Here is a 55,714-nt window from a genome sequence, read left to right on the forward strand (position 1 = left end):
TATAATATCCTTGAAATCACAATAAATAAGGAGGGATTATTTTAATGAAAATTATTATTCATATTGATGAACGTGAGAAATGGCCCATGGTGCTCAGTAATTTAAAACACCTAAACGAATTTTATACGGACGACTCTCATAACATTATTGAAATTTTGGCGAATGGCGATGCTGTCAGCGACTTACAAAAGACGTCCGAACAAATCTCTGAGATTAAAAAAGTAATTCAACCTCACAATCACCTTGTGGCATGTAATAATTCGTTAGAACAGCGAGCCATCGATCCATTGCAGTTAATTGATGAAGCCGTAATTGTTCCATCCGGGGTCGTTGAAATAGTTCAAAAGCAAGCCGAAGGATACCATTATCTCCGCCCATGAAGTTTAAAACTTCTTTAACTTGTTATTCACTCCAAAATGGAGAATAATATGCTTAATCAAACTGATTGGGGGGATTTAAATGCCTTTTATGGCAGTTATTGCTGATTTAGTTGCGGTTGGTTTTTACTTGCTTCAAGCTCAAACACCAACCCCAGCAATGTTCACGATGGGAATTGTGGTTCAGGCCTTAATAACACTTTTACTTCTAATATTTACATTTGGCTACAAGGGGCCACATCGACTAAGCTTTTTCCGAGCCGGTTACGTTAATTTCACATTTCGTTACGGAATTATTGCCGGATCAATGGTCATCAATGCGTTAATATTGTTTATGTATTTTTTAAATATTACTGGTCGTAATACCATTATTTTCGGTGGCTAGTATTATTGTTATTAACCAAATCCATAAAAATGAAAGGAAGTCTTTACTATGGCAGATATTTTAGTTACAACTACCGAAAAAATCCCAGGACAAGAATATACAGTAATTGGAGAGGTTTTCGGACTAACCACACAATCAAAAAATGTTGTTCGCAACATTGGCGCTGGATTAAAAAACATTGTTGGTGGTGAAATTAAGGACTACACCGCCATGCTAAACGAAGCCCGTGACATTTCTGTTGATCGTCTACGTCAGAATGCCCAAGAAATGGGAGCAGACGCCGTTGTAATGATGCGCTTTGACTCAGGTTCAATCGGATCAGATATGCAGTCTGTCGCTGCGTATGGCACTGCTGTTAAATTCAAATAAATAATCTCCGAACTAAATAAGGGGCCGCGACAAATTTTGCTGCGACTCCTTATTTTTAATTCTAGTTTTCTATTTTTCTATTTGTGAAAAGAGTTTTTCAATGATTTTTAAAGCATTATCCAACGTCATCTTAATTTCTTGCTCACTTAGATATCTATTGTAGTAATTAAACGTAGTCTTCTTAGACTTTGAATTAGCATGGAGTTTTTTCCAACGAAGGTTAGCACTATTGCTGACCGTTATTATTACACTTTTTTTAGAACGATTAAGTGCAAATTGGAACGCTTTTAAACGTTGATTTTCTTCGATATTTCCAAGGTGAGAGTCAACCACTAATTCCGTACATAAGTCCAGCAGGCTTAAGACTTTAAATAAGTCATATTGTAGTTGATCATTCAAATCGGAATCTGCTGGTCGTTGAGCACATTCTCTATCTTTTTTCGAAAAACTTTCCACTTCCAAAATTAACTGCTGCAATTCAAACTGTGGACTCATTTCCATTTCTCCGATCATTAGTTAACAAAAAAAGCCGACCCCAGTCGACTTTTTTCTCGTAATTTACTTTTTAGCGAAAGCTTTACGACGATCTTCCTTGATACGAGCTGCCTTACCATGCAATGCACGTAAGTAGTATAGCTTAGCACGACGGACACGACCATGACGTACAACTTCGATTTTAGCAACACGTGGTGAATGTAATGGGAATGTACGTTCCACACCAACACCGTTACTGATCTTACGAACTGTATAAGTAGCGCTGATTCCACTACCATGACGTTTGATAACTACGCCTTCGAAAAGCTGAATACGTTCGTTTGAACCTTCAACAACCTTTGCATGAACTCGAACTGTATCACCAGCACGGAATTCTGGAATATCGTCACGTAGTTGATCCTTTGTAATCTTGTCAATTAATAAATTCATTGATAAATCTTCCCTTCGCCAATCTTCATTAACTCACCCGGAGCCAGCGGAACATTGTTAATTGTCGGTTTTAAACCAACTAATATCGTATCATATTCCCCAATATAGTGCAAAATTATTTTAATTGCATATCAGCATTATAGAAACGTGGATATGCTAGATAACAGGCGATAACACTACCAATACTGGTCGCCGCCATTAACATGAACGTTACCATTATTTGGTACAAAATGGCCTTCGTTGGGTCAACTCCTGCAAAAATCAGTCCTGACATCATTCCCGGCAAACTAACGAGACCGACCGTTTTAGCCGAGTCAATCGTCGGTGCCATTCCTGTTTTAATGGAATTTTGAACAATTGCCTTAGAAGCCTGTTTTAAATTTGCACCCAATGCTAAACGTTCCAAAACACCCTGACGCTGATCTCGAAAGCTGCCGTTCATGCTCCTGTAGCAAAGTCCGATCGCGACCATGGCATTGCTGGCGATCATCCCTGAAATTGGAACAATTTGACTTGGCGTAAACTTAATTGCGTGAGCCAAAATTAACAGCAAAATTGTCGTAATGGTGGCAACTCCAATTGCCAACAGACTGATCCAAAATGCAAACGGAATTCCCTCGGCACGTTTCTTGGCGTTGGAGGCAGCATTGAAAATAATAATTAAAACCATTAGCAGCGTTAGCCATACTTGGTCAACTTTAATAATATAAGTTAAAACATATCCGACAATTGTTAGTTGAACAACTGCCCGAAGTACGCCGACCAACATATCCTTTTCTAATCCAATTTTTTCTTTTAAATTAATTGCTAAAGCAATTACCACTAAAACAATTGCAAACATCAATGCCGTTGGACTTACAATCAAATTCATTGAGTCACACCTGCCATTCTGCCATCTTTAATTGTCACCAATCGATGTGCTAGACTAATTTCAGATTCGTCATGTGTAATCGCCAAAATGGTGACATCTTTCTTTTGGTTTAGATTTTCAATCAATTTATGAACGATTTCTTTCGTATCCGCATCAAGCCCCGTAGTAACTTCATCTAGAAGCAGAACTCGCGGAGTAAAGAGTAAATTTCGAATTAATGCCACTCGTTGCTTTTCGCCACCCGATAGTTCCGTAATATTTTTATGTAAAAACGTACTTTTTAAATCTACCGACTCGAGTGCTAGCTCTGCTTTTTGCTCATCAAAATTCTGATTTCGAATTTCAAATGGAAATGCTAGATTATCTTGCACGGTAGTTCCAAATAAACTTGGCTGTTGAAAACAATACGATACTTCTCGACGATAAGTTTCCTTTGGAATGTCATTTTGTTGTTTTCCTTCGAAAATTATTTCACCGCTTGTTGGAGTAAGCAATGTAGCTAACAATCGTAAAAACGTACTTTTCCCAGAACCCGATGGACCACTAATGGTCACGTATTCGCCTTCTTCGATTGTAAAATCAATGTTCTTTAAGATCTCGATGCCATCAATTTGATAGCCTAATTTTGAAACAGTAAAAATATTTGCCATCCTAATTACCTCTCGAACAATTTAGAACAATTATAAACTATATTTCAAAATTTTCATAACAATTAGATTGGTTAATCTTGCTTATACAGCAAACTCCTGTCATATATTTTACATATCAGGCGTTTGTAGTTCACGTAGAATTTTTTGATCTTCCGGCGATAAAGGAGCCGTTTTTAACAAGTCTGGTCGTCGTTCCAGCGTTTTTTTCAGTGACTGGGTTCGACGCCATTCATCAATCTTTCCGTGATTGCCACTTAGTAAAATTGAAGGAACCTTTAATCCTCTAAAATCCTCGGGACGCGTGTATTGCGGAAATTCTAATAGGCCCGTTGAAAAAGAATCCCCGACAGCTGATTCTTGGTTACCTAAAATTGATGGTAGTAGCCGAACCGTTGCATCAATCATTGTTAAGGCGGCCAATTCGCCTCCTGTAATGACAAAATCACCTAGTGAAACTTCGTCATCAACCAGAGTTTTAATTCGTTCGTCATATCCTTCATAATGTCCACAAATAAAAGTCAGATGTTCTTCTTTAGCAAAATCTTCAGCCATTGCTTGGTCGAATTTTTTACCACCGGGATCAACCAGGATCACTCGGCCAGCCGATTGGTTATTTTGGCTCTTTACATGCTCCATTGCATCAAAGATTGGCTGTGGGGTTAACAGCATGCCTGCGCCACCACCGTACGGATAGTCATCGACGTTTCCATGTTTATTTGTTGAATATTGACGAAAATCAGTTACCTCGGCATCTAACTTTCCAGCCTCGATTGCTTTGCCAACAATCGATTCATGCAGCGGAACCTCAACCATTTTTGGAAATAAAGTTAACACGTCAATTTTCATTAGTCTAACCCCTCCGGAACCTCGACCGTAACTTGATTTTGTTCTAAGTTAACGTCTAATATAACATCCTTTAGGTAAGGCAATAATAAGTCCGGTTTCCCTGGACGTTTTACAACCCAAACATCATTTGGACCATACGACAAGACTTCTTTGATCACTCCGAGCTTAATACCATTTTCAAATACATCTAGTCCAACGATCTGATGCAAATAGAATTCGCCCTCATCAAGGTCTTGTAGCTGCTCTTCTTCGACTTTAAGAATCATTCCCTTATACTTTTCAACGTCATTAATGGTATCAATGCCCTCAAATGTGATTAAAAAGGTTCCCTTGTGTTCTTTAGCCGATCTAACAACCACCGTTGCTAGCGGAGTAGCTGTCTTTTCATCCTTAAAAATTTGTAGCTGTGAACCAGATTTAAACCGATCTTCAGGAAAATCAGTATATGAAATTACCTTTACTTCTCCACGCAGTCCACGAGTATTTACGATCTTACCGACATTGTAATAATTCATTAGTTCCACCTTTTCATTACATCCAAAACGTAATTTGCGTTAAAACATTGTTTAAAATCATTATTTATACATAAAAAGAAGGACGCAATAAAACCTTCGTTTTATTTACGCCCTTCAATCAGGTATAACCTATTTTGTATACTTAGCTTCGTGATACTTCTTCATAATTCCCGCTTTTGAGAAAATGTTTTTAACAGTATCAGAAGGTTGAGCACCATTGTTTAACCAGTTTAAGATTTCTTCTTCTTCAAGTTTAACTGAAGCTGGTTCTGTTAATGGGTTGTATGTTCCGACTTGGGCGATAAAACGACCATCACGTGGTGAACGTGAATCAGCAACCACGACACGGTAGAAAGGACGCTTCTTTGAACCCATACGTTTCAAACGAATCTTTACAGACATGTTGACACCTCCACTATTTATTCACGAGTAATAATATACCAGTTATCCGTATAGATGTAAAGTGTTTTTCCTTAACAGATTGAAAATTGGTTAAAATAAATATTCTGGGATAAATAAATCTCCTAAAGTAACAGCCATAATTGCTTTAATCGAGTGCAAACGATTTTCGGCTTCTTCAAAAACAATCGACTGAGGACCATTGAATACCTCATCAGTAATTTCCAAGGCATCCATCCCAAATTGTTCGCCTAATTTTTTGCCAATCACGGTGTCATGATCATGAAAAGCTGGCAAACAATGCATTACAACCGTTTCAGATTTTCCAGTTTGATTCAGCAGATGTCGATTAATTTGATATGGTCTCAACATCTTTATTCGATCAGTGGGGTCGACATCTTCTCCCATTGAAATCCAAACATCCGTATAAAGAACATCGGCTTCTTTAACTGCTTCAATCGGATCATCGGTGATTAAAACTTTACTACCATTTTGTTTAGCTTCATCTAGCGCAATCTTAAGAACTTCATCCGTTGGCCAAAGCTGTTTGGGCGCGCCAACTTGAATATTAACCCCTAACTTAGCCGCCGTGACTAACAATGAATTGCTAACATTGTTACGCCCATCGCCCAAATAGGCCAATTTAAGTCCATCTAAATTACCAAACTTTTCTTTTAAAGTTAAAAAATCGGCAAGCATTTGAGTTGGGTGCCATTCATCAGTCAATCCATTCCAAACTGGGACACCGCTATAATCAGCTATTTGCTCTACATCGCTTTGTTTAAATCCCCTAAACTCAATTCCGTCAAACATTCCTCCCAGCACTTTTGCAGTATCAATTATGGATTCCTTTTGTTTTAATTGAATATCATCTTTTCCTAAAAAAACGGGATAAGCACCCAAATCATTGGCCGCCACGGTAAATGCCGAACGTGTTCTGGTTGAGTTTTTCTCGAATAATAACGCAATACTTTTTCCATATAAATACTGATGAGGAATATTATTTTGCTTCAGGTTTTTTAAATGTTCCGCAAAATCAATCAAGTAGTTTATTTCCGCTTTTGAAAAATCAATCTCCTTTAAAAACGACTCTTTATAAAAATGATTCATCCGCTACCTCCACAAACATTGAATATTTATTTATATTTATTAATACAAGTCACAATAACTCTCTTAATAATTAAAATCAAGCATTTTGGAATAATTATACAAAATATGTTCATAATTGCTTTTAAATAGAATATATATTCATTTTTTGTATCACAACGGTGGATTAGGTGAGCATCAAACCTATCGTCATCATCTATACATTGGCCGTTTTATGAATAAAAATACCAAAAATTATGGATTGGTCTTTTTGGAATGATATTTTCCGATCTCGAGCACCATTCATTTTACTTCCGGTACCTGCATCGTTTTTAACGTCACAAAAAAAGGAAATCAATTCAATTTTGAATTAATTTCCTTAAACTTCGGTTATTGTTAAATCAAACTTCAATATTTATACCTAAAATACCATTAATTAACGCTTTTTGTTCTTCTTCATGCGTTTCTTTTTATTTTTCTTGTTTCGCTTCATCATCGAATTCATTGCCATTTTCGACAATTTTCCTTTGATTCCGTTCCCCATCAAGCCTTCCATTCCAGCGAAGTTTCCTTTAGACATTTGATTCATCATTTTTTTCATTTGATTAAATTGCTTAATCATTCGATTAACTTCAACAACTGGACGTCCAGAACCAGCGGCAATGCGTCGACGACGGCTTGGATTTAAAATATCTGGATCTTCACGTTCCGCATTTGTCATAGAATAAACAATTGCTTTAGTGTGCTCAATATCTTTAGGATCAACGTTCATATTCTTCATCATGGGGTTATTAGCCATTCCAGGAATCATTTTCATGACGTCTTCCAGTGGCCCCATGTTTTGAACCTGGGTTAATTGATCCACAAAATCGTTAAAATCAAAGGTATTTTCCCGAATCTTTTGAGTCATTTCGGCAGCTTGCTTCTCATCAAAATCCTTTTGCGTTTTTTCGATTAAAGTCAGCATGTCACCCATGCCCAGGATTCTGGACGCCATTCGGTCGGGATGGAAAACATCCAAGTCTTCCATCTTTTCACCTTGACCAACAAATTTGATTGGTTTACCAGTGACCGAACGAATTGAAAGTGCGGCACCACCACGGGTGTCACCATCCAATTTTGTTAGAACAACTCCCGTAATATCAAGTTTTTCATTAAAACCTTCGGCGGTATTAACTGCATTTTGACCAGTCATTGCATCAACAACCAGTAAAATTTCATTTGGTTGCGCAAGAGCCTTAATATCAGCTAACTCTTGCATCAGTTTTTCATCAATTTGTAATCGACCGGCAGTATCGATAAAAACATAATCGTTTTTATTTTCGGCTGCCTGCGCCAAACCGTGCCGTACAATGTCAACTGGACTAACATCAGTTCCTTCTTCATAAACAGGTACATCAATCTGTTGACCGACTTGAACTAATTGGTCAATCGCGGCAGGTCGATAAACGTCAGCCGCAATCAATAATGGGCGTGCCTTTTGTTCATTTTTAAGTTTTAATGCTAGCTTACCAGTTGTTGTTGTTTTACCGGCACCTTGAAGCCCAGCCATCATAATAATAGTTGGAATTTTTGGCGATTTATTTAGAGGAGCATCTTCCTCCCCCATCATCTTGACCAACTCGTCATTAACAAGTTTGACAATTTGTTGAGCTGGATTTAAGCCTTCCAAAATATCCGAACCAATTGCTTGATCCCGCACAGTTTTGACAAATTGTTTAACTACTTTAAAGTTAACGTCAGCTTCCAACAGTGCCAAACGAATTTCTCGCATCGTGTCACGTAAGTCAGCTTCAGTTACCTTTCCTTTTTTTCGTAAATTAGTAAATGTTTTTTGTAATCGTTCTGTTAGACCTTCAAAAGCCATTTAAAGCCCCTCCGTCTTATTCTTCTTCGCTCTTTTCGAGATCATCTAAAAGGCGTCGTAATTCTGTATCTTTTGAATAATTTAGGTTTATATAATCTAATATTTGGTCAAATTGCTGGTTACGCTTTTCAAAGTTACGCAACAAATGCAACTTCTCTTCGTATTTTTCAAGAATATTAACCGTTCTTTTAATGTTATCATAAACGGCCTGTCGACTAACTTGAAATTCTTCAGAAATTTCACCTAACGAGTAATCATCCGCGTAGTAAAGGGTTATGTACTCTTTTTGCTTAGATGTCAATAGTTGTTCGTAAAATTCAAGTAAACTATTGATGCGATTATTTTTTTCAATTTCCATTAGTTAATCTTCCATTAAACCTTTGAATAATCCACTGACATACTGTTCGGGATTAAATGGGCTTAGGTCATCGACCGTTTCACCCAACCCAACGTACTTAACGGCCAGATGCAATTGGTTTCTAATTGCTAATACAATTCCACCTTTTGCCGTACCATCGAGTTTTGTTAGGATAATTCCCGTAACATTAGTTGTCTCTAAAAATGCTTTAGCTTGAGTCAAAGCATTTTGACCCGTTGTTGAATCCAAGACTAATAAAGTTTCTTGTGGAGCGTCTGGAATTTCACGACTAATTACCCGCTTAATTTTATCCAGCTCATTCATCAAGTTAACCTTGTTTTGTAAACGTCCCGCCGTATCGACTAACAATAAATCATAATTTTCAGCCTTAGCTTTCTTAACGGCTTCAAACGCTACAGAAGCTGGGTCAGACTGCTCTTTTCCGGCTACGACGTCAACCCCATCACGTTTTCCCCATTCTTCAAGTTGTTGAATCGCTCCGGCACGGAATGTATCACAGGCCGCCAATAGAACTTTTCGTCCACGCGCTTTAAAACGTGCTGCCATCTTACCGATGCTAGTTGTTTTTCCAACACCGTTAACACCAACGAATAAGAAAACGGTTGGTCCTTCTTTACTGAAGACCAAATGATTATCTTCTGCGCTGCCGTTTCTTGTATATAAAGCAACCAGCCTTCGAACGATTAATTGTGAAATTTGATCAGGATCAGAAACATGCTCAAATTCAATCTCATCACGAACTTCTTCACTAATTTCAAGGGCAGTATCAAAGCCAACATCCGCTTCAATTAATGTTTCCTCTAAATCGTCATAGAAGTCATCATCAACGCCAGTAAAATTAGTAAAAAGCGATGATAGTTTCTGACCAAAAGATCTTCTTGAACGTTCTAGACCACGATCATATCTTTCCGCATCATCTATCTCCTCATTCTTTACAACCCTTACATCTTCACGACTTTCCACTGACACTCCCGTCGCAGGAGACTGAGTGTCATCGGATTTCTTGTCGTCAATTGTCTGTTGATGAGCCTCTTTGGGCTGTGTCTCTGATTCTACCGGTTCCGTTGGAATCGTCATTTCATTTTGAACAGTTGCTTCGGATTGGACTTTTGCTTCCGATTCAACCTGTTTTTCTTGTTGTTCCTTTTTTTTCTTTCTACCAAAAAACCATGCCATGGTTTACACCAACTCCCTTTGCTCTGCTTCATCAATTGAAACAGAAACCATTTTTGATACTCCTGATTCTTGCATCGTCACACCATATAAAACATCAGCTTCCACCATTGTTCCCTTCCGATGCGTAATGACGATAAACTGTGTTGTATCCCGAAATGTCTTAAGATAACGGGCGAAACGATCAACATTAGCGTCATCAAATGCCGCTTCTACTTCGTCCAAAATACAAAATGGAACTGGTTTAACTTGTAAAATCGCAAATAATAATGTGATGGCAGTTAAAGACTTTTCACCACCAGAAAGTAGGCTTAAACGTTGCAATTTTTTCCCAGGAGGCTGAGCCTTAATTTCAATTCCAGTTGTTAAAATATGTTCGGGGTCAGTTAATTCAAGTTTAGCTTTCCCTCCACCAAACATTTTAACAAAAACTTGAGCAAATTCGGTGGCAACTTGGTCAAAAGTTTGCTTAAACCGTTGACCTGCTTCCTGATCGATTTCAGCAATTGACTGATCCAACTGTTGTTTTGAATCCATTAAATCTTTTCTTTGTTCATTTAAAAAGTTATAGCGGGAAGAAACACGCTCATATTCATCAATTGCGCCCAAATTAACCGTCCCTAATTCCGTTAATCCACGTTTGAGCAATTTTAGTTCCCGATCCAGTTGTTCATCGGTTATTTTCGTTAGAACATTCTTTTGAACGCTTTCAATTGTCTGTCCATACTCTTCCGAAAGTCTGTCAACCGCAATTTCAATTCGATTTTGGTTTAAAGATTGTTGACGTTCTACCTCATTTAATTGGGAACCAACTTGATTTAAATTTTGTTGTGCAATTTCATAGTCAGCCGTGACTTGATCTTGTTGAACTTGGCTCAATTGTAGCTTTTCTTGAATTTTTTCCAACCGATGATTCGAGTCCAGAAGCTGCTTTTGTACTTCTTTTAAGCTGTAATGATTAACATTGCTATCTGATAAACGTTCATCATGATGAAGATTTGCGATCTGTGCTTCGTAATCCTTTAATTGTTGTTTAGACCTTCCAACAACACCTTCTAGATCCTCCAGGCGTTGTTTTTGTTGCGAAAGTTGTTCCTTTAATTGCGCCAATTCAACGTTTAAATTTGTAATTTGATTTTGCCGCTCGCCGGCATCGTCCGTCAATGTTGCTAAGGTACTTTGCTTTTTTTCAGTAGCGGTCTTAATCTCTTTAACCTTTGCTTCAATTTCCGCAATCTTACCCTGTAAATTGCCCGAATGATTTTCTTCATCATCAATTTGCGATAATTCAAATTGAATAGCCTTTCGATGCCGTTCAAGCTCTTTGATGCGCTCTTCTTCAAGTGCCCTTTGATTAGCTAATTCTGAAAGCTGTTGTTGATCAATCTGTTGCTCCTTGGTAATTTTCTGCAATTTGCTTTGCGCATCTTTGCCAACGGACAACGTTTTTTGTACTTGTAATTCTTTTTGCTCTAGTTGCTGTCGCATCGTATCAAATTGTGATTTTAATTTTTTAATTTCCTGATCTTGTTGTAAGACGCCGGTAGTATTTTTTCGAGTCGCCCCACCGGTCATTGTACCTCCGATCCCAATCACGTCTCCTTCGAGAGTGATAATGCGGTTTCGACGACTAATTTTTTGAGAAGCAACCACCGCATTTTCCAAAGTATCTATGATTAAGGTCGTTCCTAGGAGGTATTGACCAATAATTCTATTTTGGGGCTCGGTTTTGATTAAGTCTGAAGCAACGCCAACAAGACCTGGCAACCGCTCCAATTCATTCTGAACCGCGGACGTTAATTGGCGAAGCTTTAAAGCATTTTTAGGTAAAAATGTTACCCGACCTTGCCGATTCTGTTTTAAAAACTCAATCATTTCTTTGGCAACTTGGTCTGTTTCAACAACCACATTTTGCACTTGATTGCCTAACGCCGTCTCAATTGCAACCGTATATGCTTCCGGTACATCAATTATTTCAGCCACAGGACCAACAATTCCCTTAAATTTGGATTTCTGTTTTAAAACTGATCGAACTCCTTGATAAAAACCCGTATGTTCATTTTTTAGATTAGTTAGCGCCTCTAGCTTACTTTCAACACGGTGCGCCACATTTGAACCATCAAGCCATTGCTGACGCTGTTGCTCGTAGTCGGTCCGCAATTGATCTTGCTGAATGGTTAGCTCTTTAATGCGCGTGGCTCGCTGCTTAATAACCGCATCTAGTTCTAAAAATGCTGCTTGGCACCCTTTTTGAGTAGCATGATGATTTTCTAACTGCTGCTCCAGTGTTGCAATATCAAACGTAATTTTAGATCGTTGTTGCTCATCTCGCTGCTGATCCTGCAAATTAAAATTATATTGATTTTTTAAGGTCGTCAGACTTTGTAAGTTTTCGACATAATCGGCTCTTAAATTTTCAATTTCTTGCTTTAGTTTTTGCTCTTGATGTTCTTTATCATTTTCTCTAATTAATTTTAAAGCTTCATTTTTTTCAGCGATTCGTTTTGAAAGCTGTGTAAGCTGTTCACGTAATTCTGAACGTTCTCTAGTGCTTTTATCAATCTGAGTCTGTATCTCATTTTTTTCTTTTTCTAATCGAAGCTTTTCCTGTTCAGCAAATTTTCGACGTTCCGCTTGCAGATCTTTTTCGCCCTTAAGTTGCTCTTCTAGGCGATTTAAGCGGACCAGTTCCGTCTGGGTTTGATCCTTTTGCTTCGTTTGCGCGTTAATCGTTTCTTTAATTTGTGAACGTTGTTCTGATAATGTGGCACTTCTTGTTGTTAGTTCGCTTAATTGCTCTTTTAACTGTTGCCGCTTTGTTTCTAACTGCGCTTGAATGACCGAGTTCCCATCAATGGTCTTTACCAATTTGGTCTGGTCCAAAATATCAAACCGTTTTTTTTGCTCAAGATAGTCCTTGGCAACCGCTGCCTGCTGTTCCAAAGGTCGAACTTGTTTTTCTAATTCAACGGTTAAATCATTAACCCGCTCCAAATAACCACTTGTTTTTTCTAACTCTTTTTCTGCACGCTTTTTATCCTGCTTATACTCTAGGACCCCGGCCGCCTCTTCAATAATGGCTCTTCGTTCTTCTGGTTTACTATTAAAAATCGATTCAACGCGTCCCTGAGAAATAATTGAAAACGATTCACGGCCAAGTCCAGTATCGATAAACAGATTCAAGACATCTCTTAATCGACACTCTTGCTTATTAATTTCATACTGACTTTCGCCATTACGAAAAAGGCGCCTAGTAACCATTACTTCGTCAAATTTAGAATCTAAAAAGTGATCTGAATTATCAAATATAATCGTTACTGATGCCCGTGCAAGTGGCTTACGTTTCTCGGTTCCAGAAAAAATAACATCGGGCATCTTGCCGCCTCGCAAACTTTTGGCCGATGTTTCACCCATAACCCAGCGAACCGCTTCAATAATATTGCTCTTACCTGAACCGTTTGGACCCACAATTCCGGTAATGCCGTCCTTAAAGTCAATCTTGGTTTTATCCGCAAACGACTTAAATCCACTAATTTCAATTGTTCGTAATTTCATCAAAAAACCTATTTTCCGCGCATCTTTTGAAGAGCCATGTTTGCGGCATTTTGTTCAGCAACTTTTTTAGAATGTCCAGTTCCAGTTGCGAGTTTTTGATTGTCAGCAATCACACTAACCGTGAAAGTTAAATCATTTTCAGGGCCTTCTTCAGAGATCAACTCGTAGTCAATTTCAACATCGCCATTTTTTTGAAGCAGTTCTTGCAGCTCAGATTTATGATCAATGATGTGATCAAAACGGCCCTCATCTAGTTTAGGAAAAATAACAATCCGAACAAATCGTTCTACGGCGTCACGCCCTTGGTCCAAATATAATGCTCCGATAAACGATTCAAAAATATCACAAAGAAGTGATGGACGCTGCCGCGCGCCAGATTTTTCTTCTCCCTTTCCTAAACGAATGTAACGATCAAAACGGCATTCTTTAGCAAAATCACTAAAGCTAGCTTCGCACACCATCGCAGCACGAAGCCGAGTTAGCTTTCCTTGTGGCATTTCAGGATAACGTTTAAATAGGTATTCAGATACTACAATTTGAAGTACGGCGTCCCCCAAAAATTCAATTCTTTCATAAAATTTTAATCCTTGATGTGGATGTTCATTTACATAAGAAGCCTGCGTAAAGGCTTCATCCAGTAAATCATGGTTCTTAAAATGAATATTAAAGGTTTGACTTAAATCATCTTCTAAAGCTTTTATCATCGATAGTTTCCTTTCAATCTTTTAGATAAGAATAACTCGGTGACCAATTATATTAATCACCGAGCTACATACGTTATAAAAATTAGGCTTGATGTTTACTGATATAATCTACCGCATCGCCCACTGTAATCAGGTTTTCGGCTACTTCATCAGAAATTTCAGCACCAAATGTATCTTCTAGTTCCAAAACAAATTCAACAATGTCAATCGAATCCGCATTTAGATCCTCTTTAAAATTCAAAGAATTTGTAATTTGATCTGGCTTCAATTCAAAACGTTCAGCCAGAATATCAGCAATTTTATTAAATATTTCTTCCTTTGACAATTTTAACGCTCCTCTACTTGTGATCCCTATAGTATTTTAATTGTTTTCGTTTTCTTTGTCTACTTCACTTTGTTTAATACTTTGAAGGTGAATTTCAAAATAATCAGCTAAGTTTTTCACCAATTTCGAATCAACAATTTCGTGCTCCTGAATCAAGGCGTTTTTAACTTGATTAGCATTGCTTGATCCATGTGCCTTAACCACCGGTGCCTTAACTCCTAATAACACGGCACCACCCTGCTTAGAATAATCCATTTTTTCTTTGATTTGACTAAATGCCGACTTCAGTAATAAGCCGCCCATTTTTCCTTTAACACCGCTATTCATTATTGTCTCTTTAACTAGTTTAAGCATTGAAAGGGCGGTTCCTTCAATGTTTTTCAAAACTGCATTTCCCGTAAATCCGTCAGTAACTACTACATCTGCCGTTCCATTTAATAATTCACGAGATTCAATATTTCCAATGAAGTTAATTGATTCGTCATTTTTTAACAATTGATACGCTTCTTTATGAATTTTATCACCCTTATCGTACTCTGTACCATTGTTCAAAAGAGCAATTCTTGGATTCGTAACGTGCATAACATTGGTGCCATAGAAATTTCCTAAAATTGCAAAATCATGGAGATTCTTAGCCTTGCTTTCAGCATTAGCTCCAACATCAAGCATGGTAAAGTTATCATTATTACCCGCTAAACTAGGTAAAGTGGCCGTCATTCCGGGACGATCTAACCCTTTAATTCTACCAATAATAAATAAACCTGCTGCGAGCAACGCCCCCGTATTTCCTGCAGAGAAAACTGCATCCGCATCTCCATTTTTAACGGCTTGTGCCGCTAGGACCATCGAAGAATTTTTTTTACGCCTAATTGCTTTCACCGGTTCATCTTCCATCGTAATCATTTCATCCGTATGAACAATTTTAATATTTTTAAAATCAGTCATATATTTTTCGATTTCTTCTTTTTTTCCATAGAGGATAAATTCGGTATCTGGCAAAGATTCCCGAGCTTCAGCCACCCCTTTTACAATTTCTTCAGGCGCATTATCGCCACCCATTGCGTCTACGGCAATTTTCATTATTTTTCTCCTTTGTTGCAAAATTAATCTAAGTTTTGATTAATCCGCATTATTTTTTCTAAATAATTTACTAAATTTCGATATTCCATCTTTTTGGACCAGCCAGGTTGGCTAACAATTTTTCCAGCGTCAATTTGAGCAGTCTGTAGCGCTCCTAAATCCACGACGGGATCGCCCACCTTAAATTCTGGGACACCAGACTGCTGTTTGCCAAATAAATCACCTTGGCCACGCATCTTTAAATCCGCCTCAGATATGACAAAGCCATCATTTGTGTCAACCATTATTTGCATGCGTTGCTTACCAACATCATTTTTGGGGTCGGCAACTAAAATACAATAGGCTTGTTCCTGACCACGACCAACGCGGCCACGGAGTTGATGCAGTTGTGCTAATCCAAAACGATCCGCATCTTGAATTATCATTAAAGTCGCGTTTGGAACATCAACACCGACTTCAATAACCGTTGTGGAAACTAAAGCGGCATACTTGCCTTCTTTAAATTCCGTCATGACTTGATCTTTTTGAATTCCATCCATTTTACCATGCAAAAGTGCAATCGGATGCTGCTCGCCAAAGAAATTTTGCAGTTCGTCGTACAATTCCATTGCATTTTGTAAATCCATTGCTTCGGATTCTTCAATCAAGGGTGTGACAATAAATGCTTGATGACCTTGCTTAAATTCGCGTGTCATGAATTCGAGAACCTTATCCCATTCGCCCTTTTTCACCCAACTAGTGATAACCTTTTTTCGACCTGCCGGGGACTGATCAATAATTGAGACATCCATGTCGCCATACGTCGTAATTGCCAACGTTCGAGGAATTGGGGTGGCCGTCATCGCCAGTATATCTGGAGCGACACCTTTTTCCCTTAATAGTTGCCGCTGATGGACACCAAAGCGATGTTGCTCATCAATGATTCCTAGACCCAAATTATTAAATTCAACATCTTTTTGAATAATTGCATGCGTTCCAACTACGATGTCAATATCGCCGTCTTTAATTTGCTGTAGCATTTCGTCGCGCACTTTTTTTCGAATACCACCCACTAAGAGACCAATTTTTACATCAAAATTCTTAAAAAACTTAGCCAGGTTGTTTGCATGCTGTTCAGCCAAAATCTCAGTCGGAGCCATTAACGTTGCTTGCATCCCCGCCGTAAGCGTTGCGTACATTGCAATCGCCGCCACGACGGTTTTTCCACTTCCAACATCTCCCTGTAACAGTCGATTCATGTGCGCCGGAGATTTTAAGTTTGCCAAAATTTCATTTGTAACCCGTTTTTGGGCATCAGTTAATTCAAAGGGTAATTGCTGAATAAAATCCCGAATTAAATTAATTTGATAATCAATGGCAATTCCATTTTCATCTCGATTTCGAGATTTTACAATTTGAAGTCCCATCTGAAAGGTCAAAAATTCTTCAAACATCGCTGTGCGACGTGCATCCCGTGTTTTAGCGTCATTAGACGGAAAATGGAGGCTTTTAATCATATCCAATCGGTGTAGCAACCGATACCGATCAATTAACTGTTCAGGAATTACATCGTAAATAATATCTTGGTATTGATTTAAACCGTCAATAACTAACTGTTGGATTGTTGACTGGCGGATATGCTTATTAGCAGGATAAACCGGCTTAATATCACTGTCATCACCAACAACCTTTAAGCCGGTTAAACTTCGCCGATTAGCATCCCATTTGCCATATACCGCAATTTCCTCATCAGCATTAATTTGATTTTTAATCCACGGCTGATTAAAGAATGTAACCATGACGGATTCATTACCCACCAGCAGTCTAAAATTAACCCGAACTTTTTGCCGTCCAAAGCGGGCAATTGTCGGAGCAGTAGCAACAATTCCTTGAAAAGTTACTTTCTGTTGGTCCGCTACTTCTGTTGGATCTTTAGCTGCCAAGTCCTCGTACCGAAAGGGGTAGTAGGTTATTAAATCTTCAATTGTCGTTATCCCAAGTTCATTTAGTGCTTGAAATCGTTTCGGTCCAACTCCTGACAGAACCTCCACCGTATCTGTTAAACTTTTCATTTTATCTCCGTCAATTACAAGTGAGTGCTGTGGTTGTTTTTAAATATTCCCAAGATTTTTACCATTTGATTCCATTTTATCCAAATTAAGCAGCAATTCCAATTAGAATTGCTGCTTAATTTATATTTCATAACTTCTTAAACAATCTGCATTTATTCCACTGAAACTAAGAATGGATAAACTGGTTGGTCACCTTCATGAATTTCAATTTCAAGATCATCGTCAATGTCAAGAATTGCATTTCGAAGTTCATCAGCTTGTTCTTTATTTGCATCTTTTCCATAAATAACAGTCACAATCTCGCTATCTTCCTCGAGCATCAAGTTCACCATCTCAATCGTTGCATCCATCAGATCGGATGCCGTGTTGACAATTTCGCCATCAACCAAGCCCATGTAGTCGTCTTTATGGATTTCACGTCCGTCCAACGTTGTGTCTCGAACCGCAATTGTCACCGAACCACTTTTTACAGTATCTAGGTTCGCTTCCATTGCTTCAGCATTATCGTCTAAAGCTTCTTCCGGATTAAATTCAAGCATCGCTGCCATTCCCTGTGCGATGGTTCGACTATGAATGATTTTAGTCGGAATCTCAGCGACTTCCACAGCCTGTTCAGCAGCTAAAAAGATGTTTTTATTATTAGGCAAAACAATTGCCTGTTTGGCACCAGAATTATTAATCATCGCCACAATATCAGCGGTACTTGGGTTCATTGTTTGCCCACCGCTGATAATATGAGTTACTCCTAAACTATTAAACAGTTTCGAAATTCCTGCTCCCGAAGAGATCGCAATAACTGCTGTTTCAGGTGCTTCTTGCTTCTCGGGGGTCGCTACTGGTGTATCATCTTGCTCAATGATTTCTTCTTGTTGCCAGCGCATATTGTCAATTTTAATTTTGGTAATATCACCAAATTGTTGTCCCCAAGCTAAAACGTCTCCGGGGTGTTCCGTATGAACGTGAACCTTAACAACCTCATCATCATTAATAACCAATAACGAATCACCAAGACCAGCTAAATATTCATAGAAAGTATCATAATCAAATTCTTTAGAAACTTGAAGACCTTTCCCTAAACGAACCATCATTTGAGTACAATATCCATACTTGATGTCTTCAGGATTGATTTTTCCTTGTACACTTTGATGATGTTTGGCATCAACCATCTCGTTAATTTCAGCCTCGTCTGGTTCATGCTTATATTCGGAAACATCTTTACCATTTAAAACGTCACTAAAGGCGTCAAAAACAAAAACTAAGCCTTGTCCACCAGAATCAACCACTCCGACCTCTTTGAGAACCGGAAGGAGGTCTGTTGTTGTCTTCAAGGCCTCATTTGCAGCAACGTCAATTGTCTGCATGATTTCGGCCAGATTCTCGCTATTCTTAACGGCCTCATTTCCCGCTTCTGCTGCTTTTCTAACGACGGTTAAAATAGTTCCCTCTGTCGGCTTCATTACCGCTTTATAGGCTGTTTTTGCCCCATTAGCAATGGCATCCGCTAAATCCTTAGCCGTCAAGGTTGTTTTTCCTTCAACGCTTTTAGCAAATCCTCTAAAAATTTGTGATAAAATCACACCTGAATTTCCTCTAGCCCCCATTAACAAACCCTTGGCTAAAGAAGCTGCCAAATGTCCCACTTCTGTGCTAGCATCATCAGCTTCATACTTAGCACCACTTTCAAGTGAGAGACTCATATTTGTTCCCGTATCTCCATCAGGGACCGGAAAAACGTTCAATGAGTTTATAAAATCAGCGTTCATCTTTAAACGATCGGAACTGGCTTGCACCATTTGATCGAAAATATCATTAGTAATCAATGTTTCTATTGCTTCCAAATTCATTATCCTCCCGACTCAGCGATTAATCGTTGAGTGCCTTCACACCTTGAACAAAGACATTGACCGAATTCGCAGAGATGCCAAGCATTGATTCTAGGTTGTACTTAACTTTTGATTGTACATTTTTTGAAATTTCAGAAATTTTAGTTCCATATCCCACAATAATATAAACATCAATGGAGATACCGTTTTGTTCTTGTTTAATAACCACACCACGGGCATAGTTTTCTCTTTTAAGAATCTCGTTTATGTTGTCACGGATTTGGTTTTTACTAGCCATTCCCACAACACCGTAATTGTCCGTTGCGGCACCACCAACAACCGTTGCAATCACATCATTTGAAACATCAATTGTTCCATTTTTTGTTTTGATCTTGACAGCCATAATTCTGCCTCCTTAGTATTTATCTATACCAACGATATTTTACCATATCTTATACATGCAATAAATACAAGAAAGAACCACGTATTTACGCGCTAAATGCTATTATACCGAGAAATTTCATTGATTCCAATAAAAGCTTTTAAGTGACAATGATTTGGAAAACGTAACGTTCTAAATGAGTGTCAAGGATAATTACTTGAAAGTTTCCTATTGCAATGTAACGGGCAATATGATAAATTATTATGGTAATTGAAATAGAATTCTATAGAACAATAGAAGTGACAAAGGAGGGTTTCGATATGGCAAAAGATTTTGTCACAGGTAAGCACACAAGCTTTGGAAATACTCGTTCACATGCTTTGAACCACAGTCGCCGAAGCTGGAAGCCAAATTTACAAAAAGTTCGTATCTTAGTTGACGGCAAGCCCAAACGTGTTTGGGTATCTGCTCGAGCTTTAAAATCAGGTAAAGTTACACGCGTATAATAAAAAAGATTGGTTATTAATTTAACCAATCTTTTTTGTTATATAAATTTTTGTGTAAGCAACTAAGCTAATCTTTACTTTGAATCACAGCAACTAAACCGTTGCTAAGATAAACCGTTGCCTTGTTACCGATAAATTCGTTACTAACAAAAGCACGAGCATTTGACACCATTTCGTTGTGTAATTGATATTTTTCATCGTCAAGAGTCAAAGCATCAATTTGAGTTAGCGGGATGAACGATAAATACTTATATCCCTCGATTTTATCTATTGTGTGTTTTCCCGAGTTATAGAAAGTAATGTTATTCTGGCGATCGATTAATTCAATCTGCTCTGCATACATCCTAAAACGATCTTGAAGTACCATTAGAACATTTGCCAATAGATGGTCTAATCGCCCACCACTGATTCCAAACACGCGAATATGTGCTTTTGGATCCCTCTCTAAGACAAATTGAACCCCCGATTCCGTATCCGTATCATCCTTAATCGGATTTAACTTTACAACTTCTTTAAAACCGACCTCAATTTGGTCTAGCTCTTTTGAATCAACAGAGTCAAAATCTCCTAACGCAATGCTCCCTTGTTTGTCTGCCTTTAGCAGGTTTAACGCTCCTCGATCAACGCCAATCCATTCCCCACGATATTCTTGCCAATCATCGGGTAAATTTTTTGACGTTCCGCCAACTAATAGGTTAAAAGTTTTCATTATTTTGTTAGGTCCTTTAACGTTTGAACTTGCTTTGAATAATCCTCAGCGTCAAAAACGTAGGATCCAGCAACGGCAACATCCACACCAGCGTCATACACCGCACGAACATTTTGTTCACCGATTCCGCCATCGATTTCGATGTCAAACTCCAAGCCCCTTGCCTGTCGTAAGGCGGATAAACGTTTTACTTTACTAATCGAAGTCTCAAGAAACTTTTGTCCCCCAAATCCGGGATTAACGGACATAATTAAAACTTGATCAACCTCTGGTAATAATTCTTCAAGCGCCGTCAACGGTGTTCCAGGATTAATGACCACTTCGGCTTGTGCTCCAGCATTTTTGATAATTTGGATAGCTCTTGCAATATGCTGCGTACTTTCAACGTGCACTCCGACAATGCTAGCACCAGCTTTTACAAATTTTTCAACATAATTTTCTGGATTTTGAATCATTAAATGGACGTCTAGTTTAATATTGGTTGATTTTGCCAATCCTTCAACTGTGTTTAATCCGTAGCTGAGATTTGGAACGAAACTACCATCCATCACATCCACATGCAGATAATCGGCACCTTGAACTTTATTAATATCATCCATTAAGTTGGCTGGATTTGCGCTTAAAATTGATGGGGCTACTTTAATCATTTTTTCTTCCTCCGGTCCTTTTTTTGGTATCCTTTTCTTTTGTACTCAGGCTTTTGACTCCTGATTAATTCAATAAACTGTTCATAATTTGTATAACGACTACCAATAATGGTGCCATCCTCAACAGCGGCTTTTACGGCGCATCCTGGTTCATTTAGATGAAGGCATTCCCTAAATCGACAGTTTAACCCAATCTTTTGAAACTCTTTAAAATAATTTTTCAACTCTGAATCGGTCATTTCAAAAACGGCATAAGTTGAAAAACCGGGTGTATCAGCAACTAGTCCATCATCAATCGGAATTAGAGATACTTTCCTAGTCGTATGTTTTCCTCGATTCAAGGCCTGAGATACTTCACCCGTTTCAATATTTAGTTTCGCATCGATTCGATTCAAAAGCGTTGATTTACCGGCTCCCGTCTGTCCCATAAAAATTGTTAGTTGATTTTTAAAGGTTTCACGAAGCCTGACTAAATCCTGATCGGGTTGCAGCTGCTCAGGGAAAATAACTTGATAGCCAATTTTCTGGTAGTAACTTGCAATGGCCTTTAAATCCTTAAACTGATCTTCGTTTAAAAGATCCGTTTTAGAAAAATAAAGAATGGCCGAAATGTTTTTTTCTTCCAATGCGACCAGTTGACGATCTAACAAATTTGAAGAAAAACTTGGTTGCGTCGCAGCAGTAACAACCACCGCTTGATCAATATTCGCAAGTGGCGGACGAACCAACTCGTTTACACGAGGACGGATAGCCGTTATATATCCTGTATCATTTTCACTTTCTTTAAATTCAACAATGTCTCCCACTAAAGGGCTCGTTTTTTTATTTCGAAAGTTTCCTCGTGCTCGTGTTCTTACAATTTTTTGATCTTCTGTTAAAACGTCATAAAACCCTGCTAATAATTGGATGATTTGTCCAGTATGCATATCCCCCTCCACTATTTAGCAACCGTAAAAGTGATTGTCGTGACCCGTGGGACAACGACTTGACCGGAAATTACGTCTTGTGAAATAATCCGGTCATCATCAAAGCGATCGGTTGCAATCTCTTTCTTTTTAATTTTAAATCCCTTGTCCTCTAACTGCTTTTTGGTGCTCGTGTAGTCACTTCCGACGTAATTATCAACATCAAAGCTATTTGGTCCTTTACTAATTACCACATTCACTTTAATACCTTCCTGGACATACTTACCAGTTTCAGGCAACGTCTCAACAACTTTATTATACCCCGCCTTATCATCAGCTTCTTTGGTAATTTTTCCAACACCCAAATTAGCCTTGGAAAGCTTAGTTGTTGCCTCTTTTTGATTTAATCCCTCTAAACTAGGAACTTGCACCATTTGTGGACTACTTAGTTTAAAGGCAATAAAAATTCCTAAAATAAATGCGACAGCAGCCATAAAGGTAAATAATGCTCGTCGCCTTAAGGGATGTCGGTGCTTAGGTCGATGCATTTCCTCTTCGGAATTTTTTGAAGTTTCCTTTGGAGGACGAGGATTATTGTACCGATTATTCATTTTAACCTCAATCGGTCGTGTTTTTTCAATTTCTTCGGGTTGTAAATTTTGATTGATTTCCGTTTGATCCAAAACAATCGTTCGATCGGTTAGCGAATCCTCTATAAATTTTGGTTCATTTGCCCGGTCGGGTTCCAAGACCGTTTTTAAATCATCCGCCATCTCAGCTACATTTTTATAGCGATCTGTGGGGTTCTTCGCGGTTGCTTTCAAAACCACGTTTTCTAACGACTGTGGAATTTTATCATTAAAATCTTTGACCAGTGGTAATTGGTCTTGATAATGCTTGACAGCAATTGAAACCGCACTTTCTCCTTCAAACGGAACTTTACCAGTCAGCATCTCAAAAAGAATGATCCCCAGAGAATAAATGTCGGATTGTTGAGTGGCAATGTGTCCACGCACTTGTTCAGGTGATAAATACTGAACCGAGCCAATGACCGCATTGGTTCGAGTAAAACTACTCTGTTGATTCGCAATTGCAATCCCAAAATCGGTTATTTTGGCATTTCCATGGGTATCGATCAAAACATTTTGTGGCTTTAAATCGCGATGAATGATTCCATGCCGGTGAGCAGTTTGGACACCGTTCAAAATTTGTCCCATCAAGTTAACAACTTGATCTAGCGGGATCGGAAACTTATCTCGGATGTACTGCTTTAAATCCGTTCCTTCAACGTACTCCATCACCAAGTAGTTCATCCCGTGTTCTTCGCCAATATCATAAACACCAACAATATTTGGATGCACTAGCTCGGTTGTTGATAGGACTTCTCTTTGAAAACGCTTAATTGCCGATAGATCATCTTGCATGTCAAAACGAACCAGTTTAACAGCAACGTCCCGATCTAAAATCAAATCGTGTGCTAGATAAACATTTGCCATGCCACCCTCACCGAGTGAACGAATAATCTTATACCGTCCGTTTAAGGTTTGATTAGGGGTCATTTAGTCCGCCCCCGTTTCCATCTGAACAATTAGCGTTGTAATATTATCATATCCGCCACCTTGATTTGCCATTTCAACCAATTGGCTTACTTTTTGTTCTAGTTCGACCGTACTTAACAGAACGTTTTTAATCATTTCATCTGAAACAAAGTTGGTTAGTCCATCCGTGCATAGTAATATCTCATCGTTTTCATGCACGTCAAAAACTTTAATTTCAGCTTCGGCCTGATCCGAAATGCCTAGTGTTTTTGTTATAACATTTTTATCGGGATGATTTTGGGCCTCTTCAGGAGTGATTTTCCCCATTTTAAGCAATTCATTAACCAATGAATGATCGGTTGACAGTTGCTTTAGTCCAATCTGTGGGTTAAATAAATAGCAGCGACTATCTCCCAAATTTGCTACTACAACTTTTCCGCCAAGAAAAAGCGCTAAAACAATCGTTGTTCCCATGCCATTTAGATTTTTATAATGCTTAGAGGCCTGTAAAATTTTATGATTTTCAAGGGCTAATTGCCGTACCAACCAGTCTTTTGCATCTTTAACATTGTTGACGTCCGAAGTTTCAAATAAATATCCGATGTGTGACACAGCCATCTCGGATGCAACATCTCCACCCCGATTGCCCCCAACTCCATCTGCTACAATAGTTAAAATTGAATTGGAATCATTCTTAAAAATTCCAACATAATCCTGGTTAGTTTTCCGAACTTGTCCCTTATCAGATAGGTACGCGTATTTCATATCTACCAATCACTTCACTTTTTTTAAATTAGCAATGAAGAAGCCATCCGATCCAAAATCATCTGGATAAATGTTGAGACTCAAATCATTGCGATCTTTTTTTACCTTTTTAGCAGTTTCCGTTCTCTGTAACTCAAATTCGGGATGGCTTGCTAAAAATTGATTAATCGTATCCTGATTTTCTTTACGCAGGATTGTACAAGTACTATATGTCAAAATCCCGCCATTTTTCACCATCTTTGAAACATTATCCAAAATTGCAAGTTGAACCTGATGAAGATCACTACTGTCCTTCTTGCTTTTCAAATAACGAATTTCAGGCTTACGTCGAATCAAACCCAATCCTGAGCAAGGTGCATCAACCAAAATTCGATCGAAGTGGTCGTTTAAATCTGGACGGGCCTTTTCGGCATCCTGAACTTCAGCATCAATATTGGTCAAGTGCATTCTTTGGGCATTTTGTGTAATCAATTTAACACGACTATCATAGACATCCCATGCTAACACTTTACCATTTTGACCGATTTTTTCAGCAATTTGTGTTGTTTTTCCACCAGGTGCTGCACAGGCGTCTAGAACCACTTGATCAGGTTCTAACTGCATTGTTTCGGCGACTAGCATCGCTGATTCATCCTGAACCGTGATGTCGCCATCAATGTAGCTTCGACTTTCTGAGATGCTGGGCCCTTTACTTAATTTTAGCCCATCCTGTGCGATCTTACTGGACGTAACTTGATAATCGTATTCTAAATCTTTAATAATATCAGCATGACTCTTATTCCATCGATTCACTCTGACAGATAAATTAGCCGGCTGATTAACGCTTTCCAAAATTGAAGTGCATTTTTCAACACCCAATTCATATGAAAGTTGATCCACGATCCAGGGAGCAACGCTGTACTGAACTGAAAGCCGTTCAACCGGATTCTGAATTCGGCTGAAGTCCGGTTTCCCATTTCGTTGGTAAGAGCGTAGAACGCCTGTAACCATTTTTCTAATTCCATCATTTCCACGTAGTTTAGCAATTTCAATTGATTCATTAAAAATTGCAAAATCCGGGATCCGATCTAAAAACTCCATTTGAAAAATCGCCGTTCTAAGTAAATTAATTACCCAACGTGGTGTTAATTCTGGCTTTCGAACAAAATCGGATAGGTAGTAATCCAAAGTCAATCGGTGTTGTAAGACGCCATAAACTAATTCCGTTAATAGATTTTTATCAACGTCAATTAAATTAGAATTTTTGATATCCTGATTTAATTGAATATTTGAAAACGATCCATCATCCACTTTTTCTAAAATGTTAACTGCTATATTTCGTGCACTATTATTTTGATCTGTCATTATCGATAATTTGCTTTCCTGGATGTAAGTTTTCACCTACGCCATTGAGGTAGTCTGTAATTGTCATTTTTTGCTTTCCAGCAGGTTGTAATTCTTCAATGCTTATCACACCGTTTGATCCCGTTGCAACAAGTAACTCGTGCTTACTTTTTTCAACGATTTGGCCCGGTCGTAGATCTGTTTGGCGGTCAATAACGCTTGTTTTCCAAAGCTTTGTTCGTTTTCCTTCCATAATGACGTAAGCCACCGGAAATGGTCGTAATCCACGAACTTTTGCATCAACCAATCGAGCTGGCAAATTAATGTCAATTTCTTCTTGCTCAGGACTAATATTTGGCGAAAAACTTACCTTTGTTTCATCTTGCTCCAAAGGCTGTACTTTACCATCAATTAAGTCCGGTAGCGTTTGCATCAACAAATCGCGACCCAAAAGACTTAATTTGTCAAACATTGTTCCCACATCATCTTGCGCTGTAATTGGAATTTTTGCGGATGCGAGCATTTTACCGGCATCCATCTTTTTGACCATGTAAATAATGGTAACCCCGGTTTCTTTGTCCCCATTCATAATGGCATAATGTACGGGAGCTCCTCCACGATATTGAGGTAAAAGTGATGCATGAACGTTAACCGCCGCAATCTTAACTGAGTCGATTAAACTCATCGGTAAAAACTGCCCAAAGGCCGCTGTAACAATCAAGTCCGCATTTAAAGCAATCAATTCTTGCAGTTCTTCGCTACCGCTCAGCTTCTCCGGCTGGTAGACCTTAATATCATTTTGAACCGCGACCTTTTTAACTGGGCTCGGAGTTAGAATATGCTTACGACCAACTTTTCGGTCCGGTTGCGTTACAGCTGCGATCACATCATAATTTTTGTCATCAACTAAACTTTGTAAAATTGGAGCTGAAAATTCTGGAGTTCCCATAAAAATAACTGATTTCATGAATAAACCTGCCTTCTAATATCATAGGAAATTTTGTGGTTCTGGGTCAATGCTAATTCGCGTTCCATGTCGAAACTTTTCTTGAGAACGTTCTAAAACTTCTAATAGCGCATTATGTAACCCAGGCTCTTTCTGATATTTAATTAAAATTTGATAATAATACTTTTGCTTAATTTTTGAAATTGACTTAGCGGTCGGTCCTAGAATTACGGCATTGGAAGAAACTTTTGGTTGAATTATATTTAACATTTCATAAGCAGATTTCAAAGCCTCTTTTTCATCACGATCTGAAATACTAATTAATGCCGTAAAATAATAGGGCGGATACTTGCCTAAATGACGAAGATACATTTCCTTTCGAAAGAAATCCTCGTAGTCCTGTTTTTGCGCGAGCTTAATTGCGTAGTGATCAGGGTTAAACGTTTGAATTAACACTTCCCCTTTTTTATCGGCCCGACCTGCCCGGCCAGCTACTTGAGTTAGAAGCTGGAAGGTTCGTTCACTTGCTCGAAGATCGGGTAGTTCCAGTGCCGTATCAGCATTGAGCACGCCAACTAAAGTAACATCTGGAAAATCAAGCCCCTTAGCAATCATCTGCGTTCCAAGCAAGATATCGGCATCGTGATTGCCAAATTTTGCAAGTAACCGTTCGTGTGCACCCTTACGTCGCGTTGTATCAACATCCATTCGAATAACACGAGCTTCGGGAATAATTTCAGCCAGCTGTTGCTCAACTTTCTCAGTTCCCGTCCCAAAGAATCGAATTTTAGTGCTTCCACAATTACGACAACTTTTGGGAATGGGTTCTTCATGCCCACAGTAGTGACACCGCATTGAATGCGTATCCATATGCATTGTCAATGAAACATCACAATTAGGACATTTCAAAACGAAGCCGCAGCTGCGACACATCACAAACGATGAAAAACCACGACGATTTAGCATTAATACAACTTGTTCTTTTTTTAAAAGACGCTTTTGAATTTCTTCAACCATTGGTGCTGAAAAGTTTTCATTAAACCCATCACCAAGATGTTCCCTCATATCGACGATTTTAATTTCAGGTAAATCTTTTTGGTTGGCTCTGCGTTTAATTTGCACAAAATCGTACCTTCCCCGTTCAACCCTGGATCGGCTTTCAAGCGATGGCGTGGCACTACCCAATACTACTGGGCAATTTGCGTTTTTAGCCCGATAAATTGCAACGTCACGCGCATGATAACGTGGGGCATCTGTTTGTTTGTATGTTTCGGAGTGCTCTTCATCTATTATAATAATACCAAGATTTTGTAATGGTGCAAACACCGCCGAACGGGCCCCCACTACCACTTTTACTTCATTTCGAATAATCCTACGCCACTCGTCGAACTTCTCACCATCAGACAATCCACTATGCAAAACTGCAACTTGCCGCCCAAAACGAGCACGAACTCGCTTAACCATCAAAGGTGTCAGTGAAATTTCCGGAACCAGTAGGAGCGCCGACTTTCCTTCACCAATAGCCTTGGAAATACTCTGTAGATAAACTTCCGTCTTTCCTGACCCGGTCACTCCTTCAATTAAAATTGGCTTAGATTGATGCTGTTCAATCGCCCGCACTACTAAGTCATAAGCTTGTTGTTGTTCCTCATTTAATTGTAAAGACGTATCCGATTTTAGGTCACTACCTTCAAATGGGTCACGATAACGTTCGATCTCGGAGCGTTTCGCCCAACCGTTTTTTACGGCACTATTCAGAGTCGAACGCCCAACATGGTATTCATTAAGTAAAGTAGTCTGTGAAATTCCTTCGTCAGGATCAATGTTTTTTAGTATTTCAATTAATTCAAGCTGTTTTGTTGCATTCTTCCGAATTTTATCGACCTCAACACCATAGTTTTCATCGGTAATCAACGGCCAAATCCAATTGATCATTTTCTTTCTAGCTGAATTTTCGGTCGCGTATTCTAGTGAGACCTTATTTTCTTTGATCCAGTGGTTTAATTGTCGCTGTTGGGCAAAAGTCAAATCACTAACTTTTAAGTCCGTTACTTGTTGTTCCCCAAGTAGTTCAAGAACCTGAGTCTGCGTTATTTTTTCTGAATTAATCTTAACGAATCTACGCGTATTAACCTTTACCAAGTTAGGAATCATTGCGTTTAGACAACTAACGCGGTATGAGTATGTTTTGTCTGCAAGCCAATTTGATAAAGAGATTAACTCCTCATTTAACAATGGCTCCGGTTCTAAAACTGAGATGATCTTTTTTAGATCACCCGTTACTTTTTGAGTCACTTCTTCCACTACGAACCCTTGAATTGGACGTTCAGCCTTACCAAATGGAACAATTACCCTTGAACCAATTTTAATGTCGTCTTCAACTGCGTCATCCGCAATATAAGTGAACGGGGTGTTAGTTTGAAGCGCAGGAACATTCACAATGACATTAAATTTTTTTGACATTAAATTTGTCCTTTCAATCTATTTCTTCAGCAACTAACTTTAAGATTTTTTCAGCAACTACCTTTTTTTCATTTTTACTAATTACAATGTTCGCCTGGTTCGGACGAATTATTGTAACTTCATTTTCATTTGAATTAAAACCAATTTGTGGATTTCCAACATCATTTGCAATAATCATATTTAAGTTTTTTTTGATAATTTTTCGACTTGCATTGACGAGTAGATCATTGGTTTCAGCGGCAAATCCGGCCACATATTTTAAACTCTTCGGACGTTTCAAACTTGCCAATACGTCGGGATTTTCAACTAATTCCAAACTTAGTTTTCCATTAAAATCATCTTTTTTCATTTTATGGTCTGAAATTTGTGCAACCCGATAATCGGAAACAGCAGCGGCCATTATTAGTACATCTGCTCCACTAATATTTTGATCAAGCGCCTCTTGTAAATCAGCTACACTCTCAATATCTATCCGTTTAATTTTAGATTCATTCGTAATTTTAAGTTTAGTTGGACCAGTAATTAGCGTAACTTTAGCACCTAACTGGCTAGCCACTTCAGCAATAGCGAAACCCATTTTCCCCGATGATTTATTACCAATAAATCGAACCGGATCAATTGCTTCACGGGTTCCACCAGCCGTAACCACGATTCTTTTTCCACTTAAAATTTTATTTTGAGGATCATTGATGAATTGATTTACGACATCACTACTTGGAAAACGTCCCTTACCCGAATATCCCTCAGCAAGCAGGCCATTGTCGGGTTCCAAAATCAAAACGCCATCATCTCGAAGTTGTTTCATGTTGCGTTGAACACTGGGATTGTTCCACATATTAACATTCATCGCTGGTAAAACTTTTTTTATTGCATGTGAGGCTATGACCACCGTCGACGCAAAATCATCAGCAATTCCGTTGGCCATCTTTCCAATGAAATTTGCTGTTGCTGGAGCTATAACGATTTGATCCGCCCAGTCTGCAAGTGCGACGTGTGCAACCGGATTTTCAGTGTCCGAGTCAAAATCGTCATAAACAATATTATTAGTCAATGTAGAGAAAGTTAGTGGTGTGACAAAGCGTTCCGCCATCGATGTCATCACGACCCTAACTTGGTTACCAGCTTTAATCTGGAAGCGAACGGCTTCAACAACCTTATATTCTGCAATTCCTCCAGTTATAACAAACAAGATTTTCATAGTCACTGACCTCCTAAACCTTTATTTTACCAGTCATCTCAATTTAGCGATACTAATTGGAAAACAAAATAGAGGATGACAAGCCTCAACAATATAACTGGCTTACCATCCTCTATTACAAACTAAAATCTTTAAAGATCTTTTTCCTTAGGATCAATCACAACATCACCTGCTACAATTTCTTCTAAAGCTTTTCCAACATTTTTTTGTGAAGAATACTTATCTAGTAATTCCACTTTACCCTCATCCAATTGATGAGCACGCTTACTAGCAAGCATAATTAGTGAATATCTAGAATCAACACGTTCTAACAAATCATCTACTGAAGGATATAAAATCATTTTATAAGTCTCCTAACATTTCTTGATATTCCGGATAAACCCTTGTTACTCGCAAGTGTTCACCTTTAATGATATTTTTAATCGCCTCAACGGCATTGTCAATTTTATCATTAACTACGGCATAATCATAATCACGCATCGTTTTAATTTCGTCGACGGCTTTTTCCATCCGTTTATTAATGGTTTCCATATCTTCCGTCCCACGATTAATAATTCTTTGTTTCAATTCCATCAAATCAGGAGGGGTTAAAAATAGAAATACTCCGTCGGGCATTTTCTCACGAACTTGACGAGCACCATTAACTTCAATTTCTAAAAAAACGTCGCGTCCCGAATCTAGGGTCTGGTTAACATACTTTAATGGCGTTCCGTAATAATTATCAACGTACTGCGCATATTCAAGCATCTGGCCTTCTTTGATATTTTTCTCGAATTCTTCCTTAGAAACAAAGTAGTAATCTTCTCCATCAACTTCGCCTTCTCTCGGCTTCCTAGTTGTCATTGAAATTGAATACTGAAAATCATTACCGCCTTGATCAAAGATTGCCTTTCTAACTGTTCCCTTGCCAACACCGGAAGGGCCAGATAGGACAATCAACATTCCTCTTCTAGCCATGAACAAACTCCTCAAATATTATATGTACAACCTATTTTGCACTTTTTTAAACTTTTTTTCAATACCGCGTAATAAATAATTGCAAAGAAAAAATTTGGGTTGATTTTAGGAACATTAGTTCGTATAATATAAATACAAACAAACGTTCGATGGAGGCAGTCATGGAGAATAAAAAAATCAACCCATTTAATCAAATACAACGTTCTATCAACCGCATTCGTAAGTCCTATAATAACTTATTTCTTGTCCCAAGCGATCAAGGAAAAACCATGGCTGACCGTTCGATGCCTATGGATCAGATTAATGATACAATCGCCTTTGCCATTCAAAACCATTCAGTTGTCAAGATGCAGATCAATTTAAAGGTATCCGTCGTCGAAATTACGGGATATATAAGAATTACTCGCTCTGGCCGTCTATGTATTACGGATCCAAGTTCTGACTTAACTCAAATTCTAGAAGATCAACAATTTCGAAGCATTGAAATTCTTTAAAAAATTATAATAACAACATCTCCTTCACTTCCAAAAATTAAGGTAAATCTTGATTTTTGGATTTTTTTTATTTTCATACGCATTGGTATTTTTTTACGCAAAATCATAAAAGACACTAAAAAATTTAATTAATTAAAATGGGCAACCCATCACCGACTAAATATCCGTGATAAGCCACCCATTGAAAACTTTATTTATAATTAGTATGGTCGTTAATTCAATTTAACCGTCGCGACTAAATTAATTCAAGTCACCGCTCTCGCTCTGTCTGTAGTAATTCACGAGCGTGTTCTAGACTCAATTCCGTAATATTAACTCCCGCTAGCATCTTGGCAATTTCATTAACTCGGCCTTCGTCGTTTAAAATTGTAAGCTTAGTCATTGTTCTTCCACCCACAACTTTTTTAGCGACATGGAGTTGATGGTCGGCTCGAGCTGCAACTTGTGGTAAATGCGAAATACATAGGACCTGCGAATGCAATGATATTTCGTGAATTTTGTCGGCAATTGCTTGCGCTACTCTTCCGCTTACCCCAGTATCAACTTCATCAAATACAATACTTGTGACACCCTCATTTCGCGCAAAAATCGTCTTCAAGGCCAACATAATTCGTGACAATTCACCGCCTGATGCGATTTTGGCTAGGGGCTTTAATTCTTCACCGGGATTGGGTTGGATTAAAAATTCCACTTCGTCAAAACCTTCATGGTCCGGTATCTTTTTTGGAGTAAATTGGACCTTAAACTGGGTTTTTTCCATGTACAATCCTGATAGTTGTTCACGAATCGCTTGCTCCAAACTAACTGCCATCTCCTGGCGCACTTTCGTTAGTTGTAATCCCAGCTTTTTAACCTCCTGATACCGTTGCTCTACCATTTCTGATAGATCGTTTAGATCCCTTCCTGAGCCAGTCATTTCGTTTAGTTCTATTTCAATCTTTTGTAGATAGTTGATAATTTCCGTAATAGAATTCCCGTACTTTTTCTTTAACTGTCGAATGACCTCTAGGCGTTGTTCAACCTCATCCAGTTCGGCAGAATTCCACTCCATCGCATCAATGGACGACCGAACTCGATTGGTGACATCTTCTAAAGCGTAATACGCATTTTGAACTTCTTCTGACATTTGTTGATACTCTTCATCATAATCAGAGATTCCCTGCAACTCCTGCATCACACTGCCAATTTGGTCAATTGCCGAAACATCATCATCGCCTTCTAAAATTTGAAAGCTCGTTGCTAGAGCGTCTGAAATACTTTGAAAATTAATTAATTGCTCCCGTCGCTTTTCTAATTCATCGTCTTCGCCTTGCTCCAAATTAGCAGATTGAATTTCATCAACCTGAAATTGTAGCATATCAACTCGCTGATTCCATTCATGTTCATTTTGCCGACTTTTGTTCAACTGATTATTAAGCTTTGAATACTCCGTGAAAGTTGCTTGATATTTTTCTCTAATAGCACCGACTGCGTTTTCATCATACTGATCAAGTAGAGCGAGATGTTTCTCGCTATCCATCAATTCTTGATGTTCGTTTTGACCGTGAATGTCAATTAAAGTTTGACCAACCAACTTTAAACTGTTTAAGTTAACAATTGTTCCGTTAACACGACACACGCTTCGACCAGTTTTAAATAAGTCGCGGGTAATCACTAAATCATCTGATGGTTCAATTCCCAGATTGGTTAAGACCGTTTTTGTGTTTTCAATTTCCGAAATATCAAATACGCCCTGTAAGACGGCTTTATCAGTTCCAGTCCGCACAAAATCGACCGATCCACGACCACCTGCTAACAGTCCCACCGCGTCGATGATAATTGATTTACCGGCACCAGTTTCTCCAGTTAAAACGGTCATCCCTTGCTTGAAACTAACATCAAGTTGCTCGATAATCGCAAAATCTTTGATTGATAATTCTAATAACATAAATTCCTACCCCTAAATATACGCAATGGAACGCGTAATGCGCTCCTTTAATTCAATCGCGTGCTCGTTGTCTTTGCAAATAACTAACACACCGCTATCATCACTAACAGCTGCAAAAACAAAGCTATAATGCACTTGTTTAAGTGTCGCCGAAATACTTGGACCATTTCCTGGTCGTAAGTCGATAAATACAAGCTGATCTTGAACTCGAATTGAAATTAAAGCAGAGTTTAAGAGCGAAAAAAATCTTTGCTCAATCTGAGAGCTATCACTTTTTGGGAAAGAATAGCGCACCCCACCATTTTTTGCAGCAATTTTTATTAGTTGCAATTCTTTTATGTCACGAGAAATGGTTGCCTGCGTCACTTCCACGCCTCGTTTTTTTAGAAGACGAACGATATCATCCTGTCTTTCAACTTCATTATCATTAATTATTTGCCTAATTAGCTCATGCCGTTGATTCTTCCGCATTATTTCACCTACGAATTTAAATTAGAGTATGCATCATTAATAACTTGATCAATATTAACACTTTTTTCCATCTGCCCGTGATCGGTATCTGCTCGTTTTAGCCATGCCAAAAATTCAATATTTCCTTCGCCGCCTTTAATTGGTGAATAGTCTAACCCTTCCACATCAAATCCCTCTTCATTGGCCATACTCAAGACATTTTTCAATACTTCTTCATGAACCTTTCGATCGCGGACGATTCCATGTTTTCCAACATTTTCACGTCCAGCCTCAAATTGGGGCTTAATTAGGCTAACGACCGAGCCACCAGTTTTAATAATATTTTTTAGTGTGGGTAAAATTAATTTTAGTGAGATAAACGATACATCAATTGAAGCGAACTCCGGTTGCCCTCTAGTAAAATCTTCTAGCTTGCTATACCTAAAGTTCGTATTTTCCATTACTTCAACACGCGGATCTTCCCGCAATTTCCAAACAAGTTGATTAGTTCCAACATCCAAAGCATAACTTAATTTAGCGCCATTTTGTAGCATAACATCGGTAAATCCCCCAGTTGATGATCCGATATCCAATACCACCTGATCACGGACGCTAATTTTAAAAACTTTAAGAGCTTTTTCTAACTTCAACCCACCGCGACTAACATAGGGCATGGGCTTCCCTTTTAAATGTAATTTAACTGATGGATCGATCTTTACGCCGGGTTTATCTAGGCGTTCCTCATTATCCCCTAAAATTTCTCCTGCCATTACGGCTCTTTTTGCTTTTTCACGAGTGTCAAAAAGACCTTGTTCAACAAGCAAAACATCGACACGTTCTTTTGCCATTTTATTCTCCATTATTTTAAATACATTAAAAAACCTTCTAAAATTTCAACTTCAATGCCTTGGTTAAGTCTGGTCAGCTTATCCAGGTCATTCTGACAATTTTTCAAAACTTGATGCAATTCTGCTTTTGCATCCGTCAAACCTAGTAAATTAACGTAAGTATTTTTATTTAAATTTTGATCTTTTCCAGCCGTTTTACCGAGCTCCGCTGAACTTTTCGTTACATCGATAATATCGTCATGGATCTGAAATGCCAGACCAAATTGACGGAAAAAATCAACAATCAAGTGGGCAACGTCAGAATCAGTGTCGCTGATAATCAATGCCGCTTTTGCGGGGAATAATAACATTTTTCCCGTTTTCAGTTCATGCAGGTGCCGCAGTTTTTCCAACGTATATTGTCGTGTATTCCCTTGAATATCGAGTAGTTGTCCGGCTACCATGCCACTTGGACCCGCATCCAAGGCCAATTCAGAAACTAAATTTCGCTGAATGGTTGGTTCGAATCTTGTTGAAACGAGCCATTGAAAGGCGATCGTTAGTAAACCGTCTCCCGCTAATATAGCTTCCGCTTCACCAAATTTTTTATGGCTAGTTGGTCGTCCTCGGCGTAAATCATCATTGTCCATTGCGGGCAGATCGTCATGAATTAACGAATATGTATGAACAGCTTCCAAAGCTGCTCCAACAGTTAATTCTTCCTGACCAATTTTCCATCCTAACGTTTTTAAAACTGCTAACATTATCAAAGGACGGATTCGTTTTCCACCAGCGTCAACTGAATATTCCATCATTTCTCGTAAATCAGGATTCAGATCGTGATCCGATTCGAAAAGGGCGTTCAACCGTTGATCAATTAATTGCCGATTCTCTTTTACAAAGCGGTTAAAAATATCATTCATTTTTATCGTTAGACTCCAAATCAAGATTGGTCTCCTGCCCATTATCTTGCATCACTTTTGTCAAAGTTTTTTCAGCATTCTTTAACGTTTCTTGTAATTCAGAGCTAAGTTTGATTCCTTTTTGAAATTCAGTTAAGGCTTTTTCTAAAGGTATATCACCTTGCTCTAAATTTGAAACAACATTCTGTAATTCTTGTAAATTTTCTTCAAATGTTTTTTCTTCAGCCATTATTCTTCCTCTTTTTTGCGTATATTTTTGACTACCGCATCCACTTCACCATCGTTAAAATTCAGCTGAATTGGATCATCGACCTTTACTTCATCAACCGTTTTAATGACTTTACCGTTTTTGGTAACGTATGTGTAGCCACGACTCATAATTTTTAGCGGACTGAGAGTGTCTAAAGTTCCGATCATATTTTTCAAATCAGTCCGATATTTATAGAAAAGGTTGTTTGTATTATTTATCGTCAACGTCTTAAGATGTTCTACTTCTTGACCAGCTAATTTAACTTTGGTTATTGGATTGCTTGTAGTCAATTCCGAATTTATATCTTGAAACTGACTTTTTAAGTTCGTTATCTGTTGTGTTTGCAAGTTCACTAAACGTTCCATCAAAATATCAACATTTTGAAGATAGCCTTCGTAAAGCCGCTGCGGCTCTTGGAAAATGTAAGACTTTTCTAAGTGTTCTACTTCTTGACGTCGCACATTTAAAATATTTTTAAATGCAACCACCATTCGAATTCGGTTTTTCTGTAATTCTTCCAAGATATCCGACAAAACTGGCGTTGCTAACTCAGCTGCCGCGGTCGGTGTTGCGGCACGCATATCCGCCACTAGATCCGCGATTGTTGTATCCGTTTCGTGTCCAACCGATGAGATGACTGGTAGATGGCTTTCAAAGATTGCTCGAGCAACAACTTCTTCATTAAACGGCCATAGATCCTCAATTGATCCACCTCCGCGCCCGATGATGATTGTATCGAACCCCTCTAGTGAGTTAATCATTTTTATTTGAGCAGCAATACTTGGAGCCGCTTCACTCCCTTGCACGACTGCTGGAAATAAAACCAGTTGGACGATCGGAAAACGCCGACTAACGGTCGTTATGATATCACGAATTACGGCTCCTGATGGACTAGTGACGATCGCTATTTTTTTCGGATATTTTGGAATTGCTAACTTTGGTGCGCTAAATAGCCCCTCTTGAGCTAATTTTGCCTTTAGTTGCTCATATGCTTGATATAAAGCTCCTACACCATCAGGTTGCATACTGTCTACATAAATCTGATAGCTGCCGTTACCAGGATACAAACCGATTCGTCCACTAACAATTACTTTCATTCCCTCTTCCGGTTGAAATTTAACCTTTGAAAAAGCTGATTTAAACATAATTGCGCTTATTTTAGCATTCTCATCTTTTAGGCTAAAATACTGATGACTATTCATCCGCATTCGAAAGTTTGAAATTTCGCCAACTAGGTAAACTCGATGTAAATATGGATCAGCATCAAATTTTCGTTTTATATAGTTGGTTAAAGCAGTGACGGTTAGGTATTTATCCTCTTCCATGTCTAAACGCTCCACCTAGTTAGATCAATAGTTTGTTTCATTAACATCGAAATTGTCATTGGTCCAACGCCTTTTGGAACGGGTGTAATGAAAGAAGCCTTTTCTTGAACTTTTTCAAAATCAACATCACCCGTTAATTTTCCATTTTCGTCACGATCCATCCCCACGTCAATTACAACCGCTCCATCCTTAACCTGATCGGCCTTAATAAAATGCGCGATTCCAGTCGCAACTACCAGAATATCAGCTTTTTTAGTGATTTCCTTTAAATCCTTCGTATGACTATGAACAACCGTTACCGTCGCGTTTGCGTTTAATAATAATGCGGCCATTGGCTTGCCCACGATAGTACTTCTGCCGACAACCACGGCATTCTTACCATCAAGTGAGATTTGGTATTTTTTAAACATCTCCATAATTCCTTGTGGCGTACAAGCGACCGGAGTTTGCGCGATCTCATTTTCAAACAACCGTCCCACGTTAACAGGATGAAAACCATCTGCATCTTTTTTAGGATCGATTGCCATAATTACCTTAAACTCATCAATTTGCTTCGGAAGTGGCATTTGAACCAAAATTGCATTTACGTCAACATCCTGATTTAATTCATGAATTTTTGCAAGTAATTCTTTTTCAGTAGTATCAGAGTCCATTTTTATTACGGTTGACTTAATTCCTAACTTTTGTGCTCGTCTTTCTTTATTTCTAACGTAAATCTGACTTGCACCATCTTCTCCAACCAAAATAACAACAAGGTGTGGTGTAATCCCATTTTGCTTTAATTGTTCCGTTTCAACCATCGTTTGCGCATCAATTTCTGCTGCTAAAGATTTACCATCAATAATTTGACTCATAATACACGCCCCATTCTCCCAAAGTTTTAATACACATTAAATAATATCACATGAACCGTCATATTATTTTTAAATAAAATGAAAAATTAAAAAGGTTATAGATACTATTCATATCCATAACCCATTCTAATAAAAATTATTTTGCAGCAATGTTCGACAAAACACCATTTATAAACTTACGAGCGTTCTCGTCAGTATACTTTTTAGCTAGTTCAAGTGCTTCATTAATTGCAACTTTGTCTGGAACGTCAGTATACTTCAATTCATAAGTTCCCAGTTGTAGGATAACTCGGTCAGGACTCTCTAAACGATTCACAGTCCAACCTTGCTTTAATTCACTACCAATTAATTCATTAATAGCTTCAAGATTTGAATTAACTCCTACCACCAGATCCTTCAAAAATTTGTCCGGTGCTTCAGTTTCGTGAAACTCTTCCAATACCTGATCTTGTAGTTCTCCAAGATCTGCGTCAGGATTTGCACTTTTTGCAAAAATAATTTTAAAGGCGCTTTCTCGAATTTGATGCCGATTTAAACTCACTTGTTATCACCATTATTTTCTGAAAAAATATCATCGGGATCAATGTCCGACTTAGTTGTGTCTGGCATCATTCCGTTGACTTGTACGTTAACTTCATTAATTACAATTTCGGTCATAAACAACAATTGCTGCTTAACACGATCTTGAATCTTTGTTGCAACTTGTGGAACAGATACGCCAAAATCAAGTACAACGCTAACTTCAATGACTAGTCCGCGATCATCTTCAATTAGTTTTGCACCCGAACCCGACGAATCGCGGCCCAAAATCGTATTAAAACTTTTTGAAATATTATTACTCATCAAGTGAACACCATCAATTTGGTCCACAGTTATTCCAGCAATCGATTCGATTACGTCAGGTGCAATCGCAATTCCACCACTCTTTGAACTAGAATTACTCAATTCCAAGTATTTCGTATCTGCCATTACATTGCCTCCAAAAATTATGCGCGTGAGATATATGTCCCATCTTGCGTATTGATGTTTAATTCATCGCCTTCGTTGACAAAAAAAGGTACCTGAACTACTAATCCTGTTTCCATTGTTGCGGGCTTTGAGCCACCGCTAGCCGTATTTCCCTTAATTCCAGGTTCAGTAGCTGAAACCTTTAAGACAACGTTTTTAGGAACTTCAACGCCCAAGGTTTCTGTGCCAAAGAAGGAAATGCTAACGTCCATATTTTCAACTAGATAATTTTTTTCTTCCATAAGTCGTTCTTCAGGAATTTCAACTTGTTCATAAGTGTTATTATCCATAAAAATGAAGTTAGCACCATCGTTATACAAATATTGCATCCGTCTCGTTTCAATGTTTGCTTGTTCCATTTTTTCACCGGCGCGGAAAGTTTTTTCTTGAACCGCTCCAGTTCGTAAGTTTTTTAATTTTGAGCGAACAAAAGCACTACCCTTACCTGGCTTAACATGTTGAAATTCAACAATTCGCCAAATATTATCATCGACTTCAATGGTCAAACCATTTTTAAAATCAGATGTTGAAATTGTACTCATAATAGATTCCTCCAATTGTTTCTAAGTCTAATAATATCAATCGATTTCCTTTTTAACAAGAAAATCATTAAAAAAAGCCGGAACAATGTAAGTTGTCCCGACCTGAAGTTGTTCTATCGCTTATTCAGCATCTGCTACTGGATATACAGAAACTTGACGCTTGTCGCGACCTTTACGTTCAAAACGAACGATTCCATCTGCAAGAGCAAATAGAGTATCATCGTTTCCACGACCAACATTAACACCAGGGTAGATATGCGTTCCACGTTGACGATATAAAATCATGCCAGCTTTTGCGGCTTGTCCGTCAGCACGTTTTGTTCCAAGACGACGACCTGCTGAGTCACGGCCGTTAGAAGTAGAACCGCCTCCCTTATGATGAGAGAAGAATTGTAGATTCATTTCCATGGTAATTACACCTCCGAATAAAAATTAATTCATTACAAGATATTCTTTGTATGATTTACTAATGTCCGTTAAGCCTAATTCTAGAGCTTCAAGCAATACTTGAGCTTGTCGATTAGCATCGGCGTCAGCACTTTCCGGAACATTAACTGATAAAAATCCACCGTTATCATCATCCGAATCAACCAATGGCATTATCTTTGTGATTTGTTCGATACTATTAACCGTATTTATTGACAAAACTGACACTGCAGCACAGACAATATCTCTGCCATACTCACCAGAGTCGGCATGCCCCGTGATTTTAAAACCACTAATTCGATCTTGATCTTTAAAAATCCAAGTTTGTATCATCACTAATCACCTTCAATCAGACTAAGCGTTGATTGAGTCGATCGTTACTTTTGTATATGGTTGACGATGACCAGTCTTTGTATGTTGGTTCTTTTTAGCCTTGTACTTGAATGTTGTAATCTTCTTTTGCTTACCTTGTTTTTCAACAGTTGCAGCAACTGAAGCACCTTCAACAACAGGGGAACCAATCTTTGTAGATTCGCCACCTACAAAAAGAACTTGATCAAAAGTTACTTTTTCGCCTTCTGCAGCGTTTAACTTTTCAACGTATACTGATTGACCTTCTTCAACTTTAAGTTGTTTACCACCAGTTTTAATAATTGCGTACACAACGTGCACCTCCTTATAATCTAAGACTCGCCGAAGTAAGTGCTATGCTTGAAAACTCCCTCCGTGCGGTTGTAGCGTGGAGACCACACCAACGTTAATACTATACTGTACTTTACAAAATTCGTCAATACTAATCAACAAAGAAATCTGGCAGTACCATATTTGAACTGTCAATTTGATTTTTATTTCCTAGAACTAACTTGGCTGCACTTGCCATATAGTGCGGTGTGTATACCATGCCATCACTAAGCCACAGATTTACCATCCCGATTAAACCATCAACGTAGTAAGAACTTAATACGTCAATTGGAAATCCTTCTAAATTAATTTTATCGCCATAGTATTCAGCGAAATCTTTCATTGCTACACTCAACCGTTGTTTCAAAGCCACGGTGAAATCGGGTAGCTTACCTGAACTCATCACGACCGTGTATGTTTGATATTCATCAGCAATATTATTAAAAAATTTTGAAACGGATAATACGTCTGTTTCATGAGCATTTTCATGATTAAGCTCTTCAACATAATCTACCGAATCTTTTAATGCCGTTTTAAGCACGGAGTCGACCAATTCATTCATTGTAAAGGTCACAAACGCATTTTTATCTGAGAAGTGTGAATAAAACGCCCCCCTAGTAACGCCTGCTTCGTCACTAATTTGTCGTACGTTAATATCATCAACGTCATATGTCTTCAAAAGTAACACAAAAGCTCTTTGTAGTTTTCCCAACGTTTTAATAATTCTTGGGTCATCTTTCATATCTAACACCTCAAAAATAAATGAATATTTCTTTTCCTAAAATTATAGTTATATAGATACATGCTAAAAGTAATTACGTTTAACATACATTTTCTTTCTTCATTGTCCATAATAGCTTATAAACACCTACAAATGAACGATTATAGCAACATTTCATGTCTCATTTTTTTGGCAAAAAATAAAAAAACAAAACTCCACAAAATTATGTGCAATTTTTAAAAATCAACTCGTACGTGAATGGTTCAATTACACCGATGTAAATAACAAAAACAACGAATTAGTAAAGTAAAATTAATTCGTTGTTTTTGGTTTATTCATTACCACCAATCTGATAAAGATTTTGATCAGCTTTGGTATCCTTCAAAATTTGTTTGTATATTTTAGTTTGATCATTTTCGTTTTTAGTAATGCTGCGTGTCATTAATCGAATTGCGCTCAACATATTATCCCGAATTCGACCGCTCAGATCATCATCAAATCCGCGCTGATGCTCATAAGCGTTTTTAACAATTCCCTTAACGCCGCTGGCATCGTTTCCTAAAAGCTGTTTGAATTGTTTGGAATCCTTGCTCGACATGTTTTTCGAACCCTTGTCAATCATTTCATTTACAGACTTGATTACGGCTTTTTCAGTTTCTGGATTTTCTGAATTGAATTTCTTTAATTCTTTAATTGTGCCCCTAATCAGTACTTTGTCGGAAGAAATCTGTTCATATTTTTCGGGAGAAACCACGACAGTTCCATATACCTTGTTATGAACACATGCGCTTAAAACGACCACCAATAACATCATCGATAGTGCAATTGAAACTATTTTTTTCATCTAATTTTCCCTCCCCTTTCATTCATTATGTTAACTATAATGATACCTAATATTGCGAATAATTTAAAGCGTTTGATTCACTAAAGAAAGGAGCAGTTTCAATCACAATTATGTTGAAGTGCCGGACTGATATCAACATTTTTTAATGCAAAATATTTTACTAAAAGTCAAGGTTGTGAAATAATGCAATTAGAAGACTAGCGTTCACTTCTAAAATATTTCTTAAAGGGAAGTGGAAATTTGACCTATACAGATATCTATGGTTTTAAGCATGAAAACGCAACTGTCATTAGCAAAGAAGACGAATTTCATCGAATTTTTATTATTGAAGATGAACAGCATCGTCGTTTTGAATGTCTAAAGGAAAACCCCGAACCAACGCACAAGGGTCCTTCACATTGGAAACTTAGCTCACGAGATACTCCACCCGATAACTACTGGGACGTATTTGAGCCGAATGATAATTAGACTAAGCTACGCTAAGAATTTGATCCATTTTAAAAGTCATGATGATTTTTTCGTCATGACTTTTATTATTTCTCATGCGCTGGACCGGATTTTCATAAACTAGTGGAAATGCTTTTTAATCGTCAGTTTACGATGATTAATGACTACTCCTTAATTACAGTTTATTCAATTCAACCAGTTATAATGGCCTCTCAAAGGTACTGTTAGAAAAATAAAAAGACTAAACGTACTGATTACGGATATCGAAACATGTCGAATTTAATTACTAAAATTCGTTTAGACTTTGCCTAAAATAAAAAGTCTCGAACTCATAGTTTGAAACTTAAATATCTCTATCATACTATTTGATAAAAAATCATCCAATTCTTAGCGAATTGGATGATTTTCTATGTCCGATCTGCACCGTTAAGCACAAAAACCTTTATTATCAGTTCTTTAAGTATTTTTGAATGATTCGGGAGAGATTCGAACTCTCGACCGTCCGCTTAGAAGGCGGATGCTCTATCCAGCTGAGCTACCGAACCGTACTTGAATAGTATATTTAATTACGACGCTTATGTCAATGGATTTTTGCGTTTTAAACCGAGGAGTTTATTGTTATTAAGCAGTTATGGTAATGGATCACTTCTTATAATTCTTAAATTATTGATTGACAGAGTTGTTGAACGAAAAAAGTGCAAATAAAAAGACCCACATGTTATTAAATGGCGTCTAAAATGTAAGAGTTATATCCACCGTCTGGTTATGTAGGGGTCTTTATAAACGGAGTTGTTAAATTCACACTAAGTATTGATTTCGTATAAAACGATTTTATTTAATTTCGAATGAAACTTTTTCTTTAGTACCAAAATTGTGATAGAGTCCGGAGCCTTCAAATAATCTAAATACTCGAGCATTTTCACGATCTTTAGGATTTTGATATACAGTGGTAATAAACTTATTATCTTTAACTACATCCTCAATTTGATCCTGACCCAGTTCTTCAACCTGGCCTTCAACTCTGACAATTTCATAGACATTTTCACTAGAGAGGCCTTCAATTGAAACGTAAGGATGATCCATTAATTGCTTATAAAAGTCGGTCTTAGGACTAGTTACGAAGTAAATACCATGTTCTGAAACCATTCCAATGTTGATGTGACGAACATGTGGTTTTCCATCAGCATCAACGGAAGCCATTGCGGCTGGTGTCATAGTTTCTTTTAATTTTGTTAAAATATCTAAAGTGTTGTTCATTTTTTCTGCCTTCTATCCATAAGTATTTAAGAAACATAGCGTGGATTCTAACAACAACTTCATTTTACTTCAATTATCGTAAAAGTGTGAATATTAAGTCTTCGATTTTTGAAATTAGATTAAAGCATCCATCTTTTGGGCAATTTTGAAAATTAAACCACACGGTTGAATTATCCGTCTCACACAATTTTTTTAGATTCTAAAATGAAAACGTCCGCCGCTAAAAATAGAATTATCATTCCAAACGAAACAGCAATTAGCATATTTACCGTTCCATAACTTTGAACTGCGTAGCCAACTATTGGATTGATTATCATTGTAACTAAGCTAATGACAAACGATAAACCCGATATAAACGTCGCTCTAGATTGATCTTTGACCCAAAGATTTAGCATCCCCATTACGATTGGATCTAAAATATCTTCGGTTATATAAAGTAACCCAATTCCAATTAAAAATTGATAACTATTGTTCTGTACGTCAAATAACGTACCAGCTAAAAGAACTAAAATAACTAAAAAGGTAATCTTTTTATACGATAGACTTGATAATCTGTATGACTGCGTCGCAACTAAACCCCCGATTAAACTGTAAATCATAAATATTCCGCCGTTTAAAGAAGCCGAAAAACCAATTTTGGAAACATAATCTGGTAGCAATGTAAAAACTGCATCCACGGTAGCAACCGTTAGCGCGATAAAAGAAAATAAAAAGCAAATGTTAGGAGAACGTGTCATCTCTTTAAAAACTGATAGTACGTCAAAGATTCCTTGCCTTTTTGTCTTTGACTGACGTTCTTCTAACCCACTATTAAGATCTTCTACAAAAAAGATGATTACCATCGCCAATAGTAACGCTGCCGTTTGTAAAAAATAAGGAAGTCCGCTTTCAAACTCATAAAATATACCACCGAGAAAAGTCGCTACGCCCGTTGCAATCGCACCAAACAATTGTACTTTCCCCCGAATTTTACTGTACTCTTTTTCATTACCACCTTCACGAATCCCCTCATAAAACAGTGCATCGTCAGCCCCGCTTAACAATGCGTTTCCAACACCCTCCATAAAAAAGGAAATCGCTAAAAGCATATAAATACTGCCCTTGGCTAGTTGTAAATATGAAGTGGCCGCTATCACTAAGGGCGAGATGCTTAATACTATCAATCCCATCATAATTATCGTTTTTCGTTTAAAAATATCGCTAAGAACTCCACTTGGAATTTCGAAAATAAATTGTGAAAACAAAAAAATCGATTGCAGTGTAGCAAACTGAATAAGATTAAATTTTAAAAATTGTACTAAAAAAATTATATTGATAATTCTGGTAAATCGAAGTCGTGTGAAAATAGTGTATGTATAATATTTGTTATCAATCCTAACGATATTTTTAATATATCTCACGCCCTTAAATTATCCTATCCATCATGTCGTATTTTCATTCTTTGTGTAAAACTTATTGTTTTTTAATTATATTTTAATCTTAAATCATCTAAAAGACAATGTTTAAAATGAATAAATTTTTATACCTTCAACCCCATCTATCCCAATTATTTCATTGAAATAGATAATTTAGGAACGGCCGAATTCAATCTGCGCCATTAAATATTTTTATCGATTAGATCCTCTCAAACACAATCATCATTAAATTTTGATTTGAATTAAAATATACACTAAAATAGCGAGTGTTAGGAACTTCATCGATTATCAATTCAGTCCATGAACTTAAAAAAATAATAAAACATATCAACAAAAAGATTAGGGGTAAATCTTATGTTAATCGCTTTTACCGGAACCAACAATGCTATCAAAACGACAATGATCAACGCGTTAAAAGAAAAAAAGGATCCAAAAATATACAGTTTCTATGAAAATTCTATTTCCGCTTCTGACGCCACCCTATCGCAAGAGCTTTCTTCCAATAAAATAATTATCTGGAATCAAAATATAGATGAGCTTCATATTAATACGCGTGCTAAAAATGATTTTACTCTATTAATAAATTCGTACTTTAAAGAAGCAATCAGGAACATCGGCAAGCCTAACTTAACTTTCTTCTTTGAAAATTATCCGCAGGACGATGCTGCAAAAACGCGAAATTCAACAAACTCCGACTTAAAAAAAGCATTTCTAAAAGTCTCACATAATTTTTACAAGAACAAAGCTAAACTCGATAAGCCAATTTTAGTAGTAGCGGACAGTCTAAGCTCCGATGATCTTTACAATCAAGTCGATTCTACTCTAAAAAAATACGAAAAAGGTCTGGTGATAATTGATCATAAGAGAGCGAATACTCTAGTTTCACTGGTTAGAGATGAATTTTTAAACGATCCATTCTTCATACAAGTACAAAAGAATTTAATCGAAAACCAGGTCCCAAAATCGATCGTTCGCGGCTCATTAGAACATGCCCGCTTTTTATTTTTTATTGCCTCCAATGATCATGGCTTGAAATCAAAGTCTATGTATGACAAAGCCAAAACGCTCTATCAAGCACATCCCGAGTATTTCGATGCCAACTATATGTCAAAGCAAAGTACCTCATTTGCAAAAGAGCATATTGCCGATAAAATTAGCACCCGCTACCCCAACGTTTTTTCAAAAAATTGGATTGAAAACGCAAGAAAAATCGTCCGTGAATTTGATGGAGAGCCCCTAAATATTTTTAAGAGTACTACCAACGCTCTTGAACTGCTTCAAATCGTAAAATCTTTTAGCGGCTACGGACCCAAAATTGGCGGAATGATTGTTCGTGCGGCATATTCTTTAAAATTTAATGATAAATTGAAAGACATGAAAAGCGTTCCCGTACCGGTTGATGTTCATGACTCCCAAATTTTATTTCAATCTGGTATTTTATATACGGCTAATCCTAAAAATATCCAACACCCAAAATATATAGAAACGGCTCAACAAGAAATCCTCGATGCTTGTAACAGACAGCATCTGGATTGGACCATCGTTGACAAAGCGCTTTGGTTAATCAGGTCCACCGGAACCTATTCGAAATTTATAGGAAGTAAGCTAAGCGTGTAATATAAAACCATTTTCAGAATTAAAAATGTACCATATGGTCGTTCTGACCGCTGGCCCAGCTTAAGACTTTTAAACCACTCAAAAACAGTAGTAAACTCCTCGCAAAAAGCTAAGGAAGGTTACTACTGCTTTTAAATTTAGTAATTATTTTTTTGACGCTGATGGTTAACTTGATTTTTTTGGAAGAAGCTATCTTGAATTTCTTCCGGACTATACTGCAAACCTTGAATTCCTAGTTTCATAAACATATGCCACGCATGAACATAGTCAGTACTACGATTATATGCATACGCTGAGTAAAGCATTTTTTTAACATTCAAATACATCAGGGACAGATCGAGATTCCTTGAATCACTTTTGAATTTATCCAGTTCTTCATCGCTAATCACAATTAAGTGATTCCACTGATTTAAGTTGGCAAGCAACAGGAAGAAATCGGTTGCATCGACAAACTCATTTAACACAGTTTGTCGAACGCTTAAGTCTCCATCCCGCTTTCCACGATGGGTCTTCCAAACTTTAAACCATTCTGCGGCATTGGCTATTTCCGCCAGTTCAACATCCAAGGAGATGTATGCCTCCTGAATTCGGTCCTCTAAACTATTATTTAAATTGTGTTTAATTCTGATGTCCCGGTCTAAATTAACCGATGCTTGTAACATTCCTGCCCAGTCCATAAATCTCCTATCTAAAACTTCATTTTCAGTTTTAAACTTTGAATATTTCTAACATACCATTCGTTCAAGAAATCATATCTCTTGAAAACACTAAACAATGAGTATTTTTCTTCCGGATCAGTTATTTGGATTGCCCATTGATCCGAAGTAGAGTCCTCTTGAAAAATTGAGAAAATTACTTGGTTATTTAATTGAAGGAAGCCACCCTTTTGCCCATCACTATTTAGTAAGGTAAAGTGATTTTGCGCTGAATCAATAAAAAGTTGATCAGTGATATCTGTTTTTAATCCTAATTGTTCAAATTCATAAATCGTGTTGTTTCGCGTGTCAAACATATTGAAGTCAACCGCAAAGTCATAGGTATCCTCTAAAATATGCCCAAATTTAGTAAATAACTCCACTTCCGCATTCAAAACTTTGTCATTATCAACCTTATTCAAAAAATAGGTATCGTTAATTGTATCAGTTTCAAAACTCATTTTTTTGGTTTTCAAATCTAAACTAAAGATCGTTTGTTTAGAATTTTGATCAACATAGTTAACCGCACCATTTTGAATTTCAAACCGAAATTTTTGGTCAGTCTCTTTCCACGTATGTAAAAGGATTTGATGATCCTTTTCTACACTGGTTTCCAAACCCAGATTCGTTTTCAAACCGCTTAGTTCAATTAAGCGCGTCATGAAAATTAAATAATAATCGCTACCTTCAAATTTTTTGGGGAAGAGCACCGAATCACTATCAACCACAAATGAAAAAAGTCGATTAGCAGCGTTCAGAAGCTCCATCCGATCGGTCGTCGTGGTCAGCACTCGAAATAGATCCGCAAAATCCAATCCTCGTTTTAGGCCAGCATCAAGATTCGCTTGGACCTTAAGTAGTCCATCAACTAATGGCGCCTTTTTTTCACTTTTATCCATTAGACCTTACCTGCCCTTCATCTAACAGGCTACTAATGTAATTCCGATATAAATTGTCGGTTGTTTCACGAAACTCTTTGAAGCTCGTGAAACTTTTCTTTAACGCGTCCATCTCTAACCCTAAAGTTGTATCTTCTTTCGACAATGCCAAAATCTGCTTCTGATTTTCACGGATTTTTTCGGGAGCTTTAGCTGCCTGCTCATCTTCTTGTGCTAATTTTTCGAGTTCTTCTTTAATTTGTTGGCGTTCTTCTTTAATTTTATTTGACTCAAATAATCCACCCTTGTCGGCCAGACTATTCTGTTGTTCCATTAAGTTCTTTTGTTTTTCTTCGCGGTCTTTTTGAGATGACACCGCCTTTTGAAGTTCTACATTTTCTGCAGAAAGACTGGTAATTTGCTCTGAATTCAAAGTTTTATCTGGTTCATCAACGTTTAATGCTTTTTCAAGTTTTTCAAGTTTTTCTTCATCTAACTGATATTCCACATTTAACGCATCAAGCGTGCCAACTTCACGTCGATCCCACCAATTTCCAAAGAAGACGGTAAACCGACCCTTTTCAACCTCTCTGTAATAGAAAAACGGAAACTGTTTAATCAAATAGTCAATCAAGTTATCACTTAAGAAATGCGCTAGATCTTGTCGTTGATCCTTCACGAGTTCAAAAGGATACTCCCCAAACTCCAGATTAAAAGCATCGTTGATCTCATCTCTATAACGCAATGGACCCAACAATTGATAAATTCGTAGGTCATTATGTTGATCAATAGCTTCTGCTAATTCATTTATGTATTGATCCTTGTTCTTCAGTTGAGAAATTAAAATATCTCGACTGGATTCTTCGTGATTCATACGTTCGTCTGCCATGATATCGCTCCATTCTGTAGTTCTGTTCTAATGTTACAAAAAAATGTCAAATAAATAAAGGAATTAGTTAACAAATTTAAATAAAATTCAAAAAAGAAAATCTAATTATCATTTTCAGGTCTCAGTTATGATCAATAATTTAAAATGCATACAAAAAAGCCATAGCAAAAATTCACTCTACTATGACTTCAAAAACCCTTATCATAAACATATGCGTTTTAAAAAAATACTTTACGTGGTGCTGAAGTAAGCATCGCTTTCAGCTTTTAAAACATTTCAAGATATTGATCACGTTCCCATTGTGTAACTTCCTGACGGTACGAAGCCCATTCTAGTTTCTTAGCTTCTAAAAAGCTTTGGAAAATATGGCTTCCTAGCGCCTTACGCATCACATCGTCTTTTTCAAATTCTTTTAAAGCATTGTGCAACGTTGATGGAAGATCCGTAATATGTTCTTCATGTCGTTCTTCAATGTTCATGCGATAGATATTTCGATCAACTGAATCTTCAGGTTCAATCTTATTTCTAATCCCATCCAATCCGGCTTCTAGAACAGCAGCAATTGCTAAATATGGATTGGCGGCTGGGTCGACACTTCGCACTTCAAAACGTGTCGATAGTCCTTTACTAGATGGAACTCGGATTAACGGCGAACGGTTTGAACCTGACCAAGCAACATAAACCGGTGCCTCATATCCTGGAACGAGCCGCTTATAAGAGTTAACAATCGGATTACATACGGCCGTGTAGCTTCGAGCATGCTTCAGCAAACCACCTAAGAACCAATACGCTTTCTGTGAAAGTTGTAATTCACCATCTTCATCATAAAAGGCATTACCATCCTTATTGAACAACGACATATTCAAATGCATTCCAGAACCATTAATTCCATCCATTGGTTTTGGCATGAAGGTCGCATGTAAGTTATATTTACGAGCAACCGTCTTTACGACTAACTTAAAGGTCTGAATATTATCAGCCGCCGTTAACGCATCTGCATATTTAAAATCAATTTCATGTTGTCCTGGTGCAACTTCATGATGCGAAGCCTCAACATCAAAGCCCATATTTTCAAGTTCAAGAACAATATCACGACGACAATTTTCGCCTAAATCAACGGGTGCCAAGTCAAAGTAACTACCGTTGTCATTTAAATTTGTAGTTGGCTTTCCTTGTTCATCCAATTTTAATAAGAAAAATTCAGGTTCCGGTCCAATATTAAAGTCTGTAAAACCTTCATTTTTCATATCTTCTAATGTACGAATCAAGTTGTTACGTGGGTCACCGACGAACGGTTTGCGGTCATTTGAGTAAACCTCACAGATAATGCGGGCAACCTTCCCGTGTTCGCTTCCCCATGGGAATACCATCCAAGTCGATAAATCTGGGTATAAGTACATATCGCTTTCTTCAATTCGAACAAAACCGTCAATTGAAGAACCATCAAACATTAACTTATTTCCTAAAAGCTTGTCTAATTGACTAATTGGAACTTCAACATTTTTAATCACACCAAAAAGATCTGTAAACATTAATCTAAGAAAACGAACATTTTCATCTTTTGCCATCTGACGAATATCTGCTTGCGAATAATTTTTCTTTGCCATAATTGTACTTAAACGCCCCACTTTATTTTTTTATACTAAACTCGTTTAATTGGAAAAACCGGTCCCGGATCGTCGGACAATCGACCAGTCTGTAACAGTTCATCCCTTAAAAGCCTTCGCATCTGCGTATCTGAAAGGTCATTTTGTAACTTCTGTTCACGTTCTTTAAACACACGTTTTATATCAGCGATGTTTAACCCATCAGCCAAAAAGTCTTTAATTTCAAGCAAACGATCAATATCATTCAAAGAAAATAAACGTCGATTCCCTTCACTACGATTTGGAAAGACCAGCTCGTTTTTTTCATAATAACGAATTTGTCGAGCCGTTAGAGATGTCAGTTTCATAACTGTACCAATTGGTAAAACGGCCATTGAGCGACGCAATTCTTTTTCACTCATTCCAATAACTCCTTTAACATTGAATTCATTCTAACAATCGTTTAGGCTTCCGTCAAGCACTGATGTCACATTTTATTACATCAGCTAAAAAAGGTCGTTTCAACTGCCTTCGTAATTGCTATTTTTACGTGCGAATATGTTAGACCACCTTGCAAATATAAAGTATATGGTGCCCTTATCGGACCATCTGCTGAAAACTCAATACTTGCGCCTTGTACAAACGTTCCGGCAGCCATAATTACTTTGTCCTCGTACCCAGCCATTTCAGAAGGCTCTGGATCGACGTATGAGTCCACGGGTGAATTTTTTTGGATTTGTTTAGCAAATTTAATCATTGAATCTGGCTCGCCGAAATTAATTGTTTGAATTAAATCAGTTCGTGGATCATCCCACTTGGGACTGACTTCTAGATTGCACTTTTCAAGAATCGCACTCTCAAAAATCGCTCCCTTAATCGCCGCACCAGTGACTTCTGGAGCCATGAAAAATCCTTGGTACATTCGACGCATATTTTCCAACGTTGCTCCTTCTTCTTTTCCCGCTCCAACATTGGTTAAACGATTAGCAATTTTTAAAATCAAATCACTTCGGCCGACAACATATCCCCCAGTTTGAGCAATCCCACCACCGGCGTTTTTAATTAATGAACCAACCATGACGTCCACGCCAATTTCGGTTGGTTCAATCATTTCTGAAAATTCTCCATAACAATTGTCAACAAAGATCGTCACATCTGGTAAAACTTCACGGATAAATTTCACCATTTTTTGAATTTCAGCAACTGTAAAACTGGCACGGGCTGAATAACCGCGGGAACGTTGAATTGCAACTACTTTAACCTTCTGAGTTAATTTACGCCTAGCTTCTTCAAAATCAACCTCGCCGCTTGGTAACAAAGCCACATAGTCAAAATCGATATCAAAATCACGTAACGAACCCATTCCAGATTTACCCGTAATTCCAATGACTTCTTGAATTGTATCGTAGGGCATTCCGGTTAGATATAACAATTCATCGCCCGGACGTAGCATACCAAAAAACGAAGTACTAATTGTATGTGTTCCGGAAACAAACTGTGGACGAACCAGCGCATCTTCTGTTTTAAAGACGTCAGCATAAACCCTTTCCAAGGTCTCACGTCCCATATCGTTATAACCATATCCCGTGGTACCATTTAAGTTCTCTTCAGCTACTTTTTCCTTTTGAAAAGCGTCCAAAACTTTTTGTTGATTGAACGTAACTTGATCGTCAATTTCCATTAACCGTGCTTGGATTTGCCGTTCAACATTTTTTACTAACGTTTGTACTTCGGGTTTAAAATTATCTTTCCAATTCATTTTTTTGATTTAACCAACTTTCAATTTTTTGATTTATTTTTAATTGATCAGACTCATTTTGCAAAATATCAAACCACTGAACATCCATTTTATTTCTAAACCAGGTCAACTGTCTTTTAGCATAGTGTCGGGAATCTTTTTTAATTAATTCGACAACTTGTTCCAGACTACGTTCGCCTTTGAAATAGGATTCCCATTCACGATAGCCAATTCCTTTCGTGGCTTGGGGCACCTCATCTTGGTCAAATAGCCACTGGGCTTCCCGGAGAAGACCATTTTGCAACATCAAATCAACCCTTTGATTTATCCGAGCATACAGGTTCAGTCGATTGGTGTTCAAACCAATTATCAAACTATCATACGGAGGTTTTCTGGAATTTTGCTCTGAAAATTTGATGCCATTTAACTCGTAAACTTCAATTGCCCGAATCATTCTGCGACGATTATGTTGATCAATTCGATTTGCTGACTTTTGATCAACTTTTCGCAGCATCTGAAATAATTCTTCATCAGTTTTTTCATCCAAAGTTTTTCGAATTGCTAGAACTTGCTCCCGATTTTCAGTGTTTCCGCCTAACTCTAAATCCTCCAAAAGCGCCTGAAGATAAAATCCTGTCCCCCCCACAATTAAAGGAACTTTATTCCGATTTGTTATTTCAATAATGAGCTTCTCAGCGCTTGATTTAAAATCCTGAACCGTAAACGAATCTTGGACATTCCTTATATCAATAAGATGATGTCGTACTCCGTCCATCTCTTCCGGCATAATCTTAGCCGTCCCAATATCAAGTCCTCGATAGACTTGCATCGAATCCCCTGAGATAATTTCTGCATTAAATCTTTTGGCAATCTCAATTGAAAGCTGAGTTTTACCGACGGCAGTGGGACCGACAATCGCCAAAACTTTATTCATTCTATTCTCCTTGAATCTCTTTTCTAATTTTTAGTGCTCGTGCTGGATAATCCGTAATAATTCCCTTAAAGCGTTTTTTACAACAGTACCGAATATCTTCAGCACTATTAACCGTCCACGGTCGTAGCGCTACATGTGGTAAAAAAAAGCGATGACTACGAACCCACGTAATACTTGGATGCCATTCCTGAATAATTTTATGGCGAATAAATTTACGAGCAGCTTTAGTGTTGATTTTAAATAAACTAGCAACTTCCACGTCGGGCTGCAGTTTATGCATCGTACTGACCGTTTTAGGATTAAAGCTTGAATATACCAGATGGAACCTAATCGGTCGGTTTTTAAAAAAATCATAAACTTTATATTCAATACCCGGGTATTTAATTTTATCAGTTTTCAATTCCAAATTGAAAATCCCTCTGTATTTTCTTTGATCGAGTAAATCGACAACTTCTTCCAAAGTTGGAATGCGTTCATTTATATATTTTTCACTAAAGTATGCGCCTGCATCCAATTGCTTTAATTCGATTAAAGTTTTATCAAATACCCTTCCTTCACCGTTAGTAGTTCGATTGACGGTTTCATCATGAATAATAATCAGCTCTCCATCGCTAGATAAATGGACGTCGGTTTCAATTCCATCGGCTCCATCGTCAATCGCCTGATTAAAAGCGGCAAGTGTATTCTCGGGCCGAGTACCTTTACTCCCCCTGTGAGCAATAATTTGAGTTATCATGTTATTCTCCTACGTAATTTCTGGTATTTTCCACTAATTCAGCGCATAATTAAGGTAATCAAAGTAAGGAGCTGATGTAGATGGGTAAATTTTTTAAAGGTTTTCTATTTGGAGTAATTTCAACGCTTGGCGCAATTACTGGTGCCTTATATACTTTCCATAAAGTTGTTGTTGAACCGGTTGAAGAGCAAGAAAATCGGGCTGAAGAAAATCGTCGACGTGCACACCGCAAACAGCATGCTGCACAAAACGGTTAAAACAATCAACTTATTGGTATGGTGCGATTGTATTCAACTTTAAAACACTTTGCACCTGTTAGGTTTAATAATCTAAATAAAAAACTGGGACCTTGGAATTATTTTAGAAATATCCATTTGTTCTAGTTTTTTATTTTCGCTTAGCATCTAATTTCTATCTAATTAATAATACACCTCTTGGTCAGAGTCCAACACTTCAAAATCAATTTCTTTCGTCTGAATTCATTAACTACATAAAAAAGATTGGGTTAATGACCTGTACCCCAGAAGTTAAA

62 protein-coding genes, 1 tRNA gene and 1 other annotated feature are annotated in these 55,714 nt (G+C 37.7%); of the genes, 8 read left to right on the top strand and 55 right to left on the bottom strand.

Annotation, left to right across the window (positions count from 1 at the left end; translation table 11 throughout):
- Positions 1–44: 44 nt before the first annotated feature.
- From IV81_RS00565 to IV81_RS00575, 3 genes are all read left to right on the top strand, one after another.
- Positions 45–380: a DsrE family protein gene (locus IV81_RS00565; RefSeq protein ID WP_057801247.1), complete on the top strand. Its 336-nt coding sequence runs from the start codon at positions 45–47 to the stop codon at positions 378–380.
- A 79-nt stretch (positions 381–459) separates the two neighbouring features.
- A complete protein-coding gene (locus tag IV81_RS00570; RefSeq protein WP_057801249.1) occupies positions 460–762 on the top strand; it encodes a hypothetical protein in 303 nt (100 codons plus the stop codon).
- A 48-nt stretch (positions 763–810) separates the two neighbouring features.
- A complete protein-coding gene (locus tag IV81_RS00575) occupies positions 811–1,131 on the top strand; it encodes a heavy metal-binding domain-containing protein (protein ID WP_057801250.1) in 321 nt (106 codons plus the stop codon).
- Positions 1,132–1,200: 69 nt separating this feature from the next.
- On the opposite strand, the gene IV81_RS00580 is transcribed toward IV81_RS00575, so the two are convergent.
- The 18 genes from IV81_RS00580 to IV81_RS00665 all read right to left on the bottom strand — a co-directional run bounded on the left by IV81_RS00580 (position 1,201) and on the right by IV81_RS00665 (position 19,782).
- On the bottom strand, positions 1,201–1,626 hold the full coding sequence (locus IV81_RS00580) for a hypothetical protein (RefSeq protein ID WP_057801251.1): 426 nt from the start codon (positions 1,624–1,626) through the stop codon (positions 1,201–1,203).
- A gap of 63 nt (positions 1,627–1,689) precedes the next feature.
- On the bottom strand, positions 1,690–2,055 hold the full coding sequence (gene rplS, locus IV81_RS00585) for a 50S ribosomal protein L19 (RefSeq protein ID WP_057801252.1): 366 nt from the start codon (positions 2,053–2,055) through the stop codon (positions 1,690–1,692).
- Positions 2,056–2,170: 115 nt separating this feature from the next.
- Positions 2,171–2,926, bottom strand: a complete 756-nt coding sequence (locus IV81_RS00590) for an ABC transporter permease (protein WP_057801253.1) — start codon at positions 2,924–2,926, stop codon at positions 2,171–2,173.
- Complete coding sequence (locus tag IV81_RS00595; protein WP_057801255.1) at positions 2,923–3,576, bottom strand: ABC transporter ATP-binding protein; 654 nt, start codon at positions 3,574–3,576, stop codon at positions 2,923–2,925. The genes IV81_RS00590 and IV81_RS00595 overlap by 4 nt, the downstream gene beginning before the upstream one ends.
- A 108-nt stretch (positions 3,577–3,684) precedes the next feature.
- Complete coding sequence (trmD, locus tag IV81_RS00600; RefSeq protein ID WP_057801256.1) at positions 3,685–4,422, bottom strand: tRNA (guanosine(37)-N1)-methyltransferase TrmD; 738 nt, start codon at positions 4,420–4,422, stop codon at positions 3,685–3,687.
- The gene (rimM, locus tag IV81_RS00605) at positions 4,422–4,937 is read right to left on the bottom strand and encodes a ribosome maturation factor RimM (protein ID WP_057801257.1); all 516 of its coding nucleotides are present in this window, start codon (positions 4,935–4,937) and stop codon (positions 4,422–4,424) included. Before rimM ends, trmD begins: the two co-directional genes overlap by 1 nt.
- Positions 4,938–5,066: 129 nt before the next feature.
- Positions 5,067–5,339, bottom strand: coding sequence for a 30S ribosomal protein S16 (rpsP, locus tag IV81_RS00610; RefSeq protein ID WP_011673297.1), 273 nt, complete (start codon positions 5,337–5,339; stop codon positions 5,067–5,069).
- A gap of 90 nt (positions 5,340–5,429) precedes the next feature.
- The gene (gene argF / locus IV81_RS00615; protein ID WP_057801258.1) at positions 5,430–6,446 is read right to left on the bottom strand and encodes an ornithine carbamoyltransferase; all 1,017 of its coding nucleotides are present in this window, start codon (positions 6,444–6,446) and stop codon (positions 5,430–5,432) included.
- A gap of 412 nt (positions 6,447–6,858) precedes the next feature.
- On the bottom strand, positions 6,859–8,289 hold the full coding sequence (gene ffh, locus IV81_RS00620) for a signal recognition particle protein (RefSeq protein WP_057801259.1): 1,431 nt from the start codon (positions 8,287–8,289) through the stop codon (positions 6,859–6,861).
- A 16-nt stretch (positions 8,290–8,305) separates the two neighbouring features.
- Positions 8,306–8,647, bottom strand: coding sequence for a putative DNA-binding protein (locus tag IV81_RS00625; RefSeq protein ID WP_057801261.1), 342 nt, complete (start codon positions 8,645–8,647; stop codon positions 8,306–8,308).
- A 3-nt stretch (positions 8,648–8,650) separates the two neighbouring features.
- A complete protein-coding gene (gene ftsY, locus IV81_RS00630) occupies positions 8,651–9,844 on the bottom strand; it encodes a signal recognition particle-docking protein FtsY (RefSeq protein ID WP_057801262.1) in 1,194 nt (397 codons plus the stop codon).
- 3 nt (positions 9,845–9,847) lie between these two features.
- Entirely contained in the window at positions 9,848–13,396 is a 3,549-nt protein-coding gene (gene smc / locus IV81_RS00635) for a chromosome segregation protein SMC (RefSeq protein WP_057801264.1), read from the bottom strand.
- 8 nt (positions 13,397–13,404) lie between these two features.
- Positions 13,405–14,100: a ribonuclease III gene (gene rnc, locus IV81_RS00640; protein WP_057801266.1), complete on the bottom strand. Its 696-nt coding sequence runs from the start codon at positions 14,098–14,100 to the stop codon at positions 13,405–13,407.
- Between the two features lie 82 nt (positions 14,101–14,182).
- Positions 14,183–14,425: an acyl carrier protein gene (gene acpP / locus IV81_RS00645; protein WP_057801268.1), complete on the bottom strand. Its 243-nt coding sequence runs from the start codon at positions 14,423–14,425 to the stop codon at positions 14,183–14,185.
- A 36-nt stretch (positions 14,426–14,461) separates the two neighbouring features.
- Positions 14,462–15,505, bottom strand: a complete 1,044-nt coding sequence (gene plsX / locus IV81_RS00650) for a phosphate acyltransferase PlsX (RefSeq protein WP_057801270.1) — start codon at positions 15,503–15,505, stop codon at positions 14,462–14,464.
- Between the two features lie 23 nt (positions 15,506–15,528).
- Positions 15,529–17,556 (bottom strand): ATP-dependent DNA helicase RecG, encoded by a 2,028-nt coding sequence (gene recG, locus IV81_RS00655; protein WP_057801272.1) that lies wholly within the window; start codon positions 17,554–17,556, stop codon positions 15,529–15,531.
- 152 nt (positions 17,557–17,708) lie between these two features.
- Positions 17,709–19,400 carry a DAK2 domain-containing protein gene (locus tag IV81_RS00660; protein WP_057801275.1) on the bottom strand — a complete coding sequence of 564 codons (1,692 nt, stop codon included), beginning with the start codon at positions 19,398–19,400 and terminating at the stop codon, positions 17,709–17,711.
- Between the two features lie 19 nt (positions 19,401–19,419).
- Positions 19,420–19,782: an Asp23/Gls24 family envelope stress response protein gene (locus IV81_RS00665; RefSeq protein WP_057801277.1), complete on the bottom strand. Its 363-nt coding sequence runs from the start codon at positions 19,780–19,782 to the stop codon at positions 19,420–19,422.
- A 299-nt stretch (positions 19,783–20,081) separates the two neighbouring features.
- Here IV81_RS00665 and rpmB point away from each other — a divergent pair, with 299 nt between their 5' ends.
- Positions 20,082–20,267 (top strand): 50S ribosomal protein L28, encoded by a 186-nt coding sequence (gene rpmB / locus IV81_RS00670; RefSeq protein WP_057801280.1) that lies wholly within the window; start codon positions 20,082–20,084, stop codon positions 20,265–20,267.
- A 67-nt stretch (positions 20,268–20,334) separates the two neighbouring features.
- Here rpmB and IV81_RS00675 read toward each other — a convergent pair whose 3' ends face one another.
- The 11 genes from IV81_RS00675 to gmk all read right to left on the bottom strand — a co-directional run bounded on the left by IV81_RS00675 (position 20,335) and on the right by gmk (position 31,718).
- Positions 20,335–20,976: a thiamine diphosphokinase gene (locus IV81_RS00675; protein ID WP_057801282.1), complete on the bottom strand. Its 642-nt coding sequence runs from the start codon at positions 20,974–20,976 to the stop codon at positions 20,335–20,337.
- Positions 20,976–21,623, bottom strand: a complete 648-nt coding sequence (gene rpe / locus IV81_RS00680; protein ID WP_057801284.1) for a ribulose-phosphate 3-epimerase — start codon at positions 21,621–21,623, stop codon at positions 20,976–20,978. Before rpe ends, IV81_RS00675 begins: the two co-directional genes overlap by 1 nt.
- The gene (gene rsgA, locus IV81_RS00685; protein ID WP_057801285.1) at positions 21,620–22,549 is read right to left on the bottom strand and encodes a ribosome small subunit-dependent GTPase A; all 930 of its coding nucleotides are present in this window, start codon (positions 22,547–22,549) and stop codon (positions 21,620–21,622) included. The genes rpe and rsgA overlap by 4 nt, the downstream gene beginning before the upstream one ends.
- An 11-nt stretch (positions 22,550–22,560) precedes the next feature.
- Entirely contained in the window at positions 22,561–24,087 is a 1,527-nt protein-coding gene (gene pknB / locus IV81_RS00690) for a Stk1 family PASTA domain-containing Ser/Thr kinase (protein WP_057801287.1), read from the bottom strand.
- On the bottom strand, positions 24,088–24,831 hold the full coding sequence (locus IV81_RS00695; RefSeq protein WP_057801288.1) for a Stp1/IreP family PP2C-type Ser/Thr phosphatase: 744 nt from the start codon (positions 24,829–24,831) through the stop codon (positions 24,088–24,090). It abuts the gene before it with no gap.
- Positions 24,832–24,840: 9 nt separating this feature from the next.
- Positions 24,841–26,175 (bottom strand): 16S rRNA (cytosine(967)-C(5))-methyltransferase RsmB, encoded by a 1,335-nt coding sequence (rsmB, locus tag IV81_RS00700; protein WP_057801289.1) that lies wholly within the window; start codon positions 26,173–26,175, stop codon positions 24,841–24,843.
- Positions 26,159–27,121: a methionyl-tRNA formyltransferase gene (gene fmt, locus IV81_RS00705; RefSeq protein WP_057801290.1), complete on the bottom strand. Its 963-nt coding sequence runs from the start codon at positions 27,119–27,121 to the stop codon at positions 26,159–26,161. Before fmt ends, rsmB begins: the two co-directional genes overlap by 17 nt.
- A 21-nt stretch (positions 27,122–27,142) precedes the next feature.
- Positions 27,143–29,563, bottom strand: a complete 2,421-nt coding sequence (gene priA, locus IV81_RS00710) for a primosomal protein N' (RefSeq protein ID WP_057801291.1) — start codon at positions 29,561–29,563, stop codon at positions 27,143–27,145.
- A gap of 13 nt (positions 29,564–29,576) precedes the next feature.
- Positions 29,577–30,761: a bifunctional phosphopantothenoylcysteine decarboxylase/phosphopantothenate--cysteine ligase CoaBC gene (coaBC, locus tag IV81_RS00715; RefSeq protein ID WP_057801292.1), complete on the bottom strand. Its 1,185-nt coding sequence runs from the start codon at positions 30,759–30,761 to the stop codon at positions 29,577–29,579.
- Between the two features lie 131 nt (positions 30,762–30,892).
- Positions 30,893–31,102 carry a DNA-directed RNA polymerase subunit omega gene (gene rpoZ / locus IV81_RS00720; RefSeq protein ID WP_057801294.1) on the bottom strand — a complete coding sequence of 70 codons (210 nt, stop codon included), beginning with the start codon at positions 31,100–31,102 and terminating at the stop codon, positions 30,893–30,895.
- Between the two features lies 1 nt (position 31,103).
- Entirely contained in the window at positions 31,104–31,718 is a 615-nt protein-coding gene (gmk, locus tag IV81_RS00725; RefSeq protein WP_057801295.1) for a guanylate kinase, read from the bottom strand.
- A 161-nt stretch (positions 31,719–31,879) separates the two neighbouring features.
- Between gmk and IV81_RS00730 the strand changes: the two genes are divergently transcribed.
- Positions 31,880–32,212, top strand: a complete 333-nt coding sequence (locus IV81_RS00730) for a hypothetical protein (RefSeq protein ID WP_057801296.1) — start codon at positions 31,880–31,882, stop codon at positions 32,210–32,212.
- A gap of 250 nt (positions 32,213–32,462) precedes the next feature.
- On the opposite strand, the gene recN is transcribed toward IV81_RS00730, so the two are convergent.
- The 15 genes from recN to IV81_RS00805 form a co-directional block, all read right to left on the bottom strand.
- The gene (recN, locus tag IV81_RS00735; protein ID WP_057801297.1) at positions 32,463–34,139 is read right to left on the bottom strand and encodes a DNA repair protein RecN; all 1,677 of its coding nucleotides are present in this window, start codon (positions 34,137–34,139) and stop codon (positions 32,463–32,465) included.
- A gap of 12 nt (positions 34,140–34,151) precedes the next feature.
- Positions 34,152–34,610 (bottom strand): arginine repressor, encoded by a 459-nt coding sequence (locus IV81_RS00740; protein WP_057801299.1) that lies wholly within the window; start codon positions 34,608–34,610, stop codon positions 34,152–34,154.
- Positions 34,611–34,618: 8 nt separating this feature from the next.
- A complete protein-coding gene (locus tag IV81_RS00745; RefSeq protein WP_057801300.1) occupies positions 34,619–35,437 on the bottom strand; it encodes a TlyA family RNA methyltransferase in 819 nt (272 codons plus the stop codon).
- A gap of 11 nt (positions 35,438–35,448) precedes the next feature.
- The gene (locus IV81_RS00750) at positions 35,449–36,339 is read right to left on the bottom strand and encodes a polyprenyl synthetase family protein (RefSeq protein ID WP_057801301.1); all 891 of its coding nucleotides are present in this window, start codon (positions 36,337–36,339) and stop codon (positions 35,449–35,451) included.
- A complete protein-coding gene (locus tag IV81_RS00755) occupies positions 36,332–36,568 on the bottom strand; it encodes an exodeoxyribonuclease VII small subunit (RefSeq protein WP_057801302.1) in 237 nt (78 codons plus the stop codon). The genes IV81_RS00750 and IV81_RS00755 overlap by 8 nt, the downstream gene beginning before the upstream one ends.
- Positions 36,568–37,914 (bottom strand): exodeoxyribonuclease VII large subunit, encoded by a 1,347-nt coding sequence (gene xseA, locus IV81_RS00760; RefSeq protein WP_057801303.1) that lies wholly within the window; start codon positions 37,912–37,914, stop codon positions 36,568–36,570. The genes IV81_RS00755 and xseA overlap by 1 nt, the downstream gene beginning before the upstream one ends.
- 2 nt (positions 37,915–37,916) lie before the next feature.
- The gene (gene folD / locus IV81_RS00765; protein ID WP_057801304.1) at positions 37,917–38,768 is read right to left on the bottom strand and encodes a bifunctional methylenetetrahydrofolate dehydrogenase/methenyltetrahydrofolate cyclohydrolase FolD; all 852 of its coding nucleotides are present in this window, start codon (positions 38,766–38,768) and stop codon (positions 37,917–37,919) included.
- A 136-nt stretch (positions 38,769–38,904) separates the two neighbouring features.
- On the bottom strand, positions 38,905–39,309 hold the full coding sequence (gene nusB, locus IV81_RS00770; protein WP_057801307.1) for a transcription antitermination factor NusB: 405 nt from the start codon (positions 39,307–39,309) through the stop codon (positions 38,905–38,907).
- Complete coding sequence (locus IV81_RS00775; RefSeq protein ID WP_057801309.1) at positions 39,306–39,737, bottom strand: Asp23/Gls24 family envelope stress response protein; 432 nt, start codon at positions 39,735–39,737, stop codon at positions 39,306–39,308. Before IV81_RS00775 ends, nusB begins: the two co-directional genes overlap by 4 nt.
- 17 nt (positions 39,738–39,754) lie before the next feature.
- Entirely contained in the window at positions 39,755–40,318 is a 564-nt protein-coding gene (gene efp / locus IV81_RS00780; protein ID WP_057801310.1) for an elongation factor P, read from the bottom strand.
- A gap of 120 nt (positions 40,319–40,438) precedes the next feature.
- Complete coding sequence (rpmA, locus tag IV81_RS00785) at positions 40,439–40,726, bottom strand: 50S ribosomal protein L27 (RefSeq protein WP_002831450.1); 288 nt, start codon at positions 40,724–40,726, stop codon at positions 40,439–40,441.
- 24 nt (positions 40,727–40,750) lie between these two features.
- Complete coding sequence (locus IV81_RS00790; RefSeq protein ID WP_057801314.1) at positions 40,751–41,077, bottom strand: ribosomal-processing cysteine protease Prp; 327 nt, start codon at positions 41,075–41,077, stop codon at positions 40,751–40,753.
- 21 nt (positions 41,078–41,098) lie between these two features.
- Positions 41,099–41,407 (bottom strand): 50S ribosomal protein L21, encoded by a 309-nt coding sequence (gene rplU / locus IV81_RS00795; protein ID WP_057801316.1) that lies wholly within the window; start codon positions 41,405–41,407, stop codon positions 41,099–41,101.
- Positions 41,408–41,420: 13 nt separating this feature from the next.
- Positions 41,421–41,488, bottom strand: a sequence feature (ribosomal protein L21 leader region).
- Positions 41,489–41,537: 49 nt separating this feature from the next.
- Positions 41,538–42,167: a TetR/AcrR family transcriptional regulator gene (locus tag IV81_RS00800; RefSeq protein ID WP_057801318.1), complete on the bottom strand. Its 630-nt coding sequence runs from the start codon at positions 42,165–42,167 to the stop codon at positions 41,538–41,540.
- A gap of 310 nt (positions 42,168–42,477) precedes the next feature.
- Positions 42,478–42,990, bottom strand: coding sequence for a hypothetical protein (locus tag IV81_RS00805; RefSeq protein ID WP_057801320.1), 513 nt, complete (start codon positions 42,988–42,990; stop codon positions 42,478–42,480).
- A gap of 240 nt (positions 42,991–43,230) precedes the next feature.
- On the opposite strand from IV81_RS00805, the gene IV81_RS00810 reads away from it, so the two are divergent.
- A complete protein-coding gene (locus tag IV81_RS00810) occupies positions 43,231–43,458 on the top strand; it encodes a hypothetical protein (RefSeq protein ID WP_057801322.1) in 228 nt (75 codons plus the stop codon).
- 450 nt (positions 43,459–43,908) lie between these two features.
- On the opposite strand, the gene IV81_RS00815 is transcribed toward IV81_RS00810, so the two are convergent.
- The 3 genes from IV81_RS00815 to IV81_RS00825 form a co-directional block, all read right to left on the bottom strand.
- Positions 43,909–43,982: transfer RNA gene (locus IV81_RS00815), tRNA-Arg, on the bottom strand.
- Positions 43,983–44,268: 286 nt separating this feature from the next.
- The gene (locus IV81_RS00820; protein ID WP_057801324.1) at positions 44,269–44,694 is read right to left on the bottom strand and encodes a pyridoxamine 5'-phosphate oxidase family protein; all 426 of its coding nucleotides are present in this window, start codon (positions 44,692–44,694) and stop codon (positions 44,269–44,271) included.
- Between the two features lie 179 nt (positions 44,695–44,873).
- Entirely contained in the window at positions 44,874–46,094 is a 1,221-nt protein-coding gene (locus IV81_RS00825) for an MFS transporter (RefSeq protein WP_236696795.1), read from the bottom strand.
- A gap of 369 nt (positions 46,095–46,463) precedes the next feature.
- On the opposite strand from IV81_RS00825, the gene IV81_RS00830 reads away from it, so the two are divergent.
- A complete protein-coding gene (locus IV81_RS00830) occupies positions 46,464–47,726 on the top strand; it encodes a hypothetical protein (RefSeq protein WP_057801326.1) in 1,263 nt (420 codons plus the stop codon).
- A gap of 137 nt (positions 47,727–47,863) precedes the next feature.
- Here the strand turns inward: IV81_RS00830 and IV81_RS00835 are convergent, their stop codons facing one another.
- The 8 genes from IV81_RS00835 to IV81_RS00870 form a co-directional block, all read right to left on the bottom strand.
- Positions 47,864–48,403, bottom strand: coding sequence for a dUTPase (locus IV81_RS00835; RefSeq protein ID WP_057801328.1), 540 nt, complete (start codon positions 48,401–48,403; stop codon positions 47,864–47,866).
- An 11-nt stretch (positions 48,404–48,414) separates the two neighbouring features.
- Positions 48,415–49,320, bottom strand: coding sequence for a hypothetical protein (locus IV81_RS00840; protein WP_057801330.1), 906 nt, complete (start codon positions 49,318–49,320; stop codon positions 48,415–48,417).
- On the bottom strand, positions 49,313–50,188 hold the full coding sequence (locus IV81_RS00845; protein ID WP_057801332.1) for a hypothetical protein: 876 nt from the start codon (positions 50,186–50,188) through the stop codon (positions 49,313–49,315). The genes IV81_RS00840 and IV81_RS00845 overlap by 8 nt, the downstream gene beginning before the upstream one ends.
- 266 nt (positions 50,189–50,454) lie before the next feature.
- Positions 50,455–51,795, bottom strand: a complete 1,341-nt coding sequence (gene glnA, locus IV81_RS00850; RefSeq protein WP_057801334.1) for a type I glutamate--ammonia ligase — start codon at positions 51,793–51,795, stop codon at positions 50,455–50,457.
- A 35-nt stretch (positions 51,796–51,830) separates the two neighbouring features.
- Positions 51,831–52,196 carry a MerR family transcriptional regulator gene (locus tag IV81_RS00855; RefSeq protein ID WP_057801336.1) on the bottom strand — a complete coding sequence of 122 codons (366 nt, stop codon included), beginning with the start codon at positions 52,194–52,196 and terminating at the stop codon, positions 51,831–51,833.
- A gap of 80 nt (positions 52,197–52,276) precedes the next feature.
- Complete coding sequence (locus tag IV81_RS00860) at positions 52,277–53,533, bottom strand: methionine gamma-lyase family protein (RefSeq protein ID WP_057801338.1); 1,257 nt, start codon at positions 53,531–53,533, stop codon at positions 52,277–52,279.
- On the bottom strand, positions 53,517–54,446 hold the full coding sequence (gene miaA, locus IV81_RS00865) for a tRNA (adenosine(37)-N6)-dimethylallyltransferase MiaA (protein WP_057801340.1): 930 nt from the start codon (positions 54,444–54,446) through the stop codon (positions 53,517–53,519). Before miaA ends, IV81_RS00860 begins: the two co-directional genes overlap by 17 nt.
- A 1-nt stretch (position 54,447) precedes the next feature.
- Complete coding sequence (locus IV81_RS00870) at positions 54,448–55,182, bottom strand: glycerophosphodiester phosphodiesterase (RefSeq protein ID WP_057801342.1); 735 nt, start codon at positions 55,180–55,182, stop codon at positions 54,448–54,450.
- 80 nt (positions 55,183–55,262) lie between these two features.
- Between IV81_RS00870 and IV81_RS09190 the strand changes: the two genes are divergently transcribed.
- A complete protein-coding gene (locus tag IV81_RS09190) occupies positions 55,263–55,439 on the top strand; it encodes a DUF3042 family protein (RefSeq protein WP_083484657.1) in 177 nt (58 codons plus the stop codon).
- Positions 55,440–55,714: the final 275 nt, after the last annotated feature.

Origin of the sequence: Pediococcus stilesii, from assembly GCF_001437075.1 — a bacterium.
Taxonomy (GTDB): Bacteria; Bacillota; Bacilli; order Lactobacillales; family Lactobacillaceae; genus Pediococcus; species Pediococcus stilesii.

Coding starts and splice junctions, on each gene's coding strand:
- IV81_RS00565 (WP_057801247.1), top strand. CDS start 45: ATGAAAATTATTATTCATATTGATGAACGTGAGAAATGGCCCATGGTG.
- IV81_RS00570 (WP_057801249.1), top strand. CDS start 460: ATGCCTTTTATGGCAGTTATTGCTGATTTAGTTGCGGTTGGTTTTTAC.
- IV81_RS00575 (WP_057801250.1), top strand. CDS start 811: ATGGCAGATATTTTAGTTACAACTACCGAAAAAATCCCAGGACAAGAA.
- IV81_RS00580 (WP_057801251.1), bottom strand. CDS start 1,626: ATGAGTCCACAGTTTGAATTGCAGCAGTTAATTTTGGAAGTGGAAAGT.
- rplS (WP_057801252.1), bottom strand. CDS start 2,055: ATGAATTTATTAATTGACAAGATTACAAAGGATCAACTACGTGACGAT.
- IV81_RS00590 (WP_057801253.1), bottom strand. CDS start 2,926: ATGAATTTGATTGTAAGTCCAACGGCATTGATGTTTGCAATTGTTTTA.
- IV81_RS00595 (WP_057801255.1), bottom strand. CDS start 3,576: ATGGCAAATATTTTTACTGTTTCAAAATTAGGCTATCAAATTGATGGC.
- trmD (WP_057801256.1), bottom strand. CDS start 4,422: ATGAAAATTGACGTGTTAACTTTATTTCCAAAAATGGTTGAGGTTCCG.
- rimM (WP_057801257.1), bottom strand. CDS start 4,937: ATGAATTATTACAATGTCGGTAAGATCGTAAATACTCGTGGACTGCGT.
- rpsP (WP_011673297.1), bottom strand. CDS start 5,339: ATGTCTGTAAAGATTCGTTTGAAACGTATGGGTTCAAAGAAGCGTCCT.
- argF (WP_057801258.1), bottom strand. CDS start 6,446: ATGAATCATTTTTATAAAGAGTCGTTTTTAAAGGAGATTGATTTTTCA.
- ffh (WP_057801259.1), bottom strand. CDS start 8,289: ATGGCTTTTGAAGGTCTAACAGAACGATTACAAAAAACATTTACTAAT.
- IV81_RS00625 (WP_057801261.1), bottom strand. CDS start 8,647: ATGGAAATTGAAAAAAATAATCGCATCAATAGTTTACTTGAATTTTAC.
- ftsY (WP_057801262.1), bottom strand. CDS start 9,844: ATGGCATGGTTTTTTGGTAGAAAGAAAAAAAAGGAACAACAAGAAAAA.
- smc (WP_057801264.1), bottom strand. CDS start 13,396: ATGAAATTACGAACAATTGAAATTAGTGGATTTAAGTCGTTTGCGGAT.
- rnc (WP_057801266.1), bottom strand. CDS start 14,100: ATGATAAAAGCTTTAGAAGATGATTTAAGTCAAACCTTTAATATTCAT.
- plsX (WP_057801270.1), bottom strand. CDS start 15,505: ATGAAAATTGCCGTAGACGCAATGGGTGGCGATAATGCGCCTGAAGAA.
- recG (WP_057801272.1), bottom strand. CDS start 17,556: ATGAAAAGTTTAACAGATACGGTGGAGGTTCTGTCAGGAGTTGGACCG.
- IV81_RS00660 (WP_057801275.1), bottom strand. CDS start 19,400: ATGAATTTGGAAGCAATAGAAACATTGATTACTAATGATATTTTCGAT.
- IV81_RS00665 (WP_057801277.1), bottom strand. CDS start 19,782: ATGGCTGTCAAGATCAAAACAAAAAATGGAACAATTGATGTTTCAAAT.
- rpmB (WP_057801280.1), top strand. CDS start 20,082: ATGGCAAAAGATTTTGTCACAGGTAAGCACACAAGCTTTGGAAATACT.
- IV81_RS00675 (WP_057801282.1), bottom strand. CDS start 20,976: ATGAAAACTTTTAACCTATTAGTTGGCGGAACGTCAAAAAATTTACCC.
- rpe (WP_057801284.1), bottom strand. CDS start 21,623: ATGATTAAAGTAGCCCCATCAATTTTAAGCGCAAATCCAGCCAACTTA.
- rsgA (WP_057801285.1), bottom strand. CDS start 22,549: ATGCATACTGGACAAATCATCCAATTATTAGCAGGGTTTTATGACGTT.
- pknB (WP_057801287.1), bottom strand. CDS start 24,087: ATGACCCCTAATCAAACCTTAAACGGACGGTATAAGATTATTCGTTCA.
- IV81_RS00695 (WP_057801288.1), bottom strand. CDS start 24,831: ATGAAATACGCGTACCTATCTGATAAGGGACAAGTTCGGAAAACTAAC.
- rsmB (WP_057801289.1), bottom strand. CDS start 26,175: ATGACAGATCAAAATAATAGTGCACGAAATATAGCAGTTAACATTTTA.
- fmt (WP_057801290.1), bottom strand. CDS start 27,121: ATGAAATCAGTTATTTTTATGGGAACTCCAGAATTTTCAGCTCCAATT.
- priA (WP_057801291.1), bottom strand. CDS start 29,563: ATGTCAAAAAAATTTAATGTCATTGTGAATGTTCCTGCGCTTCAAACT.
- coaBC (WP_057801292.1), bottom strand. CDS start 30,761: ATGAAAATCTTGTTTGTTATAACTGGAGGAATTGCAGAATATAAGGTT.
- rpoZ (WP_057801294.1), bottom strand. CDS start 31,102: ATGATTTTATATCCTTCAGTAGATGATTTGTTAGAACGTGTTGATTCT.
- gmk (WP_057801295.1), bottom strand. CDS start 31,718: ATGGCTAGAAGAGGAATGTTGATTGTCCTATCTGGCCCTTCCGGTGTT.
- IV81_RS00730 (WP_057801296.1), top strand. CDS start 31,880: ATGGAGAATAAAAAAATCAACCCATTTAATCAAATACAACGTTCTATC.
- recN (WP_057801297.1), bottom strand. CDS start 34,139: ATGTTATTAGAATTATCAATCAAAGATTTTGCGATTATCGAGCAACTT.
- IV81_RS00740 (WP_057801299.1), bottom strand. CDS start 34,610: ATGCGGAAGAATCAACGGCATGAGCTAATTAGGCAAATAATTAATGAT.
- IV81_RS00745 (WP_057801300.1), bottom strand. CDS start 35,437: ATGGCAAAAGAACGTGTCGATGTTTTGCTTGTTGAACAAGGTCTTTTT.
- IV81_RS00750 (WP_057801301.1), bottom strand. CDS start 36,339: ATGAATGATATTTTTAACCGCTTTGTAAAAGAGAATCGGCAATTAATT.
- IV81_RS00755 (WP_057801302.1), bottom strand. CDS start 36,568: ATGGCTGAAGAAAAAACATTTGAAGAAAATTTACAAGAATTACAGAAT.
- xseA (WP_057801303.1), bottom strand. CDS start 37,914: ATGGAAGAGGATAAATACCTAACCGTCACTGCTTTAACCAACTATATA.
- folD (WP_057801304.1), bottom strand. CDS start 38,768: ATGAGTCAAATTATTGATGGTAAATCTTTAGCAGCAGAAATTGATGCG.
- IV81_RS00775 (WP_057801309.1), bottom strand. CDS start 39,737: ATGGCAGATACGAAATACTTGGAATTGAGTAATTCTAGTTCAAAGAGT.
- efp (WP_057801310.1), bottom strand. CDS start 40,318: ATGAGTACAATTTCAACATCTGATTTTAAAAATGGTTTGACCATTGAA.
- rpmA (WP_002831450.1), bottom strand. CDS start 40,726: ATGGAAATGAATCTACAATTCTTCTCTCATCATAAGGGAGGCGGTTCT.
- IV81_RS00790 (WP_057801314.1), bottom strand. CDS start 41,077: ATGATACAAACTTGGATTTTTAAAGATCAAGATCGAATTAGTGGTTTT.
- IV81_RS00800 (WP_057801318.1), bottom strand. CDS start 42,167: ATGAAAGATGACCCAAGAATTATTAAAACGTTGGGAAAACTACAAAGA.
- IV81_RS00805 (WP_057801320.1), bottom strand. CDS start 42,990: ATGAAAAAAATAGTTTCAATTGCACTATCGATGATGTTATTGGTGGTC.
- IV81_RS00820 (WP_057801324.1), bottom strand. CDS start 44,694: ATGAACAACACTTTAGATATTTTAACAAAATTAAAAGAAACTATGACA.
- IV81_RS00830 (WP_057801326.1), top strand. CDS start 46,464: ATGTTAATCGCTTTTACCGGAACCAACAATGCTATCAAAACGACAATG.
- IV81_RS00835 (WP_057801328.1), bottom strand. CDS start 48,403: ATGGACTGGGCAGGAATGTTACAAGCATCGGTTAATTTAGACCGGGAC.
- IV81_RS00840 (WP_057801330.1), bottom strand. CDS start 49,320: ATGGATAAAAGTGAAAAAAAGGCGCCATTAGTTGATGGACTACTTAAG.
- IV81_RS00845 (WP_057801332.1), bottom strand. CDS start 50,188: ATGGCAGACGAACGTATGAATCACGAAGAATCCAGTCGAGATATTTTA.
- glnA (WP_057801334.1), bottom strand. CDS start 51,795: ATGGCAAAGAAAAATTATTCGCAAGCAGATATTCGTCAGATGGCAAAA.
- IV81_RS00855 (WP_057801336.1), bottom strand. CDS start 52,196: ATGAGTGAAAAAGAATTGCGTCGCTCAATGGCCGTTTTACCAATTGGT.
- IV81_RS00860 (WP_057801338.1), bottom strand. CDS start 53,533: ATGAATTGGAAAGATAATTTTAAACCCGAAGTACAAACGTTAGTAAAA.
- miaA (WP_057801340.1), bottom strand. CDS start 54,446: ATGAATAAAGTTTTGGCGATTGTCGGTCCCACTGCCGTCGGTAAAACT.
- IV81_RS00870 (WP_057801342.1), bottom strand. CDS start 55,182: ATGATAACTCAAATTATTGCTCACAGGGGGAGTAAAGGTACTCGGCCC.
- IV81_RS09190 (WP_083484657.1), top strand. CDS start 55,263: ATGGGTAAATTTTTTAAAGGTTTTCTATTTGGAGTAATTTCAACGCTT.